Raw genomic sequence first — 57,671 nt, 5'->3', positions numbered from 1 at the left:
GGCCCACCCGGTGGACCGGGACGGGACGGCCTCGGTCAGGAAGACGTGACCGAGTAGGCGCCGGATCGCTGTGCGTGCGGGTTCGTCATGAACACACGCACACCACGACGCCGGAGAACTTCCACCACACTGTTGAGCGGCCGTGGATACCGGTCATGTCCGGGACCACCGTTGGTTCGCGCCGGTGTGGCAGTTCCAGACGATCACGGCGGCGCCGTCGGCGGTGGCGGCTCCGCTCACGTCGAGGCAGAGGGTCGCAGAGCCCACGCGTGCCCCGGCATGTGCGCCGACGTGTGATGGTGGCGTCGGCATGTCGGGCGTGTCGCGCGGGCGAGGTACAGCCACCGGCTCGCGATCTCCGGCCGTGCCACGGAGCCGACCGATCGAGCAGGCCCGCGCAGATCGCGGCGGTGCGTCGTCGGGCTCCCGGCAACCGAACGATCCCCGACTCACAAGTTAGCGCTCACAACGTCATGCGTCAAACGATGCGCGTCGATGCGTTGTCTGGGTCGGACGCTCGCCCGCCGCGAGCTCGTCGATCCCGCACAACCCTGAACCGGGCGCCGAAAATTTCGGTCACCCGACAGCCGTCGACCCGCGTCCCAGCTGGACCTTCGCCACGAAGGGGCAGGACAGCGCGCAATCGATGGGCTTGAATTTTACGAAACCTTTCCGTAACCTCGCACCCTACGGGGTCACCTCGAGGTCCATGCACCGCCGGTTCGACCGGCGACGAACTGCACCCGTATCCCATGATCATCGCCTGTGAAGGAGGCTTCGTCGGGTATCACGCACTGCGCCGTGGCGGCTCGGACCCAGCCGTGCCCGCCGTCGCGGTGATCTCGCCCCGTCCTCATTCGTCGCGGACCGGCCAGCATGTAGCTGTGCCATCCCGGCCGCGTCCCGGGCCGGTTCCACCAGCTGCCTCGGCTCCGCACCCGCCCCGACTCGGGCCGAGACAGACGAGCTAGTCGGCGACTCTGTCGGCACCGCCAGCTCGTCCACTGCTCAAACCCGACGCAGACCCGCGGCAGGCGGCTCCCGCCCCGCGATGCCGAGGGTGTCCAAGACCAATCGAACGTGGATCAGTGCTGCCCATTTCTCGACTCGTGGATCCCGTCAACCCAGCAGAGAAAGGCGTACAAGGATGACGAACCAACCCGGAGCGGCGCGTCAGCGCCCATCGATGAGACGATTCGGCCGATCCCGGCTGTTGCTAGGCGTCATGGGCCTACTCCTCGCCGCCGGCACCACGGTCGTGGTGAGCACGTCGGCGCAGGCGGCCACCACCCTCGGAGCGTCGGCGGCCGAGCGCGGCGGCCGATACTTCGGCACCGCCGTCGCGGCGAGCAGGTTGAGCGACTCGGCGTACACGACCATCCTGAACCGGGAGTTCAACCAGGTCACGCCGGAAAACGAGATGAAGATCGACGCGACCGAGCCGAACCAGAACCAGTTCAGCTACGGCAACGCGGATCGCATCGTGCAACACGCCCGCTCTCGCGGCATGCAGGTTCGCGGGCACACGCTGGCCTGGCACAGCCAGCAGCCGGGCTGGATGCAGGCCCTGTCCGGGACGGCGCTGCGCAACGCGATGCTCAACCACGTCACGCAGGTCGCCACCCACTTCCGCGGGCAGGTCACCTGGTGGGACGTGGTGAACGAGGCGTTCGCCGACGGGTCCAGCGGTGCCCGGCGTGACTCCAACCTGCAGCGCACGGGCAACGACTGGATCGAGGCGGCGTTCCGCGCCGCGCGGGCGGCGGACCCGAACGCCCAGTTGTGCTACAACGACTACAACACCGACAACTGGAACGATGCGAAGACCCAGGCGGTCTACCGGATGGTTCAGGACTTCAAGAGTCGCGGTGTGCCGATCGACTGCGTGGGTCTGCAGTCGCACTTCACCGGTGGCTCGAACTATCCGAGCAACTACCGTACGACGCTGTCGAGTTTCGCGGCGCTCGGCGTGGACGTACACATCACCGAACTGGACATCCGTAACGCGCCGTCGGACGCGTACCGCAATGTGACCAACGACTGCCTGGCGGTATCTCGCTGCAAGGGCATCACGGTCTGGGGCATCCGTGACTCGGACTCGTGGCGGTCCGGTGAGAGCCCGCTGCTGTTCAACAGCAGTGGTGGCAAGAAGGCAGCCTACGACGCGGTGCTCGCCGCGCTGAACAGCGGCACCCCGAATCCCACCACAGCGCCGCCGACCACGACACCGACCACGGCGCCGCCGACGACACCGCCGCCCAGCGGTAGCTGCACCACTTCGGTCACGCCGGGCACGGTCTGGGGCGACCGGTACAACACCTCGGTGACGGTCAGCGGAGCCACCGCCTGGTCCGTGGTCGTGTCGATCACGGCGCCGCAAAGGGTCTCCTCCACCTGGAGCGGCAGCTTCAGCTGGGACGGCAGCGGCAACGTGATGACGGTGCGTTCCAACGGCAGCGGCAACACGTTCGGCTTCACCACGATGATGAACGGCAACTCCAGCGCCCGACCCCAGATCCTCTCCTGCACCGCCGGGTAAACCGCAACGACGACCGCTGGCCGTGGGTGGCGCCTCCGGGCGACCATTCACGGTCAGCGGGTCGTCAAGGGGCCGTCCTGCCCCGAGTCGGTTCCGCACCGCCCGCGGCCCCGTGTACCCCGGCGAGGATGTCGGCGGTGGTGTGGGCCCGGATACCGGGCGGCACGGTGTCGGTGAACCGGGCGACGACCGCTCGGACGTGTCGCTCGGCGGATTCGGCGAGGCCGTCGTAGACGGCTTCGAACAGGTCCCGGGCCGGTTGCCTGGGCCATCCCGTCGGGAGGAGTTCCAGGGGTAACTGCGGATCGAGGGTGGGAAAGCGGCGGAACGTGTCCATGACCTCGGTGCGTTCCCGCACCGCCGCCGCACCGTCGACCCCTCCGGGCGTGACGCGGGACAGCAGCGGAGTCCACCGCCGCAGGAACGACTCGTATCGCTGACGGATCCCGTCGATGTCCCAGGCATCGATGGGGGCGCGTTGGCCGATCGCGTCGAGCGCGGTCTGTTGTCCGCGAAACACCGTGACCGCGCCGGTGGGGAGTTGGGCGAGCTGCGCCCGAACCTGCGGAGTCGGTTCGGATGGCGAGATCCATAGTCCGTCGTACAACGGCGCGTATCCGAGCCACCGGAGCTGACCGCGCAGGGCACGCCGCTGCGCACCCCGGTCCTGCGGCAGGGAGAAGGCGACGGTGGTCCAACAGCCGTCCCACGGCGGCGCGGCGGCGGAGGCCAGGATCCAGCTTCCGCCGGCCGAGAGGTTGGCTGCGGCGAGGCGGCTGAGCCGGTAGGAGCTGCGCCGTCCCTGCCTGCTGCCTTCCAGTACACCCCGACGGGCGAGTCGACTGATCGCCGTACGAGCGCCGGCCGTGGTCACCCCGCATTCCCCGAGCAGCGCGACGATGGCGGCGGACGGGAGCGCGGCACGGGAGCGCAGCGTGTAGTCCGCCAGCAGGGTCACCGCGACGCCCTGGGGCGAGTTGCCAGCCTGTCTCCGGGGCAGCCGGAGCGAATCGGCGCCATCGTCCGGATACATCTCCTCGATCGTGTACGGGCTCGCCACAGGCACTCCGGATTCGGCTCGGGGACGGTCTAACGAATGTAGACCGACCGCCGGCGAGCCGGCGCCGCCGTGGCGAGCGAGGCCAACCCGGCTGATCGACAGATATCGATTGACACTTGTTGGTGCGGAGGGGAAACTATCTGCTACACGACGTCATTCGCGGCCGGGCGGGCGAGCACACGTGGTGGGCGATGCGCGATCACCGCGGGGAGCCGGGACCACCCGCGACCGGAGGCGCGCGAACGATCCCAATCTGCACAGGTGATCGAGGGAGTCGTACCGTGAGAATCAGAAAGATACTGCTACTTGGCCTGGCCACGTCGCTGGCAGCCGCCGGCCTGGTGATCCCCGCGCTCCGCCCCGCGTACGCCGCGACGCTGACCGAGGTGACCAGCTTCGGCGAGAACCCTGGCCGGATGCGCATGCACGTCTACGTGCCGGACTCCCGCCCGGCCAGGCCGGCGACCGTGGTGGCCATGCACGGCTGCGGCGGGTCGGGCCCCGGTTTCCACTCCGGTAGCGAATTCGCCGCCCTGGCCGACCGGTACGGATATATCGTGATCTACCCGACTGCGACGCAGCAGGCCGGGTTCGGCAACTGCTTCGACGTCTGGTCGGACGCCGCCAAGCGCCGCGGCGGCGGCAGCGATCCGGTGTCCGTCGTCTCCATGGTCCGCTACGCACAGCAGCAGTACGGCGCCGACCCCGACCGGGTCTACGCCACCGGCAGCTCGTCCGGCGGCATGATGACCAATCACATGCTGGCCCTGTATCCCGATGTGTTCAAGGCCGGTGCCGCCTTCATGGGAGTCCCCTACAACTGCTTCGCGAGCGCGGCGGACTTCCCACCCGGAAGCAGCCAATGCACCGGTGGAAGCATGAACCGGACCCCGCAGCAGTGGGGCGACGCGGTCCGCCAGGCCTACCCCGGCTACTCCGGCCCCCGCCCGCGCCTGCAGTTGTGGCACGGCACCAACGACACGCTCGTGCCGTACCAACTGCTACAGGAGACCATCGAGCAGTGGACGGACGTGTTCGGGCTCAGCCAGACGCCGACCTCAATCGACACGCCGCAGCCGAACTGGAACCGCCGCAGGTACGTCGACACCGGCGGCACCGTCCAGGTCGAGGCGTACGGCATCCAGGGAGCCGGACACAGCCTGCCGGCCAGCGGTATGGCCGCGTCCGCCATCCAGTTCTTCGGCCTGTCCACGCCCCCCAGCCCGACCAGCACACCCACACCCACCCCGACCACGCCACCCACCACCACGCCGCCGGGCTCCGGCACGTGCCGGGTGACCGTCGCCATCAACGCGTGGAACACCGGGATGACCGAGAACATCACCATCACCAACACCGGCACCAGTGCCGTCAACGGCTGGTCCTTGGTCTTCACCCTCCCCGGCGGCCAGGCGATCGCCTCGGGCTGGAACGCCTCCTACTCCCCCACGTCCGGGCAGGTGACAGCCAGCAACCTCGCCTACAACGGCGGCATCCTTCCCGCCGGATCCGTCACCATCGGCTTCCAGGCCACCCACACCGGTAACACCGCCGGGCCGAACTCGTTCACTCTCAACGGCGCGTCCTGCACGATCGCCTGACGGCGGCGGTCGTACCGAGCGGGAGGGGCTGGACCGAATCAGGTCGGGCCGGGTGCCAGCAGGTCGACCAGCTCGTCGACACACCGGCCGACCAGCCGTAGGACCGCCCGGTCCAACCGGCCGACCCGGTCCGGGCTGGTACTGACGGCCAGCCCGGCGAGCAGGTCACCGGCCCGGCCGCGGACCGGGAACGCCAGACAACCCCGGTCCCGGCGCAACTCGCCGAGCTGACGGGCCGCCTGCTCGCTGCGTACTCCGGCCAGTTCCAGGTCGAGCAGGTCCGGTCGGGTGATGGTGGCCGGGGTGAGCCGGGCCAGCGACACCGGCAACAGGTCCCGCCGCTCGGCGAGCAGCAGCTTGCCCACGGCCGAGGCGTGCAGGTGCCGGGCCAGCAGCGCCTCCGGCGAGGGCGGATGGTCCGGATCCGGGTCGACCAGCCGCAGCCGCCCGTCGCGGTAGCGGACCAGGTGCACGGCGAGGCGTACGCGGGTGCGCAGGGCGGTCACCACCTCCGGCACCCCCGGCGGCAGCGCCTCCCGGGCGGCGGCGCCGGCCAACTCGATCACCTTCCGGCCGAGCGCGAACCCGCGCAGGTCGGCGAGCCGGACCAGGTACTCCTCCGCGACCAACAGGTTCACCAACCGGTAGGTGGTGGCGGGTGGCAAGCCCAGCACCGTGGAGATCTCCTTCGCGGTCACCCCGGGGCCCGCCCGCGCGACCTCCTCCAGCACGGTCAGCGCGGAGACCACGGCGGCCGGTTGGCGTCCCGCCAACTCGGCCGGTGGGTTGCGGGGCGGCTTGGTCATCGAGCCGGCCTAGCCCCGGCCGACCGGCGAGGCGCCGGGCAGGATGTCCTCGACGGTGGCCTCGTCGAAGAAACCGACCGCGACGTCCGGCACCCGGCGGCGTACCCGACCGAACCAGAGCAGGCCGAGCGCGAGCAGACCGGCGAAGACGGCGACCAGGACGGCTCTGCCGTCCCGTACGGTCTCCACCCAGAACCCGGTGAAGACGGCCGTGAGCAGCACCGCACCGAGCAGTCCGGCGACGCTCGCCCACCGGGTGTGCTCACCGATCCGGCGCAGAAACACCGGCATGGCCAGGCAGACCAGCACGTACGTGAGCAGGAAACCCTGGGTGGCGAGGACGGACAGGGCGTTCGAGATGGACCGGATCGGCAGACCGGCCAGCCAGAGCGCGCCCGGCGTGAGCACGGCGGCCGGGATCACCGTCACGGCCGCGACGTACGGCGTCCGGTAGCGCGGGTGGGTACGCCCGAAGACCGGCGGCGTGACCTGCTCGCGGCCCATCGAGAAGAGCACCCGGACGGCCCCGTTCGCCGACGCCATCGCGCACGCGAACAGCGACGAGACCAGCCCCAGTTGCAGCAGGACCGGCAGCAGCGGCGTGACCTCCGCGACCGCCCGCCCGGCCAGCGCCGGCCCGTCCGCGGCGGACCCGCCCCGGTGCCGGCTGAAACCGTAGATGTGCAGGCCGGCGGCGGCCACCATGAGCGCACCGCAGACGGCCGGGGTCCAGAACATCACCCGGGGAACAACCGCGTACGGCCGCCGGGCCTCGACGCTCAACGCGCAACCGCTCTCGAAACCGACCAACCCGGTGATCGCGATCATCAGCGCCCCGGTGACCGCGCTGGCGGTCAGGTCGGGTGCGGCCAGGGTGTCGGCGATGCCCACCCCCGAGTAGGCGGTGACCGCGAGCGCCGTGAGTACCACGCAGACCGAGGCCGCCTCCAGGGCGAGCGTCACCATCGCCGAGATCTGGATGCCGCGTACCACGCAGGTGGCCAGGATCGTGCCGAGCAGCACCGTCAGCAGCAACGCCGTCCGCTCCTGCTCGGCGACGGAGACCAGGCCCGCGTCGGCGAGCAGCGTCGCCAGCCGCCGGGAGGACCCCAGCAGGCACATACCGACCAGCGACAGGTACGCCAACAGCAACGCGCAGCCGGTGAGGAACGCCGTACGGGGCGTCAGTCCCTTGGCGACGAAGGTGTAGAGCGAACCGGCCGCCGCCATCCGCCGGGCGAACTGGGCTACACAGGACCCGACCAGCACCATGGCGAGCGTGGCCAGCAGATACACCGGGACAGCCGCCACACCGAGCCAGGCGACCATCCCGCTGGCCGCCATCATGCCCGGTGAGGGGGCGACGTTCGCGACGGCCTGGGCGGCCACCGGCAGCGCCGACAGGCGACGCCGGTCCAGCCCGGTGCCCGACGGCGGCAGGCCGGGCGGGCGGGCCGGGCGGGCCAGCGCGCCGGCAATGGCGTCGTCGAGAGCGCTCACCGTATCCCCGTTCACCTGCCGGTGGGCTCGGCCGCCCCTACAGAGATCTTGAAAATAGATACGACTCGTTTCTTCGTTGTTACCGGGCTGTACCGGACTGAGCGGATCGAATGGGAAAGGGCCCGGCCCCGTTCGCGTTCACCAGGTCGCGGCATATTGCCGGGAATTGATGGACGCGCAACCCGTACCCGGCTCGATCCCCGCAGGGTGAACGACGTACCGGGTCGCGATCGCCTGGTCACGGAGGCCGACCTCGACGCGGAGGCCGACCCCGGCGCAGCAGATCGAACCCACGCTTCCCGCAGGAGTGTCTATGCAGCGTGTTGAACCCACGGATCCGGCGACGCCCGGATCGCCCTGGCGCGACCGAGCGCAACGGCTCAGATGGGGGCTGGGCATCGCCGTCACGACCGCGGTGGTGGCCACCGCCGCCGTCTCCCTCAGCGCCGCCGCGACCGCACCGACCTCCCCACCGGCAACCGCCGGGCCGGCGGCCGGACAGACCCGGGTCGAGACGGAGAGCGGCCCGGTCACCATCGACGAGCCCACCCCCGGACCGGCACCGGCGAAGGGCACCGGTCGCGATCCCATCACCCCGGACGAACGCGCCGCCGCGCGCGAGGTCGCCGCGGGCGCGTTGGCCACCGGCACCGGTGTGACCGGCGCGGCAGGTCCGGAATACCTCTCCACCGAACTGGTCGACGAGCGCTCCGACGGTGCCCGACGGGCCGCCTTCTACTTCTACAACTACGCCGACGACACCCTGGTCAAGCAGGTGGTCAACCTGAAGACCGGCAAGCTGGAGAACACTTTCGCCGCACCGGGAATCCAACCCCCGGCGAGCGTTCGGGAAAGCACCGAGGCGTTCCGCCTCTTCCTGGCCAGCGACCTGAGCGCCGACTTCAAGTCCCGGTACCGCAAGGCCACCGGCACCGACATCACCGACGTCACGCAGGTCCTGCTCAGTACGCCCAGCTACGTCGCCGCACCGGCGGACCAGGGTGCACAGCAGTGCGGCAGGCACCGCTGCCTGCAACTCGTGCCCCAGGTACCCGGTGGCGTGTTCATCGACATCTCCGACATCGTCGTCGACCTCTCCGGGCGCGTCGTCGCCCGCCTGAAGTAAGTGGAGGGCTCTTCCCAGATGCGAAACAGGAAGCTGACGGCGCTGCTCGGCGCCGCGACCACGGTCACCCTGCTCGGCGCACTCGCCGCGGCGGCACCGGCGACAGCGGCGGACGAACGCTGGACGTACTGCGACGCTGACGCGATGGTCAAGCAGGAGCTGCCGAACGGTTCGCTGTGGCAGCTCTGCTGGCGGATGGACGACCGTACCGGCCTGGTGTTGGAACGGGTGGCCTACCAGAGCAAGCGGGACGCCAACCCGATCACGGTGCTCAACCAGGTCACCATCGCCCAGCTCAACGTCCCGTACGACTCGGGCGCGAACGAGTGGAACGACATCACCTCGTACGGGTTCGGCGGGCGTTACCTGCAGCAGATGTCCGCGGTGGACTGCAAGGGCGGCTCCCGCCGAGGCGTCTGGACCGAGGACGGCCAGTCCGAGACCAAGGTGATGTGCGTCAAGGTCGAGGACACCGGGCTGGCGTACCGGTTGCAGGGCGAAACGCCCGAGCAGCCGATCGCCAAGCAGGGCCAGGACGTGGTCCTGCGGACCATCGCGAAGGTCGGCTGGTACGAGTACATCACCGAGTACCGGCTGCACGACGACGGTGCGATCGCGGCCCGGGTCGGTGCGACCGGCGACCTGGCGCCGCGCGACTACACCACCGTCGACGACGGCTGGCCACTCGGTGCGGGGCAGACCGACTTCGCCACGAACCACTACCACAGCGCCTTCTGGAAGGTCGACTTCAACATCGGCGGACGGGGCCAGGAGAAGGTCGAGCAGTACGACACCGCACCGACCGGTGAGACCGGCACCCGCGCGGCGATCTACCGCACCACCAAGACCGCCGTCACCACCGAGGCCCCGCTCAACACCGCGTTGCGCCGCTGGTGGCGGGTGGTCAGCCCGACCAGCAAGAACTCCGACGGCCACAACCGGTCGTACGAGTTGGAGCTGGGTGCCAGCGACGCCTACGAGGCGCACCCGGAGACCCAACCGGACGTCACGTTCACCCAGTACAAGCCGTGCGAGAAGTTCGCCACTTTCAACCTCGACCCCGAGTGTGCGGGCCGGGGCATCCTCGACTACTCGAACGGCGAGTCGCTGACCGACCCGGTCATGTGGGTCCGGGTCGGCTACCACCACGTGCCGCGTGACGAGGACCAGAGCCCGATGCCGGTGCACTGGCAGGGCTTCGACCTGCTGCCACGCGACTACACCGCGACGAACCCGATCGGCCCGGCGTCCCGACTGGACGTCAACGGCCGGCCGTGACCGTACCCGGAACCGAGTGACCCGGTGGTCCCGCTCGCGCTGATCGGCGGGGGCGGGACCACCGGCGGCCCCTCACCGCCGCCCGGTCGACGGCCGACCGCGTCGAGGTGGCCGGCAAAGCATCGAGGTGGCCGGCAAACCCATCGGGACGGGCTTCGAACCGAGCAGACTGTGGAGGAAGCATGCGCAAGGCAACCGGAATGCTGGCCCTCGCCCTGGCTGGTCTGGTCATGACGGGCGGCGGTTGTGGTCCGGGCGCGGATCCGGAGCGGGTCACGCCGGCTCCGGCGGCGGTGGCGCTGCCCGATCCGTCGGGGTCCCCGTCCGGCCTGTCCGTCCCCCCGTCCGGCCCGGCGCTGGCTCCGTCCGACGCGGCCGTGGGTGCCGGACGTGGCGCATCGGCGAACCCGCCCAACGGGGTGGATCTGCTCTTCGCCCGGATGATGATCCCGCACCACGCGCAGGCCGTGCGGATGAGCCGGAACCTGCTGACCAAGTCCGGGGTGTCGCCGAGGGTGGTCGCTGTCGCCGAGTTCATCGCGCGCGACCAGCAGCGTGAGGTCGACGAGATGAACGCCTGGTTGGAAAGCTGGGACCAGCCACGGGTCGACCCGGCCGATCCGGCGACGGCAAGGGTGCACACCGGCGAGGGACACGGCATGCTCACCGAGGCACAGCTCGCCGAACTGGCCGCGGCGCAGGGACCGGCCGCCGGCCGGCTCTACCTGACCCGGATGATCGAGCACCATCTCGGCGCCATCGCGATGGCGAAGGGTGCGGTCTCCGCCGGGCGGAACGCGTACGTGCGCAACCTGGCCAAACACGTCGTCAACGAGCAGGGTGCGGAGAACGAGGCGATGCGCCGGTTGATCGACGCCTGAGGCTGGCAGCCGGGGCGTGTCAGAAGCGGCGGAGTCGGAGTACCCGGGGACGCGCCCTTCCAGCTCAATCGCCCCGACGCTCGTACCGCCCGCGACCACACGCGCCTGCTCGTCGCCCACCAGGGGGTCCACCTATCGCGGGGTAAGGACGGGCTCCTGCTGCGTGTCGCCCACGGAACCGTGTGTGATGGGATGGCTGCGTTCCAGGGCAGCGCCCTCCACGTCGACGTTGGGCAGGATCCGGTCCAGCCAGCGCGGAATCCACCACGCCGAGCGGCCGAGCAGGTGCATGATCGCCGGGATGAGCAGCATCCGGACCAGGAACGCGTCGGCGAGCACGCCGAAGGCCAGGCCGAAGCCGAGCGATCGGATCATCGTGGTGTGCGAGAAGATGAACCCGCCGAAGACGGCGATCATGATGATCGCGGCGGCGGTGACCACGGTGCGGCCGGCGTGCAGGCCCCGGCGAACGGCGACCCGGGCGGGCGCGCCGTGGGCGTACGCCTCCCGCATGCCCGAGACCAGGAACAGCTGGTAGTCCATGGCCAGGCCGAACAGGATGCCGATCAGGATGGTCGGCAGGAAGCTCAGGACCGGCCCCGGATCGTGTACGCCGAACACCGAGCCGAGCCAGCCCCACTGGAAGATCGCCGTGATGCCGCCGAACGTGGCGAACAGCGACAGTACGAAGCCGAGGGTCGCGGTGAGCGGGACCAGGATCGAGCGGAAGACGAAAATCAGAATGATCAGGGACAGGCCGAGCACGACTCCGAGGTAGATGGGCAGCGCGTCGGACAGCTGCCCGGAGATGTCGATGTTGCCGCTGGCGCTGCCGGCCACACCGAGCGTGACGCCCCCGTCGAGCGGTGACAGCTCCCGCAGGTCGCGAACGAGCTGCTCGGTCGTCTCACTGTTCGGCCCCTCGGCGGGGACGACCTGGAAGGCGATCAGGGTGTTGTCGCTGGACTGGCCGATCGGGGCGACGGCGGTGACGTTGTCCTGACCGAGGATCGCGGTGCCGATCCGGGCCTGCTCGACGAGCGTGTCGGTGACCGCGGCCGGCAGCTCCGCCACGACCAGCAGCGGGCCGTTGACGCCGGCCCCGAACTTCTCCTCGATCAGCTGGTAGGCCTGGTACTGCGTGGAGTCCTCGGCCTCGGACGAACCGTCCGGCAGCCCCAGCCGCATGGACAGCGCCGGCAGCGCGAGCACGATCAGGACGGCCAGACCGACGACCGCGGTAAGCAGCGCCCGTCCGGTGGTCATCGGCGTCGTCGGCACCCGGCTGGCGTGCGACTGCCCGATGCTCGCGCGGGCCCTGCGGGTGAGGATCCTCAGGCCGAGCAACGACAGCAGGGCCGGGGTCAGGGTGACCGCGATGACCACGGCCACGGCGACGCAGATCGCCCCGACGGTGCCCATCATGCCGAGGAAACCGATGCCGGTGACGTTGAGCGCCAGCAGCGCGACCAGCACGGTCGCCCCGGCGAACACGACCGCGTTGCCGGACGTGCCGTTCGCCAGGGCGATGGACTCGCGCAGTTCGACGCCGTCGAGCAGCTGGCGGCGGTGCCGGTTGAGGATGAACAGGCAGTAGTCGATGCCGACCGCCAAGCCGAGCATCACGCCGAGCACCGGGGTGATCGACAGCATCTCGACGGCACCGGACAGAGCCAGCGAGGCGGTGACGCCGACCCCGACCCCGACGAGGGCGGTCAGCAACGGCAGTGCGGCGGCGATGAGCGCGCCGAGCATGACCAGCAGAGTGAGCGCGGCGACGACGAGACCGGCAACCTCGCCCACGCCGAGGACCTGCGGCACGCTCTGGGTGATCTCGTTGGAGAACTCGGCCTCGACGCCGGCCGGGACGCCGGCACTGACGTGGTCGACCACGGCGTCCTTGGTCTCCGGCGTGACGTTCATCTGTGCCTCGTCGAAGACGACCGAGGCGAGCGCGGCGGTGTCGTCCGTCGAGACCATGCGGATCTTCGAGGACATGGCAAGCAACTGCTGCGACAGCTCCAGCTTGGCGGCCTGCGCGTCGAGTTGCGCCCGCTGGGCGTCGAGCTGCTTGCGCTGCGCCTCCGGAAGCGCGTCCGCCGCACTCCGGGCCCGCTCCAGCTCCGCGCGCGCGGCGGCGATCTGCTGCTGTCCACCCTGTACCTGCTGGGTCTGCCCGGTCAGCTGCTGCTGGGTGATGAACGGGTCGGTGGTGGACGCCACGCCGTCGAGGTCGCCGGTGCTCTTCAGCAGCGCGCCGATCGCCGTCCGCTGATCGGCGGTGAACGCCGACCCGTCGGCGGTGTGGAACAGGACCGTCCCGCTGCCCCCGCTGGCGCTCGGGAACTTCTCCGCGAGCTGGTCAACGACCTTCGAGGTCGCCGTTCCCGGAATGGTCACCTGCGACGACAACGTGCCGCCGAAGGTGAAGTAAGCGGCGGTGGACAGCCCCAGGACCACCATCCAGGTGATCAGGACCGTCCAGGCGCGTCGGGCACAGAAACGACCCACGCGGAACAGCAACTCGGCCATGGTGGCTTGCTCTTTCGACTCGTAACGGAGGGGTGGTGAGAGTCAGTAGCCCATGCGGATGTTCGCGATGAGCCGCTCGAGGAGCTCGTTCCACAGAGTCCTGGCCGCCTCGTCGGTGGCGGCGCCGGTCGCGGCGAGCCAGTGCTGCGCGATCACCTCGGTGCCGTGCATGAGCGAGCTGACCAGCAACTCGGCTTCGAGCGGGTCGAGATCGGCGTTGCGTTCCGCGAGCTCGCGCGCCAGGTCGACCGTGGTACGCGAGAACGTCGCCTGGACGATCTGGTACGGGCGGGGGTCGCCCGTGCCGAACCCGCCGAGGGCCCGCCAGAGGAATGTGATGGTGCCGGCCACGTCGGTGGCGCGCAGGGCAGCCGAGACGGTCTCGAACATCGCCGTACGGCTGCCCGGTCCGGCGGGTGTCGCGGTCACCTGGGCACGGAAGTTGTCGATCACGACGGCGAGAACCTCGGTGCACACGGTCGTCACGACGTCGTCGATGGAGACGAAGTGGTTGAAAACGGTGCGCCGGGAGACGTCGGCCCGCTCCGCGAGCTGATCGACGCTGAACCGGGCCGTCCCGCCCTCGACGATCAGGGCCTTGGCCGCGTCGAGGATCGCCCGCCGGTGCCGGGCCTTCAGCGCTGCCCGCCGGTCGGGCGGCACGGTAGCCGTCATCACGCCATTACACTAAATGCATCGTTGCATAAAGTGCAACTCCTGCCCGAGCGAAGCCAATGCCTCGTCGGCGCGGTTGCGCCCGCGCCGACGAGGCGATGGTCACGGGACGGGTGCTACCTCTTGACGATCGTGATCGTCGCCTTGCGGTAGTTGTCGCGCCGGTCGCGCTTCGTCGGGTCGTAGTTGTTCTCGATGTTGCCGGCGGCGTCGACCGAGAACCAGCGGAACGTCTTGGTCTCGGTCACGTGGAACACCTGGCCCGACTCACGGAACTCGGTCGCCTCGTAGCGTGGCGACTCGAGCGTGGGGCGACTGCCGTCGGTCGTGTAGTAGATGGTGGCCGGCTCGCTCGTCTCGAAGCGCACGTCGACGGATCCCCGGTATTTTCCGCCTCCGGGCACGAGCCGGGACGTCGGGTCCTTCTTGTCCTTGCCCCACTCCGCCGCGATCCGGAACATCTCCATGATTCCGTTGGCGTACTCCATGGTCTCGGCGTGCCCGCTGACGAGTGCCGGATCGCCCGCCCATGCCGGCTGGAACGAGCCGCCCTGCCAGTCGCCGGTGGCCGGGTTGTAGATCGAACCGCCGACCTCCCAGCCGAAGGCGTAGATCCCATGGGTGTGGTACAAGTCCTCGCGCACATTGCCCGCCGAGGAGTAGAGGACGTCCGACGAGCCACCGACGTTCTCCGGCGTGACGACCGTCTGCCGGTGCGCCTTGACCTGCGACAGGATCCTGGCAGCCGACTGCCAGTAGAACGCCTCGTCACCCAGCGGCGGGCGCGGCGTGGTGATCCGCCCGTCGGCGATGTAGGCACCGGGCTGCCAGAACAGCTGGCCACCGTTGGAGTGCACCGACATCATGAACTTGATGTTGGCGTACCGCTCGACCAGCCAGATGATGTTCTTCGACTCAGGTTCGGACAGCTCCGCCGGTCCCTGGTAGGTGTCGCTGACGCAGCTGGTTGACGCGCCCGCGTAGCCGTCGTGGCCCGACCCGACCCGGTAGTTCCGGTTCAGGTCGACGCCCCAGGCGTTACGACGGGCCGGATCGGCGTTGTCGTCCGGGCAGTGGTTCGTCATGTTCCGGCGCTGCGAGGCGAAGTTGTAGAAGCTGTAGTTCGCCCCGTCCGGGTTGTTCGACAGGATGAGGAAGATGTCCGTACCGTCGACGATCTTCTTCGTCTCCCGGTCGGACCTGTAGTTGTGTACCAGGCGCTCGGCCGTCTCCAGCGTGGTCGTCGCGGGGACCCACTCGCGGGCGTGGTCCTGCGCCTGGATCAGCACACCGGGGTTGCGGCCGTCGCGGTGCTTGCCGATCCGCAGGACCGGGATCGTGGCCGGGCCACGGGGCACCTCCCCCTCCGGGGCACCGACCCGCTTCTGGTCGAGGAAGTCGGTCAGCGCGACCGGGCCGGACGTCGGCGCGACGACACCGGTGCCGGCGTTGGTGCGGTACGGGTGCGCCCGGTCGATGAGGCCCTGGGACTGGGTCTCCAACGCCGTGCCCACCTCGGCGGCCGTACTGGCGAGCGCACCGGCGGCGTCCTTCGCGAGCAGGACGCGCGTCGCCTTGCCCACCACCTCGACGCTCAGCGGCAGATTCGCCCCCGGCCGCTCCACGAACTCGACGGTGATCTCGTTACCGCCCTCGTGGCCCCACGCCGCCGAGCTGACCACGACCGCGGCCTGCCCGGTGCCGCCGATCGTGGCCTGCGCCTTGCGCTGGTAGCCATTCGTAGGGTTCGGCAGGTAGACGATCTCCGCGATGTCCGGGTACTGGCGGGCGATCTCCCTGGCGCGGCTGTAGAGCTGCTGCGGGTGCTTGTAGCCGTCGACAAAGTCCGACCGGTAGCCCGGATTCGCCGTCAGCGGCGGCGGCGCGTCCTCAAGCCAGTCGGAGACGAGGCCGGTGGCGACACCGCCGGTCGAGCTCGTGACCCGGATCTGTTTCGGACGCGCGTCGAGCTTGAACAGGTTCCGGTGGAACATGTACTGCCCGGAGTCGACGAACCGGCTCATCGTACGGGCGAAGCCGAACGACGTCCCCCGGCCCGAGTCGTTCTCGACCTGCATCGCGACGATCGGATCCGTCTGCTGCCCCTCGGTGGTCCGTGCCTCGACGTACAGGAAGCCCTGGCCCTTGGTGGTGAACCAGTCGGCGCGGACGACCCGCACCGTCGCCTCGTGGTTGAGCGGCTGGACGGTCCGCGCACCGAAGGCTCGGATGCCGCCGTCGGCCTCGTCGCTCCATGCGAAGCTCTCGTCGGCACCAAGGATCTTGACGCCCATCGCCTCCAGCTCGGCGACCTGCTCGGCGGTTACCACCGCCTCGCCCTCGATGCCGTCGGGCACCCGCCGGAGGCCGTGCTCGAGGTCGAAGCCGGCGGCGACCACCTTGTCCAGCATGTCGGCGCCGGTCAGCTGGATGTGGATGAGGCGTACCGACTCCCGGTCCCCGAGGTGGGATCGCTCCGAGCCGGTCGTGGCCGCGGACCGCGCGGGATCCGCGCCGGCCGGCGCGGTCGCCGTGAGGATGCTGCCCACCAGGGCGGTCACCGCGAGAAGCGCGATGCGCAGTTGTCTGCGTCGCATGCTCCCCTCCTTCCGTTTGCGGCCTGTGGCTGGTGCCGTGGTCGGCCCAGGTCCGGGCCGGTCCGAACGTTTCGGGATGGCTGTGCTGAGCTCGCCCACGGCGAACCCTGGTACGAAGGCGGTCGCCGTCGTAGTGCGGGCCGTGGGCGAGCGGGGTGCGGTGAGCGTATGCGCATTCATCACATCGATCTATCGAGTGATCTTAATTTGAGGATTACTTGAGGTCGCCGACCAGGGGCGAGACGGCCGCTTCGACCACGTCCTCACCCACGCGGGCGGCCAGTACCTGAACTTCCAGGGGAGCCCGGACCGCTCCCCCGCACGGGGGCAAATCGGTTGCGTCGACACCGAGCCGCGACAACAGTGACCTCCGACAGCGGGCGGAACCGGGGCCGGGCCGCCCGAGCAACGATGCCGGGGCAGGTGCCGGGATGCCGATCCACGAGATCCAGGTGACGGACCGGCACTCCGGCCCGTACGGGATAATCGTCGGCGCGGACGGTGCCCTCTGGTTCACCATGGTCCACGCGGGGCGGATCGGCCGACTCGGCCTCGACGGCCGGGTGGGCGACCACTCCCTCGACTCGCCGGAGAGCGGACCGTCGATCATCACCGCCGGTCCCGACGGCGCCCTCTGGTTCACTCGCTCCCGCGACCACCGCATCGGCCGCATCAGCATCGACGGCGAGACCACCTCGTTCCCCACGCCCACCGCGGGCAGCGCCCCGTTCGGTATCACCGGCGGCCCGGACGGCGCCCTGTGGTTCACCGGGATGAGCAGCGACACGATCGGCCGGGTCACCGGCGACGGAGTGATCGAGGAATTCGCCCTCCCGGTGACCGGCGGGTATCCGTCGATGATCACCAGCGGCGCCGACGGCGGGCTGTGGTTCACGCTGAACCAGGCGAACGCGATCGGCCGCACCGGCCTCGACGGAACAACCGTCCTGTACGAACTGCCCACCGCCAACGCCGGACCGGTCGGCATCACGCTCGGCGCCGACGACGCGCTCTGGTTCGTCGAGATCGCCGCCGGGCAGATCGGCCGGCTCACCCCCGGCGGCGCCGTCCACGAGTTCGCCCTGCCGGTACGCACGGCCAAACCACACGCGATCGCCGCCGACCCGGCGGGCGGGTGCTGGTTCACCGAATGGGGCGCGAACCGCATCGGACACGTCAGCCCGGCCGGCGAGTTCACCCACCATGACCTGCCGAGCCCCGCCTCGGAGCCGCACGGCATCACCGTCGACGCCGACGGCGTGGTCTGGGCGGCCCTCGAAACCGGAGCGATCGCCCGCCTCGACCCCTGAGGCCCGCCCGGTACCGGCGTCCGCTCTCGACCGGCCCGGACCCTTGGCCATCGACATTGACGGATTGATCAACAGTCTGACAACCTGTGGGAACGACCCCCGCGCCCTTCTAACCCCGATGCCGCGCCGGCGCCGCCCCACCGACCCGTTGTCGCGCCGACGCCGCCTCGGGGCGGTGGTGACCGGACAACAGCCGGCGCACCGACCGAGGAAGGCACAACTGTGAGCATGCGCAAGACCCGGTGGCTCGGCGCCACCACCATCGCCGCATCGCTGGTGCTGCTGCCCGGCCCGGCAACCGCGCAACCCGGCCAGCCGACCGGCTCCTGCTACGACCGGGCCGCGCCGACGACGTACGAGGAGACGCGGATCGACACACCGGCGCTCCCCGGCGGCAACCAGGTCCCGCACACGCTCGTCGAACTCGGCGGCTTCACCGGCCTGGTACAGCGGATCAGCGACGACCTGTGCGGCGTACGGTCGGTCCGGGAGGCCGACAAGCTGCTCCGGAACCGGGGCGACGAACTGTGGCGGACCGCCGTCGACCGAGCCCAGGGCAAGCGCTGGATGGGCAGCATCGAACGGTACGACGACCGTCCCCTCTACTGGTCGCGACTGATCCTGACCCGCGACCTGCGCCAGTGGACGCCCCGGTTCGGACTCTCCGCCGACGTCCGCGCGTCACTGCTCCAGACCTTCGAGTACGCCTCCCGGGGCATCTCGTCGACCGACTTCTCCACCAGCCGGAACGTGACCAGGGTGCTGGTCAGTGGTTTCGACCCGTACCAGCTCAACGGCGAGATCCGGCGGTCGAACCCGTCCGGCGCCTCGGCCCTGCAACTCGACGGGCAGCAGTACCAGGTCGACGACCGTACGGTGCAGATCCAGGCGGTGTCCCTCCCGGTGACCTGGAGCGGGTTCGACCTCGGCTACGTCGAGGACACCTTCGGCCCGCACCTGACCCGGGGCGGCAAACAACGCGCCGACCTGATCATGACGATCAGCCAGGGGCTGCGCGGTCAGATGGCGATCGAACAGTGGGCCGGGGCGTGGCGCGGCGGCAACCCGGACAACAACAACGAGGGCACACCCGAGCTGGTGCCGCAGGTGACCGACTGGCCGCAGCCGACCCCGAACCCGGAGTTCATCGAGACCACCCTGCCGTTCCAGCGGATGATCGACGCCGGCACGACGCCGTGGCCGGTGGCACTCAACCCGCGCCTCTGCGAGTGGACCGGAAACTCCCGCCCCGATCCGACCCGGGTCTCCTGTCACAACAACGGTCCCTCGGCGGACGCGCAGGCCCAGGCCGGAGGCGGCGGGAACTACCTGTCCAACGAGAGCATGTACCGCTCCAACCGGCTGCGAACCGCGCTCGGCGCGACCGACATCCCCGGCGGGCACCTGCACATCTCGGCGCTGGTCTACCCGCAGAACCCGCTCGCCATCATCGACGGCCCGTTCGCCGCCGACCGGGCGCAGACGATCGAGCAGACCATCGCCCTGGTGAAGGCCGCCGGTGCGACTGTCTCCTGAACCGCCCGACGAGTTTCCGACGACGAAGGAGTACGCCGTGACCCGTCCCGGTTTCCACCTGGCGATTCCGGTCGACAACCTTGAACGCGTACGCGCCTTCTACGGCGGCGTGCTCGGGCTTGCCGAGGGCCGCTCGACCGACGTGTGGGTGGACTGGAACTTCTACGGCCACCAGTTGGTCACCCACGTCGTGCCGGCGTCGGAGCGGGTCGACGCCGGGCGCAACGCGGTCGACGGGCACGAGGTGCCGGTGCCGCACTTCGGGCTGCTGCTGTCGGTGGAGGAGTTCCACGAGGTGGCGGGGCGGATCCGGGACGCTGGTGTCGACTTTGTCATCGAACCGTACCTGCGGTTCGCCGGTGAGCCGGGCGAGCAGTGGACCATGTTCGTACGCGACCCGGCCGGAAACGCCCTGGAGTTCAAGGCGTTCCGCGACGAGAGCCAGGTCTTCGCGAAGTGACGCACCCGGGAGAGCATCCGAGTGGGGGCAGGCCGGCGACGAAGGTCGCCGGCCCGTCCCCACTGCTCAGCCGATGCTGAGGTCGAGCTGCTTGCGGCCGTTCGCGGGTACCGGCACCGGGTTGCCGTCGTACCGGCCGGTCGACTTGGTCACCGGGTCGGCCAGGTACCACTCCAGGTTGACCGGGCCGCCGCCGATCACCCGGAATTCGTAGGCGCCGCCCTGGCCGGGCACGTCACCGACGGCGAGCAGGTCGCCGCTGGTGACGCCGCGTGCCCTCAGCCGGCCGCCGCTCCAGGCGGTGTCGCCGGGTGTGACGGTGACCGTGCCGGTGACCTTGGCACCCGCCGACAGCGTGGTGTCATAGGTGCTGGTCGCGCCGCTGGTGACCGGCACCGTCTCGGCCTGGAACCGGTTGCCGGTCGCGCCGGACCACTGCCGAGGCAGATCGGCGATCGGTGTGAAGAGCAGGGGCCACGCGTACGGCCCGAGGTTCCCGACCGTGTACCTGCCCTCGTTGTCCGTGCCCTCGGGGAAGAGTTCCGAACGGGGGATCTCGAAGGCCGTGACACCGACCTCGACGTGCTCCACCGGCTGGCCGTCCGGGCCGCGCACCACGCCGGTGACCGTCCCGGCCGGGTCCAACTGGACCGTACCGAGCCGAGTGGTCTTACCTGCGTTGATTTTGATCTTGACGGCCTGCCTCTGGTCGCCGGTGCCGCCCTCGGGGGTGAACCACTGCGCCCCGTACGCGCTGCCGTCCGGCGGCTTGACGAACAGTTGGTAGGTGCCCGGCGCCAGGGCGTCGCTGGTGCCCATGCCCTGCTTGTTGGTGCAGGCGGAGGCGCGCTCGCTGGTGCCACCCGTGGCCGGCAGCACGGCGTGGAAACACACGCTCTCGCCCGCCGTCGCCCCCGTCGCACGGTCGACCACTCGCGCGTTGAACCGGCCGCCGATCTCGACCGGGATGGTCAGCGTGGCCCGACCGTCGGCCGGGATGGTGACCGGCACGTCCTTCCTGCCGAGGTAGTCGCTGCCGCCGAGCATGTTCAGCGTGACCAAGGTCGGGCCCGCAGCGAGTCCCGCCACGGTCACCGCCGAGCCCTGCGTGCAGAAGTCGCCGAACTTCGCGACCACCGCGACGCAGTAGTTGCTGACCGGAGCGCCGGTGGTGGCGTCCACCGCGGTGACGATGAGCGAGCCGCCGGTGTGCCACGTCGAGTTCACCGACGCCGAACCGCCCGCTGCCACGGTCACCTCGCCGCCGTCCTGGGAGAGCTCACGGGACGAGTTGGTGAGCGTGATCCGGTAGGACTCCGGGAACACGCCGGTCATCTGCCACTCGCCGTCCGTACCCGTCTGGACGGTGTGGCGCTGGGACACGCCGTCGGCGATCACGTCGGCCTGCACGGAGAGCCCGGGCGCCGGCTCGCCGGTGGGCAGCGTCACCCGGCCCGAGAGCGTGGATCGCGCCGGGTGCGTCACCTCCAGCGTCCTGGTCCGTCCGGCCCGGACCTTGACCGGTACGGCGTTCTCGACCCGGAGCGTGCCGGGGGCGAAGTACTCGTCGTAGCTGAACAGGTAGTCGCCCGGCAGGAGGTCCTCGAAGGTGCGGGAGCCAACATTGGTGCCGTTCGCGAAGGCGACCTTCGTGCCGCCGTGCCAGAGGGCGAACGAGTACTGGTCGACCCCGCTGCCGCCGGTCCGCAGCTCGACGCGGAGCGCGCCGGTCGGCCGGAGCGGGTCGTTCACCTCGACGGACTGACCGGCGGCAACCCGGAGGATCTTGCCCGCCGCCTCGTCGATCTTCCCGGGCACCCACTGGTGGGCGTTGAGTTGGACCCGCCAGCGCCCGGCGGGCACGGTGAGCGAGAACCGGCCGTCCGCCCCGGTGCTGGTGCTGTAGGTGCCGTCGCCGTCGACCTCGTGTGCCACGACGCTGGTCCGGGCCGGGTTGCCCGCCGTGTCGGTGATCAGCCCGGTCAGGGTGCCGGTCGGCAACAGGCTTTCATCGACGGTCAGCGTCTGGTTGCCGCGCAGGGTGAACCTCTTGGCGGCGGCCTGGCCGTGCTCCTGGTGTGCCCACACCCGGAACGGAAACTTCACGAACTGCAGGGTGACCTCGCCGGCCGGCACGTGCGGGATGGAGTAGCGGCCGTCGGCGTCGGTCGTGGCGCCCGGCGCGGAGTAGGAGTACGGATCGGCGTCGAGATGGACCGACGCCTGCGCGACCGGGTTGCCGGCGTGGTCGGTGAGCCGGCCCTGGACCGTGCCGGTCGGGACCTGGCGCTCGTCGACCACCGTGGCCAGACCCGGCACCACGGTGTAGCGCTGGGCCTCGTCCGCGTTCGGCTTGCCGGGGGCGTACTGCGAGATGGTGCCGTCCGAGAAACGGACCGTGACCGGGCCGGCCGGCACGTCATCCATCTCGTAGCGCCCCTGCGCGTCGGTGTAGGCCGAACGCTGCCAGTGGTTGTAGGTCGGGCTGCTGGTGGAGACCGACGCGTGGACGATCGGGTTGCCGGATCGGTCGGTGAAGACGCCCCGGACCGTGCCGGTCTGCGGGTCGAGCGGCCCGGAGGTCTGGGCGGCCGACGCCGGTGCGGCCGGGACGACGAGGATCAGACCGGCGGCGAGAAGGCCGGCGGACAAGAGTCTTTTGAGCATGCGTGTCAAACTCCGCTGGATGTTGATCCACTGGGGACACGAGCCTATGCGGAGATCGGGTCTGCCGGGGGCGGTGGATGAACGGAAAACAATCGCAGGTAGTGATCATTTAGGGCATCCCGGAAAAACCGGCCGCCGCCGGTTTCCGGGCCGAGCAACTCGTGCCCGCGTGGCACCCGGGCCCGGAAGTGTCTGTCCGGACCGCCTTCTCGATACTGCGGGTAGTTCCAGCTATCCGGCCAAGCGCTGGGATTGCCCCTGTAGCAGCCTCTCACGAGCGGCAAGCAGTCGAGCCCGCAGCGCGCGGATGGTCGCACTGTTTACGTCAGGCAGTTCGCGCAGTGCCACCTGGATGTGTTTTTCTGCGTTTTCAGCGTCACCCATAGCCACGGAAGTGTCGGCGGTCACTGCCTGGGCGTGTGCGAGGCGAAGCCGATCGCGCCTACTGGCGGCAATTTCTCCAGCTGCGACGGCATCTGCGAGAGCGTCTTCGTGGTGTCGAAGCTGGCGTTGCGCATCCGCTGCGGTGATGTGCGCGTCACATCGGGTGCTGTCATCGATGGCCGGCCCGTACAGATCGAGCGCGAGGCGGCAGCGTTCCAGCGCCTGTTGGGGATTGCCCGTTTCCAGATCGAGTTTGGCGAGTCGGACGATGTCCCTGTTACGCCATCTCGGTGCGTCGATCCTGTCCCAGATCGCAATGGCCGCATGATAAAACCATTCAGCCTGGGCATGTTGGTTGAGGGCCCGGTAGGCGTCACCGAGATTGTGCAGCGCCGATCCTTCACCCAGGGGCATGTCATTGGTTCGGGACAGGGCCAGGACTTGTTCGAGGATCGGGATCGCAGCCGTCACCTCACCCTTTCTCATGCGCGCGACGGCGACGTTGTGCCCACAGAGCAGCTGCACCGGCACGTGGTTGATCTGTTCGGCCAGTTGGAGGGCCTGGCTGAAGGCATCCTGGGCCTGCTGGTAGTCGTGGGCGTCGAGGTGGGTCGTACCGAGGTTGTTGAGGCTGCCGAGGAGTCCTTCGTCGTGGCCGTCGAGGCGGGCCGCATCGACCGCGATCCGTAGTGACTGGAGGACGTCGGCCTGGCTGCCGTACCGGTCGAACGCCTCGTGGGTGACGCCCGGTATCTGCCAGGCGTGCCTGTAGTAGCCCTCCGCCCTGGCGAGTTGTACGAGCGGAGCCAGGTTGGCACGCTCGATCTCGCACCAGCGCCTGGCTTCGGCCTGTTGCGTGAGCGTGGTGGGCGGGACTGCCGTTCGACCGGGTTCGGGCAGATCGGGGACCGGGGCGTTGGTGGGGTCGATCAGCCTGGCAGCGTTGGCCGCGGAGAGGAGCCACCAGTCGAGGAGGCGGCCGAGTGCGTGGTGTCGTCGCTCGGGATTTTCCCCGGTCTTGACTCGGTCGGCGGCGTAGAGCCTGAGGAGGTCGTGCATGCGGAAGCGTCCGGCGACGTCATGGTCGACCAGGTGCGTTCGGGTGAGGGTCCTCAGGTCGACCTCGGCCTCACGGATGTCGATGTCGGCGAGGGCCGCGGCGGCGTGGGTGCTGATGGTTGGCCCCGGGAAGAGTCCGAGGCGGGTGAAGAGGAGAGCGGCGCGTTCCGGGAGGTGGTTGATTGACCAGGCGAAGATGGTTCGGAGCGTGGTTTCGCCGGTTTCGTCGCCTTCGTAGTCGAGGAGGTGCGCGGCGAGGTCGTCGGCCAGTTCGTGGATGGGGACGAGGGGGCGTACGGCGATTTGTTCGCCGATGATGCGCAGGGCGAGCGGTATGCCGCCGGACAGGCGCGCGACCCTGGCAAGGGGTTCGGCCGGTATGTCCTTGCGTTGCGGGGCGATGATCCGGTGCAGAAGTTGGCGTCGTTGAGGCTCGGGTAGTGGCGGCACGGTGATGGTGTGGACGGCTTCGCGGATGTTCAGGCCGATGAGGCGGGTACGGCTGGTGACGATGGTCAGGCAGGTCGTTGAGGCGGGTATCAGCTGTCGGGCCTGGCGGGAGTCGAGGATGTTGTCGAGGACGATGAGGAGTCGTCGTTCGGTGGTGAGTTGTTGGTAGAGGGAGTGCTGTTCCTCGAGATTGGCCGGTACGCGTTTCGCGGGGACTCCGAGGGCGATGAGCAGGCGGGTGAGTGCATCCTCAGGCCGCAGGGGTGGGACGGGACCGTGTGCTTCGGCGTTGAGGTAGAGCTGCCCATCGGGGAATGATTGTCGTTTTCGATGTGCCCAGTGGACGGCGAGGGTGGTTTTGCCGACGCCTGGCATTCCGGTCACGACAACGATGTTGGTGCCTCCGTCGAGGGCGACGTCGAGGGTCGAGATCAGGTCGTCGTGTCCGGTGAAGTCGTGTACGTCATGCGGTAGTTGCCGTGCCGGCGCGGCTGCGTGTGGCGGCGGCACAGACGGTGGCTCGCGTACGGGTGTCGGTGGGGTCGGCGAGGGCTGTCTGATGTCGAGGACGGGGTCGGCGCGCATCTGTCGGCGATAGCGGTGCCGGAACGCGGTGACGAACTGCCGAGCGTCGGGTGACCGTCCGACGGCGTGGAGAGCCGTTGCCCAGAGGCTGGCGAGTCGCTCGTCGAGCGGATGCGCGGGGACCAGCTGTTCCAGTCGGATAAGAGCCGTGTCGTGGCGCCCGAGTGCGAGTTCGCTGCCGGCGAGGAGCTTCTGTGCGTCGAGTTGCCGGGCCTGCAGGTCGCGGCGCAGGTGTTCGGCGCGGGCGCCTCGTAGTTCGGGTAGTGGTTCACCTCGCCACAGGTCGATCGCGGTGGTGAGTACGGTGACGGTGCGTTCGAGTTGCTGTTGGCTGGTGGCTTGGCGGGCCTCGGCGACCAGGAGACGGAAGCGGTGGTAGTCGATGGTTCCGGGGTCGACGTCGAGGCGGTAGGTGCCGGTGTTGACGCCTCGGACGAGTGCGTGGGGTAGACCAGCGGTCCGCAGGACGGCGCGCAGTCGACTGACCGGGGCGTAGAGAAGTCGGCGTGCGGTTTCCGAACCGCGTTGCGGCCATAGAAGTTCCATGATGGTCTCGGCGCGGACATGCTCGCCTGCGTAGTAGAGCAGCACGGCGAGTAGCGCGCGAACCTTGGCCGTGCCGAGCGGGATGGCCTGGTCGTCGGCTCTGATCTCGGTGGAACCCAGGATGGCGAACTGGATTGGCATCGTTTCCTCCGCTGTCCCCGGAGCCACGTTCTTCGATTCTGTTCTTTGCTGGCCGGTGCCCCAAGAGTTTGTGCTTGAAGTCTGTAATCAGACATTCGGCGACAAGGAATCGGCAAGGTCGCCGCCAGGCGGATGGCAACTTGACCGACAGTCGCGCCATTGATGCTCGCCAACGTCCTTTGTTGTTCGTTGGGAGATCTGAATGACGAACTTTGGTTGGCAAGTTGCACCTGTCGGGATGGATGCCGGCCGGTGGGTGACGCGGGCTGGCTGCCGGTCGGTGCTGGCCGTCGCGCACACGATCGCCAGCTGCCACCGTCTGCTGGACGTGGTCGGCTACCTCGAGGGCGATCCGCGGATCCAGGTGGTCTTCACCATCGCTCCGGACGTTTTCAACGCCGAGGTTCCCGCCTACCTGTCGAGCCTGGGCGCGCTGACACTGCCGTGGAACCAGGCGATCAGGGAGCGGTTCGACCTGGCGATCGCCGCCTCGTACGGTGGTCTGCCGGAGTTGCACGCGCCGCTGGTGGTGATGGCCCACGGCGCGGGACACGGCAAGCGGGTGCGCCCGGGCCCGCAGGGTGGGCGGATTCTCGCAGATCCGCCGGTGTACGGGCTGGACGCGCAGCGGCTCGTGGTCGGGGGTCGGGTGCTTCCCTCGGCTCTCGTGCTGTCACACGACAGTGAGTTGGAGGTGCTGAGGCGGCAGTGTCCGGAGGCGTTGGACACGGCCGTGGTGGTGGGTGATCCCTGCTTCGACCGGCTCGCTGCGAGTCTCGGCTGGCGGGATCGGTACCGGCAGGCTCTCGGCGTCGATGATGGCCGGGAGTTGGTGGTGGTGAGTTCGACGTGGGGGCGTGACGGTTTGTTCGGGCGCGCGCCGGATCTGCTGCCGACCGTGATGACGCAGTTGCCGCCGGACCGGTTCCGGGTGGCGGCGCTGCTGCACCCGGCGGTCTGGGCCGCACACGGCCGACGGCAGGTGCGGGCGTGGCTGACGGACTGTCTCGCCGCCGGGTTGTTGTTGCCGGACCCGACGCAGGACTGGCGTGCGGTGGTGGTCGCGGCCGACTACGTGATCGGGGATCACGGGTCGGTGACCGCCTACTCCGCGGCGATCGGGCGCCGGGTGCTTCTGCTGCCCGGCCTGTGGGTGCCGGCGGCGAGCAGGTCGCCGCAGCATCTCGTCTCGGTCAGCGCGCCAAGGCTGGACCTGGACCAGCCGTTGGCGGCGCAGCTCAAGGGCGCGAAGGGAGTGGATCCGGACGCTGTCCGATGGGCGTTGACCGCGCGGCCGGGTGCCGCGGCGGTGTTGTTGCGCCGGACGATGTACGAGCTGCTGCGTCTTGCTGAGCCCGGGCGGCACCGGCAGGTTGATCCGGTGCCGGTGCCGCACCTGCTGTCCGGGGAGCCGGGGAATGCAACGCGTTGAGGAGCCGGCGGCGCCGGCCGTGCGGGATGGGTACGTTTTCGGGCAGGTGCGGTTGGCTGATGTGCTGGTGGTGGTCACGTCGGACGCATCGCCCACCATCGCGCCGGTGCGGTTCCTGCGGGCATTGCCGGGTCTGGCGTTGGCTGTCGTGTGGGATCGGGCGGGTCGGGTCGTGGTCGCGGCGCGGGGCGGCGACCACCACGTGACGTGCGAGTGGGAGGTTGTCGGCCGACCGACGCTACTGTCACTCGTTCGCCTCGGATGCGTCCTGCACGGCCGGTGGGTCCGAGACGCCTTGCGCGAGGGGCGGTCGGGTATCGAGGACTGGCTCGGCGTCGGGGTCGAGGTGCTGGAGTCGTCGGGTCACGTCGTGCAGACGGGGCGAGCCGAGGATGTCGAAGACGTCGACGGCCTGCTGGTAGTGGCGACGTGCGAGATCTGTGTTCCCGCGGGTGTGGGCGACGCGGCCGAGGATTGCGAGAGCTTCGGCACGTTCGTGATCGGCACCGAGTTCGGTCATCCGGTGGACCGCGTCCGTGGCCTCCCGTTCGGCGACGTCGGTGTCGCCGACGCTCAGGTGCGCTTCGGCGAGGGCGATGAGCACGCGGGCGGTGTTGTAGGGGTCGGTGTCACCGAGCTCGGCGAAGATCCTCTCGGCTTCGAGGAGCAGGGGTAGGGCGTCAACGGCCCGGCCGGACCGGGTCCGGAGTGTCGCGAGATTGATGCAGGTCAGGCCGATGCTGCGGCTGTGTCCGAGGTTCCTGTTCTCAGTCAGGATCCGAGTGAGCAGCAGCTCGGCCTCTTCCTGCTCGCCGAGTCCGAGGTACAGGGTGGCGAGGCCCTCCTGGGCGTCGAGCCGTCCGCGGGTGTCACCCGCCTTCTGGTAGCAGGCGATTGCCTGCAGGGCGTGTCGTACGGCGGCGTCGGTGTCCCCGACCCGCTCGCAGGCCCGGCTCAAACGCTTGAGCATGTCGGCCTCTGCCCAGTCATTGCCCCACGACCGGGCGGCGGCCACTCCCCTGCCGTCGATTTCGAGCCGGTCCCGGTAGTTCTTGCGATAGAGCAGGAGTGGCCACATCACGTCGGACAGCTGCCAGGCCAGCTCCGGATGCCCGCCGTCCAGGGCGGCTCTACCGGCGTGCAGGAGGTTGAGGCGTTCCTGAGTCAGCCAGTCGAGTGCCTGGACGCGATCGGCGAACTCGGGCAACGCGTGCCGCGGCTGGTGGAGCACGTACGGCAGGCGACGCCGGTACGGGGTGATCACGAGGTCCGCTCGCATCGCGGCGGCGAGATAGAACTCGAGCATCCTGTGCAGGACGTCGCGGCGTGCCTGCTCCGAGTCGTGGAGCAGGGACATGTCGCGGGCGTGTAGCCGCAACAGATCGTGGAAGCGGAACCGGTTTTCCGCGACCTCGTCGAGCAGGCTCGCGGTGAGCAGTTCATCGAGCGCATCCTGCGACGACGCCGCGAGGTTGGCCGACGGGGTGACGGCCGCAGCGATCAGGTGCTGGCCGAACTCGCGACCCGGGTGCCAGGCCAGCGCCCGGTACAGCGCGGCCGTCCGAGGGTGTAGGCCCCGGTAGGAGACGTCGAGCGTCGCTCGAACCGACAGCCCGTCCACGGTCGTCAGGTGAGCGAGCCGATCGGTCTCGTCGGCCAACACGGACACCATCGCGCGAAGCGACAGCCGTGGTCGAGCGGCCAGCCGGCTCGCCGCGATGTTCAGGGCGATGGGAAGCCCACCGCAGATCGCCGCCAGCTCCGCGGCTGGCTCCTGCTCTCGGTCGACGCGGTCCCGTCCGACGGTCAGCGTGAGCAACTGCACTGATTCCTGGGGTGACAGCGGGCCGATCTCCAGCAGGTGAGCGCCGTCGGGGAGCAGGCCGACAAGCCGACGGCGACTCGTCACCAGCACCGCCGACGAGGATGCCGGCAGCAACGGCCTGACCTGCCCGGCGGAGTATGCGTCGTCCAGCACCACCAGCAGCGCACGACCAGCGGTGACGGTCCGGTAGAGAGCGGTCTGTTCTGCCAGGCTCACCGGAATGCGTTCCGGGGGCACCCCCAACGCTCGCAGAAAGCCGGCAAGGGTCTCCCCCGGGTCGACGGGGCCCGCGTCACTGAACCCACCAAGATCGGCATAGAGTTGCCCGTCGGTGAACTCGTCACGCGCCCCGTGTGACCACCGTCGGGCGAGCGCTGACTTCCCGACGCCACCCGGCCCGCACAGCAGGGCCAGTGCGGGCGTTTCTCGCCGCAGGAGGCGGTCGAGTACGGCGACCTCCTCCACCCTGTTGATGAAGTGCGCCGGAGCGGGTGGCAACTGCCGAGGGACAACCTGGTGCGCCGGCCCGTGGCTGTGGAAGTGCACTCCCCCATGGATCGCCCCGGACTGCACCACGCTCCCGGCGACCACACCACTGAACTCGTTGCCGGCATCGGCGCGGCGATCGGACGGGTCGCTCGACGACTGCACTCCCACCGACGCCTCCCTGCTCGCCCGGCTCGACAGGTTCCGGTTCAGAAGTGGATGTCGCCGTGGATGTCCCGCGCCTGCACCACCTTGTCCGCAGTGCCACTGAACTGGTTCGACACGTGGCCTGGCGAAGCCACCGACGCCTCGACGAGGCGCCACTGCGCTCGGACCGTCGCCGCGAACGCCGGGTCCTCGGACATCACGCGAGACAGTACGGCGGCGAGTTCCGTCTGTCGGGCTTGATCGTCTGGATCGGCGGCCGCCGTGGTCAGGACCTCCACGTCGGCGGCGTCCCGGGCGAAGCGTGCGCGGACCAGCCGACGCAGGGCGGCGAGAGCGCTCCGACCACCGTCGACGAGCAGCTCGGTTCCCTTGGCCGTCAACGCGGTCGCGACGGCAAGGACGAGTTCATCCGGCATAGGAACCCCATTCACCAGTGGCATCTGCCGGCAAAAACGCAGGTCACAGGATTTTCGAGGCAGGCCAACATCCTACCGTCACTCGACGGCTTCTGAACCGTTCAGATCGTGCGATCACGGCAGCGCTAGATCACAACCGGAAACCTGTCGCCATCCCTCAAGGCAGGCCGGGGCGATACATGGTTCGGATCTTCGCAATCTGGTACAAAATCGGCCGTCCACTACGTCTGAACTGCGGATTAGGTCACGGTATGGGCGTGAAGTAGGCTCACGTCCATATTCACTTATACAATTCATGTCCTCGTCGGACATGCACGCGATGCCTTAACCCCTTTCGATGTAACAGGAAGTAGTGGGTCGATCGACTGGATGGAATGGGCTGGACAAATAGGATCAGCCCTTCAGCACGCACTGTAAGCCCCTCCAAGCTCCAAGCTCCGTAAACGCGGGGGTACCGAGAAGCATTTCTCGGTACCCCCGTCATTGCCATCCGCCACTCACCTGCACACTCTGCCGGACTTCGTGCCGAACACCGCACCCTGGGCCGCCACCGCCGATGCACCGATGCCCGCGCTCGGTTGGTTGACACAGAAACGTCCCCGGCGGATCGTTGCATCGACGTGGGTCACTCTGGCTCCGAGCTGAGTCGGGCTCCGGCCCCTTCCCCGAACACCGCCCCGGAAGGACACTCATGCGCAGCTCCGCCAGCCGGACCGCCGCAGGTCTCGCCGCCGCCCTGATCATCATGCTGACCGCGACGCTACCCGCGTCACCCGCAGCCGCTGGCGAGCCGGTCCAGAGCCCCGACAAGGGCCTGGTCTTCTATTCGAGCTACCCGACCGAAGTCGTCGGCAGGCAGGCCACACCTGACGGCGTATGCCGCCAGGTGCCGACCGACGCAACCTGGCTGCTCACCTGGAGCGGCGGCTTCGGTACGGTCCCCGGCTACCGGACCCCCGACTGCAGCGGTCAGGCGTCCGAGCTCAACAACTTCCACAGCTGGCCGAAGGGCCACTACCTCACGTACAGGGCCGGTTGACCGGTGTTCCCGGTGGTCGTTGGCGGACGACCGCCGAGAAGGCGGCGAAGCACCGGGTCCGGGACCGCACGGGTCACCTCTGTCGGTTGGTCGGCCCCGCGCCTGCGATGCGGCGGACGCGGGGCCTGCGCGAAAACCCGTTGGCGGCCACGGCGACGACTGCTAGCTTTCTGGAGGCCGTGCGAGAGATCGAGGAGGTGGTACCCGTGAACGTATCGACATGGGTGCTCCCCTGCGGGGTCACGGTCGGACGGTAGGTCGTCCGGGAGCGCCGTTCAGACGCACTCCCGAAGGGCACGGCCATGCGATTCACCTCTGAGCAGCGCCTCGATGACGGCGTCCTCGAACGCGCTTTCACCGTCGGCGAGATCCCCGGCATCCTCTGGACGTCCGGATCCGCAACCGCTGCGGCCCCGCTTCTCCTGCTCGGCCACCCCGGCGGCCTGCACAGGATGTACCCCCGACTGGCGGCTCGGGCCCGGCACTGCGTGGCGGAGGGTTTCGCCGCGGCCACCATCGAGCTTCCGGGCAGCGGTGACCGGCCCCGTTCCGCCGCCACCGAGCAGGCCCGCACCGACCTGCACCGGGCGCTGAGGGCCGGCGAGCCGGTGGACGACGAATTGGTCGACCGGCTCGTCCTCCCGCTGGTCGAGAAGGCGGTCCCGGAGTGGCAAGCCACCCTGGACGCCCTCCTTTCACTGCCCGAGATCGGCGGCCCGGTCGGGTACGCGGGAGGGGTGATCGCCATCGGCATCCGGCTCGCGGTGGTCGAGCCGCGCATCTCGGCCGCCCTTCTGTTCGCCGGGAGTTTCGTGCCCCGCACCACGTTCGACGAGGCCCGACAGGTCAGCATTCCGCTGCATGTCCTGCTGCAGTGGGACGACGAAGGAAACGACCGGCAAATGGCCCTGGACCTGTTCGACGCCCTCGGCTCCAAGGAGAAGACGCTGCACGCCAACATGGGCGGGCACACCGGCGTCCCGGAGTTCGAGGGGGACGCGGGAAACCGGTTCTTCGCCCGGCACCTGAGGTGAGGCCGGGCCGCCGGATTCGTACTCGTCGGGCTGCGGTAGTCGAGGTCGCGGGCGGAAGCGTCCAGAAAGGCAGGACGTCACTGTTGGCCTGATTGGACGGCACTAACGTGATGTGCCCCGAATTAGCGTGGTGTGGCGGTCGGCCGTCCAGCCGCCACGGTGATGTTCGGACAGCTCAGGACGGATTCCGCGCGCGACGGCACGTCGGACGCGGAGCTCCGCTTGATCATTGATAGGTTTACCCGAGTTGATCAATAACGGTCCTGGACCGCACGGCGTGCTCGCGCCTCTGCGCACGCCGTCTTCTTTGGTTGAGGCATTGCGCACGGAGGGCGCGACGAATGACATCTCAGTCGAATCGGAAACCAAGAAACGGAAGACGCGCGGTCGGCGCGGTGGCCGGGGTGCTGCTCCTGGTCGGCCTGCTGCCCGGCGCGGCGTCGGCGCAGGATGAGACCGATCCCCGGATCGGCCTCGGCGCCGGCTGGCTGGACGCACAGAGCGCGATCAGCAACCTCGAACTGCTCGCCCATCAGGACAAGCCGGCGAACTTCGTCAACCCCGCCAACCCGGGCGACTTCGGGTTCGCCACCTCGGACCTCGCGTTCAGCGGCAACTACGCGTTCATGGGCAACTTCAACGGGTTCAACGTCTTCGACATCTCCGACCCGGCCCGCCCGACGAACGTCACCAACGTGGTGTGCCCGGGCGGTCAGGGCGACCTGTCCGTCTACGGTGACCTGCTGTTCATGTCGGTCGAGGAGACCCGCGGTCGCCTCGACTGCGGCACGAACCCCAGTGCCGGCATCCGCTTCCAGGGCGTGCGGGTCTTCGACATCAGCGACGTGACCAACCCGGTCCAGGTCGCCGCGGTGCAGACCTGTCGGGGCTCGCACACCCACTCCGTGGTGGCGGACCCGGACGACAGGGAGAACCTCTACGTCTACGTCTCCGGCACCGCCGGGGTGCGACCGGCGACCACGCTGCCCGGCTGCAACAACAACCCCGCCAGCGGCGACAACCCGTCGCGCTGGCGGATCGACGTGATCAAGGTTCCGCTCTCCACGCCGGAGCAGGCCGCGCTCGTCAGCGGGCCGAGGCTGTTCGCCAACCCGGAGACCGGGGCGGTCGACGGCCTGCAGAACACCCTGCCCGCGCCGACCCACCCCTCGGGCTCGGCGTACAGCCCGCAGCCCATCACCGACGCCTGCCACGACATCACCGCCTACCCGGAGATCGGCCTGGCCGCCGGCGCGTGCGAAGGAAACGGCATCCTCATCGACATCTCGGACCCGGCTAACCCGGTCCGGCTCGACGAGGTCTCCGACCCGAACTTCGCGTACTGGCACTCCGCCACGTTGAACAACGACGGCACCAAGGTGATCTTCACCGACGAGTGGGGCGGCGGCACCGCAGCACGCTGCCGGACCACCGACCAGCCGAACTGGGGCGCCAACGCGATCTTCGACATCGTCGACGGCAAGATGCAGTTCGCCAGCTACTACAAGCTGCCGGTGCCCCAGACGCTCCAGGAGAACTGCGTCGCCCACAACGGCTCGCTGGTGCCCGTACCGGGCCGGGACATCATGGTCCAGGCGTGGTACCAGGGCGGCGTCTCGCTGCTCGACTTCACCGACTCGGCCCACCCGAAGGAGATCGGCTTCTTCGACCGGGGCCCGATCAGCCCCACCGCGATCATGCTGGGCGGATTCTGGTCGGCGTACTGGTACAACGGCCAGATCTACGGCAGCGAGATCGCCCGTGGCTTCGACGTCCTCGGTCTACGGCCCAGCCAGCACCTGACCGAGGCGGAGGTCGCCGCAGCCCGCGAGGTGAAGCTGCCCGAGTTCAACGCCCAGCACCAGACGAAGACCAACTGGGCGCCGAGCTTCGCCGTGGCCCGGGCCCGGTTCGACCAGCTCGCCCGTACCTGCACGTCGACCATCTCGGGTCGGCACAACGGGCCGTTGACCGTCTCCGGGGTGACCTGTCTGGACGGCGCGACTGTCTCCGGGCCTGTCACCGTCCGCGCGGGTGCCTCGCTGCTCAGCCTCGACTCGACCGTCTCGGGGCCGATCAGCGCGTCGAAGGCCGCCACGGTGCAGCTCTACCACAGCACCGTACGCGGTCCGGTGAGCGTCAACGGTACGACCGGCAGCGTCGCGGTCGTGGACACCACCGTGCACGGCCCGGTCGTGCTGAACGGCGGCACCGGCACGGTCGCGCCGATCATCGCCGACAGCACGCTGAACGGTCCGCTCGCCTGCTCCGGCAACACGCCCGCGCCGATCAACCTCGGTGCGCGCAACACGGTGAACGGTCCGGCCACCGGCCAGTGCGGCAGCCTGGCCTGACGAGGGCCCGATAGCGGGTGCCCGCAACGGGGGCGCGGGCTGTGGCGGACGCCGCGGCCCGCGCCCCCGCCACGTCCGGCCCAGCGACACCGGGCCACCGGCACCCCGGATTCGCGTCGGACCCGGCGGTTTCCCGGTCAGACGGCGAGCCTGGCCAGCAGTGCCTGCATGCTCTGGATCTCGATGTTCTGGTCGGCGTTCACCTCGCGGGCGAACCGGTCACTGGCCGGTTCGGTGCCACCGCCGGCGGCGTACAACTCCTGCACCATTGTCAACGCCCCCTGATGGTGGCGAATCATCAGCTCCAGGAAGAGCCGGTCGAACTCGGTCCCCCGGGCCCGCTCCAGCCGACCGCGTTGCTCGTCGTCGAGCATGCCGGGCATCAGCGTGTCGTGTCCCGTGTGGTGCGCGTGCGCACCGTCGGGCGTCACACCGCGCTCCTTGAGCCAGCGCTCCATCTGGGCGATCTCGTCCTGCTGGGAGATCTTGATCCGCTCGGCCAGCATCGGCAGATCCGGGTTGCCCGCCCGGTCCCGCACCAGCTCGGTCATTTCCAGTGCCTGCGCGTGATGCAGAATCATCCGCTGCATGAACAACGTGTCCGCGACCGTGTGGCCAGGGGCCGAGAGGGCGGACATCTCGCTCTCGGAGAGCACTCGGCCCGGTTGTCCGGGAGCGCCGGGTTGGACGACCCGGGTGGGTGGCGCCTGCGGCCCCGGCTCGTCCCCACGGAGTTGGAAGACGGCGAGCGACGCCAGGCCGAGGACGACGACGGCGGCCCCGGCCAGGACGAGGTGACGACGAGACGGGATCATGATCCATCAACGTATCGGAGACGGCCGCGCGAGGCGAGACAGGGGGCCGTGCCGGCCGGTCGAGAAACGGATCACCCGGAACCCGGCGCGGCCGACCTCGCCCGGCTGGAGGCCAGTCCGAGGACGTACTCCAACAGCGTGATGACAACGGACTTGGCCGACTCGCGCGACCTGGCGTCACACCAGAGCACCGGCACGCCGGGGGGCAGCGCGAGCGCCTGCCGGACCTGCTCGACCTCGTGCCCCGTCCGCTTGTCGAACACGTTGAGCGCGACGACGAACGGCAGCTCCCGCTGTTCGACATAGTCGATGGCGGCGAAGCTGTCCGCGAGCCGTCGGGTGTCGGCCAACACCACGGCGCCGACCGAGCCGAGGACCAGGAAGTCCCAGTTGAACCAGAACCGGGTAGCGCCGGGTACGCCGGTCAGGTAAACGATCAGGTCCTTGTCGAGACTCACCCGTCCAGCGTCGAGCGCGCAGGTCAGGGTCGTCTTGTTCGGCGTACCCCCGAGGTCGTCGACGCCGGCCCCGGCGGAGGTCATGATCCGCTCGGTCATCACCGGAGCGATCTCCGACAGGCTGCCGACGAAGGTCGTCTTGCCGACGCCGAAACCGCCGGCCACCAACAGCTTCACGCTGGTGACGGAGGCTTTCCCGGCTCCGGTCGGGCCGCCCGGCGCGGCCGGGCCGCCCTCCGGCGAAGACTCCGCCCGCGTGGAGGAGGCCGGGTGGTCGGCGGCCCGCCGCGCGGCGGGCGGCGGCTGCGCCGATGGCTGCACCGGCGCCCGATGCGCCGGGTTGGGCGCCACGGTGATGTCCGGCTGCCAGATCCGGTGCCGGATCCCCGGGTCGTGGGCGAGCTGACGGACGATCGAGCGCAGCGTCAGTTCGGACCCGGCCTCCGAATCCGGCCGGTCGAGCAGGTCGGCCAGTTCCGTGAGCAGCCCGGAGGCCCGTGGTCCGCGGCCCGGTCGGACCGGCCGCCGGGCGGTGATCAGGTTCAGCCGATCCGGTACGGCCGTCAGCCACACGGCCTCCGGATCGGGGCTGTCGATCGCCAGGATCGGCGCGGCCCGCCCCGCCGCCAGCACGTTCGCCAGCGCCGCATAGGAGAGTGCGTCCGGCCGGTCGACCGACGGATCCTCCTCCGGTGAGAGGACCAGTTCGTTGGCTCGGCCGACGGTGCTCGGCCCGGCGTAACACACCAGCAGCGTGTCGTCGGCCTCGTCGGCGAACTCCCGGACGATCCGCAGCAGGTGCGCCGGATCCCCGTCGGCGAGCAGGACCACGTTCGCCTCCGGCAGCCCGGGAATCCGGGTCAGTGCCGCCCAGAGCCGCTCCAGTTCGTCGACGGCCGACCGGTCGACGCGGTCCGAGGTGCCGATGAGCAGCGCCCGGGACCGCGCACTGGCCAGTGTCGCCTTTCCCGGCGGCCGGGCCACCGTCTCCGGGGCCCGCCGGGGTACGAACCTGGCACGACCCGGAACGCTCACGTCGACCGCGTCCCGGAACAACTGCCGGGCCGCGTCCGACAGTCCCTGTTGACCGTGCCGCAGGATGCTCAGCCGGGCCGGACGCATGACGGCCAGCACCACCACGTCGTCGCGGGCGAGCAGTTCCCGCGTACGCGCGGCCAGTTGCACGCTGTCCGGTCCCAGGTATCCGGTCGACGCGTCGGGCAGCAGCAGCACGCTCGGCTGGTGCTTCGGGATCCGGTCCGACAGGCTGGTCACCAGGGCCCGGTCGGGGAACCAGGTCCGTACCGCGTCGAGGACGGCGCGGAGAGCGTCGCCGCCCGGCCCGCTGGTGACGACGACTATCCGGTCGTGCGCGCCGGTGCTCAGCAGCTCACGCAGACGGGCGAGCCCGGTCGGCGGCCCGTCGGGCAGCCAGGACGAGGCCGATGACCCGTCGTTCGGCTCCACGGCTGCCGGCGCGGGTCCGGTACCGGCCGCGCCGCCGAGCGGCAGGTCCGGTCCGACGGCGGGCGGCAGGTCCGGTCCGACGGCGGGCGGCGACGATGCCGGTGCCGGTGGACGGGGCGTCGTCGGCACGGTGATCGACGCGACCGGTGCCGGTGGGTTCAGCCGGGCCAACGCCTGGGCCCGGATCCGGGCGAACGGCCGGCTCAGCGGAGAGAGTCGCAGCGGGCCGCCGGGTGCCGGTACCGCGGCGGTGAACGGTCTGCCGCCCCGCCGCGACCCCGGCTCAACGAACCGGGACACCTCCTCGTCGACCCGCACCACCTCGTGCCGGCGCAGCGTACCGAGCAGCACGTCCCGGACGCCGTCCACGAAGTCGTACAACTGCTCCGGACCACCGCCCGGCACCGGCCGGAGCAGCCCGGAGAACCACACCTCGGCCAGGTGCGCGGGCCGGGAGCGGGGCATCATCGCCGACTGCACCACCCGCATGACCGACGGGGTGAGCGGGGCCACCGCCAGGTAGCCGGCCAGCCGGTACGCGTCCACGGTCGCCTCGGCGCGGAACCGCAGCACCCGGTCGAACGGGGTGAGGTCGGCCGGTGGCGGCTCGACCACCGGCACCACCTCGTCCGTACCGACCAGTGCCACCATGGCGTCCACGCCGGCCTCGGTCGCGCCGGCCACCAGCCGCGCCCACGGTGCCAACCAGTCCGGTGAGATCTCCAGCACCGGCACCGGCACGCTGCCCGGCGCCGACGGGCGCCGCTCCCGCTGGTGCGCGGCGAACGACAGGTGGATGTTGGCCCGGCCGAACCCGGCGCCCCTCAGCACCCCGGCCACCGGCGGCAGACTCGTGCGTGACCACAGTTGCTCGGGCAACGGTTGCAGGATCGCGACGGGACCGTGCCGGGCCCAACCGGCCAGCATCCGCCGGGCGGCGGCGGTCTGCCAGACCGCGCCGACGCAGTCGCTGAGCAGGAGGACCAGCCGTCGGCCGGACGGGTCGGCCAGCTCGGCCGGGCCACGCAACCGGCCCTCGGTGTCGCCGGGTCGGACGGCAAGACCGAGCCGCCCGGCCGAATCGGTGGCCAGGTAGCGGACCCGGACGTCACGGAAGGCACCGAGCTGCCCGCAGATCGCGAGCACCTCGCCGACCAGACCGTCCCAGAGTGCCCCGGCCGGACCCCGGTCCACCACCAGGGCCAGATCCAGGGCCCGGTCGGTGACCTGCCGCAACACCGGCAGCCAGCGGCGCCGCTCGGCGTACCAGTCGATGGTCGCCTGCTCGTCCATCTCCCGGCTCCGGGTCGAGGGCGCCGACCGTTTCAGCGGCCGCAGTGCCCGCAGGACGGCCAGCCGGGAGGGCAGCGCGGGGTCGGTCCGGGCCCGGACCGGGGCGGCCGACAGCAGTTCCTCGTCGCCCGCCCCGTCCGGGGCGTCCGGGACGTACAGCGGCAGTGGGTCCGGCTGCTCCGGCCCCGGCTCGACCGGCGGCACCGGGTCCGACTGCGGGTACGGCCCCTCGGGCGTACGCGCGGGCAGTACGGCCGGCTGGTCCGGCTCGCCGGCCGGCGGCGCGGGCGGGTCGTCCGGACCGCCCGGCAGGTGCCCGGCCAGCCAGAGAACCTCGGCGAGTTCCCGGGCTGTCGGTTGCCGGCCGGCCGCGGTCAGCACCGCACGCAGCCGCTCGACGTACACGCCGGTCAGCCGATCGAGCTCAGATGCCGCAACACCAGTTCGGCGAGGCGTTCCCGGCTCGGCTGATGCTCCCCGGCGGACCGGGTGGTGAGGTAGACGGCGTTGAGCAACTGGTCGGTGGCGAGTTCGCCGGTCTCCCGGCGGGCGAGGAACGCCGCGACCAGGTCGGCGGCGCCGTCGGCCGCGTCGGTGCCGAGATGCGCCTCGACGATCGCGGTCAACCGGTCGCGGTCCGGGGCCGCCAGGTCCAACCGGACGCAGCGACGCAGGAACGCCGGTGGGAACTCCCGCTCCCGGTTGCTGGTCAGCACCACGAACGGGAAGGCCCGGCAGGTGACCGAACCCTTGCTGACCACGATCCGCTCACCGTCGTCGGCCGGACGTACCGCGACCCGGGGTGTGGTGTCGGCGATCCGGGACAGCTCGGGTATCTCGTACTCGCCCTCCTCGAAGACGTCGAGGAGATCGTTGGGCAGGTCGATGTCACCCTTGTCGACCTCGTCGACCAACAGCACACGGGGTGACGCGTACGGCGCGAGCGCGGTGCCGAGCGGCCCCAGCCGCAGGTAGCGGCCGAGATCGCCGTCGCCGCCCGCGCCCGCGCTCGCGTCCTCGATCCGGCCTACCGCGTCGTACCGGTACAGCCCGTCGCGCAGCACGGAACGGCTGGTGATCGGCCAGCGCAACACCGGCCCGAGCCGCAGTTCGTGCGCCACCGCGTAGGCCAGGGTGGACTTGCCGACGCCCGGATCCCCGGTGACCAGCAGCGGCCGACGCAGGTAGAGCGCCGTGTTCACCAGTTCCACGGTGTGCGGGTCGGCCTGGTAGGTGGTGGCGAGCGCCTGCCGCCGGACCCGCGCGGAGGAGTCCGACCGGGGCAGCGGATTGACCGGCCCGCCCTGGTAGCTGCGCCACGGTGGTGGGGACGGCAACCGGGAGATGCCGTCGTGCGGCGTACCGGTGCCCTTGAAGATCAGCCAGTCAGACATGCTCGTACCTCTCCTCCGGCAGCACCATCCGGTCCAGCGGCGGGCGCCGCCGTGGGTCGTCGCAGAGCAGCACGATTCCGCGTCCGCAGTGGTCGTCGTCGGCGCTCTGGCTGGCGTGGTTGCGCAGCGTCCGCACCCGGTCCGGCAGCTCCGTCACGGGTACGTCGGCGAGCGCCGCCCGCAGGCCGGTGAAGAACCGATTGCCGGCACACGCCGCACCGGTCGGATCCGCACAGCCGGCGCAACCGGAGCGACGCCAGATCATCACCGGAACCCCGGCCGGCAGCCCCACCTCCATGGCGGGCCGGGTGGTCGGCGCCAGCGGCGACCCGGCGAACACGAGTGCCGACCGTCTCTCCTCCGGCTCGATCCAACCCTCCAGCTCCTCGTGCCCCCGCCCGTCGGCGCAGCCGACGAACTCCAGCATCCGGTCCAACCCCTGGTCGCCCAGCCGGTCCCAGCGGCGCTCCCAGCCGAACCGCACCCGGCCGTCGTCCAGCCTGGCCGCGTCCCGGACCAGCACCGGATGCCGGCGGCCGAGAGTGGACCAGGGCTGCGCCGGCCACAGCCGCCAGTGGTCGACGTCGGTGTCCATCAGGTCCTGCGGCAGGAAGAACTCCACCATCACCCGGGTCCGCCGCCGCGCCAGCAGGTCGATCTGCTCCGGCAGCAGTTCGCGCAGCCGGCGCCACGCCTCGGCCAACGGGACCGCCGCCTGGTCGTCGACGGCCGGCACCACGTCGACCGCGTCGGTGTAACGCCACACGGTGAGCCGGTACCGGTGCCGGTCGTTGCCGGCCGGGCGGAGCCGGACCATCACCGAGGCGGGTGCCGGCGTCGCCGCCGGATCGTCCAGCCGGGCCTGGGCCGCCGGGCCGAGCCGGAGCCGACCGGCGGTCAGCAGCACCCAGTCCCGCAGCCCGCGCCCGGCGGCGCCGGCATGGTCCCGAGCCAGGTCGGCGGCGTACCCGAGCACGTACGGCAGGCCGCTGCGCGGCGGCACCAGCTCGGACAGTTCGGTGACCACGTCACCGTGGTCGACCAGTACGTCACCGGGGCGGGGCTGGCAGAGCGGACCACCGGCCTGGACCATCCGGCCGCTGTGGTCGTCGGCGACCGGCAGCGCGGCGAGCAGGCCACGAAGCGCCCGTTCCTCGGCCGACTCCAGCTCACCCGCGGGGGTGGTGAGTTCGTCGACCGCCTCGGCCCAGTCACCGCCCGCCGCGTGGAACCGGTCGTGCGCCCGTACGACCTGCCGGTACAGGTCCGGATCGGCCCGCCGCAACGCCCTGGCCGGTACGGCCAGCCCGCCCAGCGCGGCGTTCGGCAGCCGGGTCGCCTTGACCAGCCCGCACACTCCACCGGTGGCCGGGTTGAACACCGGCCCGCCGGACATGCCCTCGGCGATCTCCCGGCCGGCGAGCTGCAACATGTCGCCGTCACCGTCGCCGTACGGGCGGGACCCGTCGTAGTCGAGCAAGGCGGGGTGCGGCACCGCACCGGCGCGGTAGACGTCGGAGAAGCCGAGCGCCAGCAGTTGGTTGCCGATGGACGGCCAGCGCTGGTCCAGCCAGGCACAGGGATGCCCGTCGGGCGGCTGGTCCAGCTCGATCACCGCCAGGTCCGGGTACTCCCAGGCGCCGTGGCGCGTCGGCGGCGAGGCGTACCGCACGGTGCCGGCGTACTCCTCGTTGGCCCAGCGGACGCGCACGGCCGTACCTGCGCCCGATGCCACCACGTGCGCGCAGGTGAGCAGGAAACCGGGGGCGACCAGGACGCCGCTGCCGAACCGACCTCCCGTGACCACCTGTACCACCGTGTGCCGCAGCAGGCCCGCGAGGCGGTCAGCTCCGCGCATCAGATCCGGGTCGGGCCCGGTCCGGGGGTACGGTGTCGACCGGGTCGGGTCCCGCCGGTGTCCCCGGCACCGGTTCGGGTCGCCAGGCGAGCGTGACCGCGATCGACGTGTTCACCTTGGCCCCGGCGAGCGCCGCGACCAGCCCACCGTCGGCCATCGCCAGCTCGACGCCGAACTCGACGGTCACCTCGTCCGGGTTGAGCCCGCGCAGCCCGTCGCGGACGTTGGTCGCGACACCGCGAACGGTCTCGGTGAGGCCCTTCAGCACCTGCGGGGTGCGCTGGAACGCCACGTCACGCGGCCCAGACACGTCCACCCTGGCCCACACACACTGCCCGTCCGGCAGTTCGACCCGCACGAGGTCCTGCACGCCACGCTCCGTCTCCACTTCCGACAGTCGGCCCAACCTAGCGCCTGTCATGTGCATTCGAGGAGAGGGCGGAGCTGTCCAGAACAGGACAGCGGCGCGCCGCCATGCCGCTCGTCCGGGTCGAAGGCGCGGCTGCTCATCCGGCAGGTTGCACATCGATGTCAATAAATCTATTGTGGGAACGCTCCCAGATCACGCCTGCCACTTCACTTCGCCCAAGGAGCCGAACCATGTCGCGACGGCGTTGTCGCCCGGCCACCATGTTGGCCGTACTGCTCGTTCTGGCCCTGTCTGCCATCCTGCTGCCACCGGTGTCGATGGTGAGCACCGCCGCGGCCGGCGCATCCCACACCCGCGCGACGCCACTCGCCGAGCTGACCGTGGTATCCGAACAGGTGGCTTTCGGTCTGCAGCGTCCGATCGCGATCACCGGGCTGCCAGACGGCCGGATGCTGATCGCGGAGAAGAACGGCACCGTCCGCGCCTACCACCCCGCCACCGGCTTGGCGGTTGCGCCGGTGCTCGACCTGAGCGCCCGGATCGACACGTCGGACAACGAGCGCGGCCTCCTCGGCATCACGCCCGCGCCGAACTTCGCGCGGACCGGGATCCTCTACGTGGCCTACACGAGCCTGCCGTCCGGCACACTGACCCTGGCGCGGGTGCCCATCGGCGCTCCCGAACGGGTGCAGGTGCTGCTCACCCAGGAGCACGCCGAGTACGGCAACCACAACGGCGGACAGGTAGCGTTCGGCCGCGACGGCTACCTGTACTGGTCCCTCGGCGACGGCGGCCACGCGAACGACCCGTTCAAGGCCGGTCAGAACCTCGGCACCCTGCTCGGCAAGATTGTGCGGATCGACGTCAACCGCACCTGTGGAGCGAAGCCCTACTGCGTGCCCTCCGACAACCCGTTCGTCCACACGCGTGGCGCGCGGCCAGAGATCTGGCTCTACGGGCTGCGCAACCCATGGCGGTTCTCCGTCGACCCGGTCGACGGCTCGCTGTGGATCGGCGACGTCGGCCAGGGCATCGTCGAGGAGATCAACCACATCCGCCCGTGGCAGCGTGGGGCGAACCTCGGCTGGTCCTGCAAGGAAGGCACCCCGGTGTTCGACCCGCAGCAATGCCGGCCGGGCGGACGGTACACCGACCCGGTCTTCGAGTACGACCACTTCAACGACAACTGCGCGGTGACCGGCGGCGTGGTGTACCGAGGGTCTCGGACCCCCGAGGCGTGGGGGACCTACGTGGCGAGCGACTACTGCTCGACCCGCGTGTTCGCCGTGCGCCCCAAGCCCGACGGCGGCTACGAGTCCGCCACGATCGGCAACTTCCCCACCCAGCCGACCGCGATCGGCACGGACGTGCACGGCGAGTTGTACGTGCTCAGCGACCTCCCGGGATGGCTGAACCGGGTACGGTTCGAGCGGGTCGAGCCAGCCTCCGGCGGCGGGGTGACGAACCGCTGAACCCCGGGCAATCCCGCCCCATCCGCAAGCCCCCGGGGGACGGCCGCTCCAGGCGGCCGTCCCCCGGCTCACTTCGATGCGGACCGGGTGCGTTTTCCCTTGAGGGCTCATCCCAGATGGTTGAGCTCCGGCCTATGGGCAGCGTGATGACCGCTGCCGCCCCCGCACGGCACTGCAGGTGACTCCGGGCGTACGGCTCGTCAGGCAATGGCCAACTGGACCACGAACTGGCAGCCCTCGGCGGTGTTGCGTACCTCGACCCGCCCGCCGTGGGCCTCGACCAGCCCGTGGACGATGGCCAGGCCGAGCCCGCCGGACGCGTAACCGTCGCCGTTGCCCGGTCCAGGAGTGCGGGCCGGCTCACCCCGAAACGCGACGTCGAACAGTCGGGGCAGGTCGGCCGGGGGTATGCCGCCGCAGGTGTCGGCCACCGACAGCCAGGCGTGGTCCCGCTCCCGGCCGGCCTCGATCCGCACCGTTCCGTCTTCCGGGGTGTAGCGGACAGCGTTGAGCAGCAGGTTGGCCACGACCCGGGCCAGTTCCGGTTCGCTCGCGGCGACGGTCGGCCACCCCGACTCGTTGGCGACAAGCTTGATCCGCCGGGCGTCGGCCAACGGGGTGGTGCTGGCCAGCGCGTCCGAGACCACCTCGCCGAGCGATACGGCGCTCAGCGACAGTCGTAGCGCCCCGGCGTTGATCCGGGACAGCTCGAACAGGTCGTCGACGAGACGGGTCATCCGGTCGGTCTCCAGTCGGATCCGGCGGTGGTACTCCTCGACCGTGTCCGGGTCATGGACCACCCGGTCCTCCAGCGCCTCCGCCATCGCCCGGAGTCCCGCAAGTGGGGTACGCAGGTCGTGGGAGACCCAGGCGACCAGGTCACGGCGCCCCTTCTCCAGCTGCCGTTCCCGCTCACGGGCCTGATCACGCCAGATCGCGGCGAGTGCCAGCCGGCGGCCGAAGTGCCCACCGACGGCGAGGCTGACCACCGCTGCCGCCGCGACGGTGATCAGGACCACCTCCAGGTCGTGTGGGGAGAGGAACATCGCCTCCGCGACCGCCAGCACACCGACGGCGACCGCGACGACCGTGGTGGTGAGCAGCACGCTGAGGTGCACGGCGATCGAACTGCGCCGCAGTGCGCGCAGCAGCAGCGCACCGGCGAGTCCGATGGCAAGGGCCGCACCGAGGGAGATCGCGAAGATCAGCAGCAGGTCACGCATCGGCCGGCTCGTACCGGTAGCCGACGCCCCAGACGGTCACGATCCGTCGCGGATCGGCCGGGTTGTCCTCGATCTTCTCCCGTAGCCGGCGTACGTGCACGGTCACGGTCGAATGGTCGCCGAAGTCCCAGCCCCAGACCCGCTCCAGCAGTTCCGCCCGGCTGAACACCCGGGAAGGATGCCGCAGCAGGTGGACGAGCAGGTCGAACTCGCGCAGTGTCAGGGCCAGTTCCGTTCCGGCAAGGCGAGCGGTTCGGGACGCTGTGCGCACCACGAGGCTGCCGTCGGTGAGCGCCTCCGGCCGGTCGGGTAGCGGGTCGCGGCCGGCACGGCGGAGCACCGAACGGACCCGCAGGACCAGTTCCCGAGGCGAGAAGGGCTTGGTCAGATAGTCGTCCGCGCCGAGTTGCAGCCCGAGGATCCGGTCGGACTCGTCGCCGCGCGCGGTGAGCATGATGATCGGTACGCCGTCCGGCCGGGCCCGCAGTTCCCGGCACACCTGCAGGCCGTTGATCCGGGGCAGCATCAGGTCGAGGACAACCAGGTGTGGCGCCTGCTGGGCAACCGCCGCCAGTGCCGCCTCCCCGTCGGAGGCGTGGGTCACCTGGAAGCCGTCGTGTTCGAGGTAACGGCAGATGACGTCGCTGACGGTTCGGTCGTCGTCGACCACCAGCACCCGCTGTGTCACGAACGTCCCCCGTTCCGGCCCGTCGACCTGTCCGCCCGCGTGTCCATCGGCCCAGCGTAGCCAGGCACCGGGGTCCGCCCGAGCCGGCGAAACCTAACGGGGTTCTTACGGCTGCGCCGGCCACCGGGTGTGGGCGTACGCGGGGTCATACGGTGACCGGAATGCGGATACTTGTCACTGGTGCGGCCGGGTTCATCGGCTCACACGTCGCCGACCTGCTCAGCGAACACGGGCACGAGGTGGTGGCCCTGGACGCGTTGCTGCCGGAGGCGCACGGCGCGACGCCACCGCCGTGGGCGCGACGGCACGATCTCGTGGTCGGCGACGTACGCGACACCAAACTGCTGACCCGGCTGCTCGGCGGGATCGACGCGGTCTGTCACCAGGCGGCCATGGTCGGTCACGGCATCGATCCGGCCGACGCCCCCCGGTACGCCGCCCACAACGACCTCGGCACGGCCACTCTGCTCGCGGCGATGCACGCCACCGGGACACGTCGCCTGGTGCTGGCGAGTTCGATGGTGGTCTACGGCGAGGGCCGCTACCACTGCCCGGCACACGGAGTCGTCCGGCCGGCCGGCCGCCGGGCCGCCGACCTGGCCGAGGGCCGGTACGAGCCGACCTGCCCCCGCTGCGACCGAACGCTCGCCCCCGGTCTGGTGCCGGAGGACGCACCGCTGGAACCGCACAGCACGTACGCCGCCACCAAGCTGGCCCAGGAACACCTCGCCGGTGCCTGGGCCCGGCAGACCGGCGGCTCGGTCTGGGCGCTGCGCTACCACAACGTCTACGGTCCGCGGATGCCCCGCGACACCCCGTACGCGGGGGTCGCGTCGATCTTCCGGTCTGCCCTGGCCGCCGGGCAACCGCCCCGGGTCCTGGAGGACGGCCGGCAGCGGCGCGACTTCGTCCACGTGAGCGACATCGCGGCGGCGAACCTGCTGGCGCTGACCACACCGGCACCGGACCCGCTGGTTGCGGTGAACGTCTGCTCGGGCGAGCCGCACACCGTGGGCGAACTCGCCCACGCGTTGGCCGAAGCGATGGGCGGGCCGATGCCGACCGTGGTCGGGGGTGGGCGGGCGGCCGACGTACGGCACGTGGTCGCCGATCCGGCCCGCGCCACCCGGCTGCTCGGTTTCACGGCCCGGACCGGTTTCGTGGCCGGCGTCGCCGACTTCACCACCGCGGTGATGCGGGACCCGGCAACGGTCAGGAAACCGTCCACAGTAGGTGGTTGACGGCGAGCGCGGTCGCCGCCTGGGCCGCCAGCCACCACCGCCGGTGGCTGGTGGGCAGGTGCGCGGTGGCGACCAGCAACCAGACGGCGAACGGTAACCAGATCCGCTCCACCTCGGCCTTGCTGAGCGCGGACAGGTCCGCCGCGAGCACGGCCACCGCCGCCGCGATGGGTAACCACACCGTCGGTCCGGCGGATACGAACCGTTGTCGGAGGGTCGCCGCGACCGCCCGGCGACGGGGTCGGATCGGTACGACGGCCGCCGCCCGCCGCAGCGCCGGCCCGATCACCGGGCCGGCCGAGAGCAGCAGGGCGGCAAGGTTGGCCCAGATCCAGTAGCCGTACGGACGTTCCGCCGCCCAGCCCTGGTAGTAGCGCCGCGCCACCAGGTGGTAGCCGTCCAGCCACCAGAACCCGGACAGGGTGAACAGGGCGACAACCGCCCCCGCCCCCGTCGCCGCGACCAGCGCCACGCCGAGGCGATCCCGGGCCCGGAGCAGCACCACGGTCAACGCGAGCAGCCCGACGAGGACGAACCCGTACGACAGGTAGAGCGCGAAGCCGAGCAGCAGTCCGCCGAGTACGGCCCCGGCCCGGCCACCCACCGCGAGCAGCGCCAGCCCGGCCGCGACCACCGCGGCGAAGATCCCGTCGGCGGACGCGCCCACCCAGACCGCACCCGGGAAGAGGATCAGGAACGGCCAGACCGCCCGAGCGGCGTCCTCGGCGCCGAGGGCCCGCAGCGTCACCGGAACCGACACCGACACGGTCGCTCCGAGCAGCACGCAGGCGAGCCCGGCGGCGGTGCCGCCGCCCAGGCCGATCCGGTCCAGCCAGACGAAGAGCAGCAACGCTCCCGGTGGATGGCCTGCGGTGTGGGTGGACCAGGAGTCGGGCTGGAAGTCGAGAATCCGGCCGGCGAAGCCGGACAGCATCACCCCGACGTCCGTCACCCGGGGCACCTCGTGCAGGTACTCGGCCTGCACGGTCAACCGCTCGGTCAACCCGGCCGACCAGCCGTCGACCAGGGCCAGCGACAGCGTCCAGAGCACCGAGGCGAGATAGCCGCCGACCAGCAGGCGCGGCCAGGACGTGCCGGTCCCCCATCTCGTCCCCCGCCAGACGAACAGCACCGCGACGAGAAGTGCGGCCGGGGTGCCGAGACCCAGATGGGGACCCCAGGCGGCGTAGAGCGGAGCGGCGTCGGCGTAGAGGCGCACTCCCCGATGGTTGAGCAGCACGCCGACGGCGATGGCGGCGGCGAGCAGCACCGCCTCGGCCGCGAGGACGATCGGATCGGCGGACCGGGGGCGTCCCGGCCGGGTCGTCAAGGTCATGATGACGGCCGACGTTACGACCTCCGACCAGGAATCCGACAGCCGAGCGGCGACTACGTCAGGGACTCGTAAGGATCCGCCGCCATGTAAGCGATCCGTAAGACGCAAGAGCCGTCCGGACGGCTCCTGGCGGGCCTAGCGTCCCCGGTATGCGCACAACAATCGACGTGGTGCTGCCCTGCCTGGACGAGGCGGCCGCACTCCCTGCCGTACTGAGCGGTCTGCCGCCCGGTTACCGGGCCGTCGTGGTCGACAACGGCTCCACCGACGGCTCGCCCGAGGTCGCCGCGGCGTACGGTGCCCGGGTCGTCCACGAGCCGAGACGCGGGTACGGCGCCGCCGTACACACCGGCCTGGTGGCGGCCGACGCGGAACTCGTGTGCGTACTCGACGCGGACGGCTCGTTCGACCCGGCCGAGTTGCCCGGGCTCGTCGCGGCGGTGCTCGACGGCCGGGCGGACCTCGCCGTCGGGCGTCGCCGGGCGGTCTCCGCGGATGCCTGGCCGTGGCACGCCCGTACCGGGAACGCGCTGGTCGCCGCACTGCTGCGGCGCCGTGGCGTGCCGGTGTACGACATCAGCCCGATCCGGGTGGCCCGCCGGGCGGCGCTGCTGCGGCTCGGTGTCACCGACCGCGCCTTCGGCTACCCCCTGGAACTACTGCTCCGGGCGGCCGGGGCGGGCTGGCGGATCCACGAGTTCGACGTGGCGTACGCACCGAGGGCCGCCGGCACCCGATCGAAGGTCTCCGGATCGGTCCGGGGCACGTGGCGCGCCACCCGGGACTTCGCCGGAGTGCTGCGCGGTGGCGTCGGCGGCGCCCGGTGAACATCCTGCTGGTGGTCGCGAAGGCACCGGTGCCGGGGCTGGCCAAGACGCGCCTCTGCCCGCCGGCCACCCCCGCCCAGGCCGCCCGGGTCGCGGCGGCGGCACTGCTGGACACCCTCGCGGCCGTTGACGCCACTACGTCGACCACCCCGGTCCTGGCGTACACCGGGCGGCTGGCCGATGCCGAGTACGGCGCGGAGCTGACCGCCGCGCTGGCCGGCTGGCACCTCCTCCCCCAGCGGGGCGACACGTTCGCCGACCGCCTCAGCAACGCGCACGTCGACGCCGGCGCGGCGTTTCCCGGCCGACCGGTACTGCAGATCGGCATGGACACCCCGCAGATCCGGCCCGCTGTGCTCACCGCCGCGCTGGGCCGGCTCGCCGAACGCGAGGCGGTGTTCGGACCGGCGGTCGACGGCGGCTGGTGGGCACTCGGGCTGCGCGATCCCGCGTACGCGAGCGCGTTGCGGGGCGTACCCATGTCAACCCGCGAGACCGGGCGACGGACCCTCGCCGCCCTTCACGGGCGCGGTGTGCACCCGGCGATCCTGCCCGTCCTGACTGATGTCGACGACTGGTCGACGGCGCTGGCGGTCGCGGCCGACCTACCCGGAACCCGGTTCGCGGACGAGGTCGGGTCGGTGGGCCCCCGACTGGTGGGCGGGGGGCGACGGTGAGCGCGGCGATCAATCTCAACGGATTCGATGTCGTACTGGGCGGACTCGACGGGTGGCCCGCCGACCAGGACGAGTTCGATGCGCCGATCGACTCGTCGGCCCCGGCCCGGCTCGCACACTGGCTGGTGCACGCCGACGGACGACGTGACCCCCTACCAGTACGGCGGTGGCACGGCCCGCCCGAACCGGCGATCGAGTCCGTCGCCGCGCGGTGCACCGGACCCACGATCGACCTCGGCTGCGGGCCCGGCCGGCTCACCCTGGCACTCGCCCGGCGCGGCCTGGTCGCACTGGGGGTGGACATCTCCGCCGAGGCGGTACGCCTGACCCGGAACCGGGGTGTGGCGGCCCTGCGACGCGACGTCTTCGACCCACTGCCCGGTGAGGGAAGGTGGGCACACGCCCTGCTCGTCGACGGCAACATCGGCATCGGCGGCGACCCGGTCCGACTGCTCCGCCGGTGCGCCGCACTGATCGCGCCGGACGGAACGCTGGTGGTCGAGGTGCAGCCTCCGGGCGCCGGGCTGTGGAGGGGGCACGCGCACGTCCTGTCCGGACCATCCGGTGACGTCGGACGAGCGGGGCCGGCGTTTCGCTGGGCGCGGGTCGGGGCCGAGGCGGTGGCGCGTACCAGCACCGCCGCCGGCCTGCGGGTCGCCAGCGATTTCCGGTCCGGTCCGCGCTGGTTCGCCGAGTTGGTACGCCGATGATCCGCCGGCCGCGCGTACCCGCCCCCGAGGACTTCACCGCGCCGGCGCACTCACCGCTGGTCGCCGCCCGACTCGGCCTCTGGCTCGGGGTGGCATTCGGGCTGTGCTTCGTCACCGGACTACTGAGTCACTACATCCAACACCCGCCGGGCTGGTTCACCTGGCCGACCCGACCGGTCAACCTCTACCGGATCACCCAGGGCGTCCACGTGCTCTCCGGGGTCGCCGCGATCCCGTTGCTGCTGGCCAAACTGTGGAGCGTCTACCCCCGGCTGTTCACCCGTCCGCCGCTGCGCCAGCCGTTCCGGTTGTCCGGGCACGCGCTCGAACGGCTCTCCATCCTGGTCCTGGTCTGCGCCGCGTTCTTCGAACTCGTCACCGGCCTGTTCAACGTCGCCCAGTCGTACCCGTGGGGGTTCTTCTTCCCCGCCGCGCACTACGCGGTCGCCTGGCTGGCGGTCGGCGCGCTGCTGGTGCACATCGCGGTGAAGCTCCCGGTCGCCCGCGCGGCGCTGACCACGTCACTGCGGCAGACGACCGTCGCCGGGGCCGGGCACGACGACCAGGAGATGTCCGGGCGGCGGGCGTTCCTGCGTACGTCGGCGGGCGCGGCCGGCATCGCCGTGCTCGCCACCGCCGGGGTCACCGTACCGCTCCTGCGCCGGGTGTCCCCGCTGGCCTGGCGCTCCGCCGCCGGGCCGCAAGGGATACCGATCAACCGTACGGCGGCGGCCGCCGGCATCGTCGTACCACCCGACTGGCGGCTGGCGATCGTCTGGCCGGGCGGGCAGCAGACCCTGACCCTGGCCGAGCTGGCAGCCCTGCCACAGCGCACGGCCGAACTGCCGATCGCCTGCGTCGAGGGGTGGAGCGCCTCCGCGCACTGGACCGGAGTGCCCATCGTCGACCTGCTCCGGCGAGCCGGCGCGCCGACCGGCCGCCCGGTCCGGATCTCGTCACTGGAAACCAACGGCCTGTACGCCGCAAGCACACTTCCGGCGGCCCACGCCGGCGACCCGCTGACCCTGCTCGCACTACGGGTCAACGGCGCGGAACTGTCCCCCGACCACGGATACCCCTGCCGCCTCATCGCCCCGAGCCGACCGGGCGTCCTCCAGACCAAGTGGGTCGCCCGGCTGGAGGTGCTGACGTGAGAACCGTCCGACTGCTGCTGCTCGTGCTCGGCGCCGCCGCCGCCGCGTACGGCGGTTGGCTGCTCCTCCCCCAGGTCGGCACCACCCTGCCGTGGCTGATCGGCGGCCCACTGCTGCACGACGCCCTGGTGGCACCGCTGGTCGGGCTGGTCGGACTGGCGCTGCGCCGCCTGGTAACCAACCGGGTACGCCTGACCTGGATCACCGCCGGACTGATGGTCAGCGCGACGCTGGTACTGATCGCGGTGCCCCTGCTCTGGCGACCACCTTCAGCACCGCCGAACCCCGGCCTGCCGGACCGTGACTACCCGCTGGGACTCGCTGCCGCACTGGCCGCTCTCTGGTCCGTCATCCTGATCGTCCTCTCGCCCCTGCCACGCCGGAAGCCACGCACCAACAGACAACCACCCCCGGCGGTGCAGCCTGGCATTCCCGCCGACGACGCCACCCGCACCGGTCGCCACGAGGCCGCACCGTCCACCCCGAGGGTTCCGCCAGCCGGTGCCAACAGTTCCGGTCACGGTCGCTAGCCGGCTCCCGTCAACGGATGGCGGCAGCCTGGCCAGGGAAAAGCTGAGTACGGCCCGACGCCCACGGGCGCGTGGCAAGCCTGGCCGGGACGCCCGCGGGTGGTGGTCCCCGTGGGAGTCCCGGCGCCCGGTCGGATCGCCGTACGTCCGCCGTCGACGTGCACGACGCTGCCGGTCGTGTAGCTGGCCCAGCCGAGGACAGGTAGACGATCGACCCCGGTGCCGCCCTGGTCGCGCCGGAGACCGACATCGTGGGCGTGCCGATGGATGCGGCGGTCGACGTGACGTTGACGATCGCCCAGTGGGGTGGTGTACCGCGGTCGCCTGCGTCAGATGGCGGTCGCGCCGGCGTCGACGTGCAGGGTCGATCCGGTCACGAAGCTCGCCCGTGGTGACGCGAGGAAGAGAATGGCCTCGGCGATCTCGTGGGCGCGCGCGGTCCGGCCCAGCGGCAGGACCTTGGCCAGGTCCTCGATGCTCTCGCCCCATTCGGCGAGGACACCCTCGGTCCGGGTGGGGCCGGGTGCGACGCTGTTGACGCGGATGCCCCTGGGCCCGAACTCGGCGGCCCAGGTACGGGTCAGCGATCCGAGTGCGGCCTTGGTGGCGCTGTAGCCGGAGGCACCGGGCACACCCATCGTCGCGGCCATCGTGGTCACGTTGACGATGCTGCCGCGACCGCGTGCCAGCATCCCCGGCACGAGTTGCGCGACCAGGAAGTACGCCCCGCGAACGTTGGTATCGAACATGCTCTCGAAGGACTGCACGGTCTGCTCGACCGTAGTCGCCACCGGGAAGGCCGCGGCGTTGTTGACGATGATGTCGACCGGTCCCGACTGCTCGACCAGCGACCGGACCGAGTCGAGTTCACCCAGGTCGGCCGGGACGAACCGGACGGTGCCGGGGCCGGTGGCGCCGATCTCCCCGACCGCGCGCCGACCGCGGTCTGTGTCACGGCCGGTGATGACAACGTTGGCACCCTCGCGGACGAACAGGCGGGCGGCCTCCAGGCCGATGCCGGCGGTGCCGCCCGTGACGAGGGCGGTCTGGTTCTCAAGTTCCATCGTATGGTTTCCTTCTGCGGCTCGACGGGTGAACTCGTTCGAGGTTGCGCCAAGGCGCCCACAGCGACGAACGGCAAAGGCGCGACCCGATATAAGCGCAGGTTTTAGCCCCGACATCGGACCACCACTCGCGGAGTTCTGCCGGCAGCGGTTCCCGACCGGCGCGGGCGCCATCACACAGATATTTCTTGCGCAGCAACGCGACGGCCACCGATCAGTTGGCGACAGCAGGTATCAGCAGACCGGTTTCGGCCACATCGAGACCCAGAGGCTCCGCCCCCCACGACGGACCGCCTCTACGCCCACGGCGGCGCCACGAACCCAGAAGCGGCCGGGCCAGCCAGCCTTACGACGCTCGCGGCTCAGAACCCCGGAAAGAGGCGGGTCAGATCGTGGAGCGTCACCGCACCGGTGACCTCGACGCCATCCGTCGCCCGGTGTCGTCCATAGATGAGACGTACCAGCTCATCGGCGGTCGCCACGACCGTGCCGGCCGAGTGGGGACACTGCGCCGGCAGCAACTGGCATTCCGCGCCGAGGTACAGGCTGAACGCCTGGTCCGTATCGGTGAGCCGTACGGCGATTTCCTTCGTACGGAGGCGATCGAGAGTCGCGCCATCGCGAAACCGCGACGTAACGACGTTGATCCGCGACAGCAGGCGGTAGCTTTCGTCAGACGGGATCACGGATCGTTGGTCGAGCGTGACGTCAATATCCCAGGTGTGCACAGACTGCTCGGACAGGCGATATCCGGCGTACTCGCTGAGGGTGAGCGGACCCGAGAAGTAGGGCACCCGCAGCGTCTGTGCCTGGTCCGGGGTGATCGAGCGGAGCAGACTCAGGTGAGCACGATCCGATCGCCGCCACCCGGCGAGTTGCGCCTCCGGAGTCAGGCTGTCCCAGTGCGCCCAGATCTTGAGCAGCTGATCGCGGTGGAGACCGCAGGGCTCACCGCCGAGTCCGCCGGCGACCAGAATCGTGCAGATCTCCGCGGCGCTACCGAGGTGCGAGAGCACCTGGGCGATCGTCCAGCCCCTGGCGAACGAGGGCAGCACAAGTTGCTCGACGGTGAGATCGCCCACCAGTTCCTGAAGACGGGCGGAGGAGGCATCAAGAGCGTCGAGCCACGGGACAGCCTGCTGGAAAAGTGGCGTAGGGGCCATGGTCGGAACGCTCCTCTCGGGTGTCTCAAGGTTCCGGCGTGGCTGCTGCGGGAGCCGAACGGATCCGGCGATGCCGGGTATAAGTAGCGCTTCTACCGTGGTGGCTCGATCGCGCCCGGTCGCGTGATGTGATGGTCGGATGGAGATTCGCGAGCTGCGGGCATTCGTGGCAGTGGTGGAGGAAGGAGCCTTGTCCGGCGCCGCCCGACGTCTGCACCTGAGCCAGTCGGCGCTGACCCAGACGGTGCAGGGACTGGAGCGGCAACTGGGAGTCCAGCTCCTGGTCCGCAGCCACACAGGGGTGAAGCCCACTGCGGCCGGCGAGCTTCTGCTGACCGAGGCCCATGTACTGATCGAACGGCATGATCAGGCGGTGAGGGCTGTCGCCGGCAAGGCCGTGGAGACCCCGACGCTGCTGCGAATCGGCGTCCCGCTCGAACTGCCCGCCGACCTGCTACCGGGCGCGCTGACGAGGATGAGCAGCCTGCACCCACAGACCAGGATCGAGGTGGTGCACTCCTCCAGCCGGGTGCAGATGATCGCACTGCGGGCACGCGAACTCGACGTGGCGCTCGTCCGCGACCGGCCCGCCGATCAGGCCTTCGACGCCGTCCTGGCGGTCAGGGAATCGATGGGGGTGATCCTGTCGGCCTCTCGTGCCAACGAACTGGTCGAAGAGGGCGGCGTGCAGCTTCATCGGCTCGACGGACTGCGTTGGATCGGCTTCCCACGAACGGACTCGCCCGCCTGGTACGACCAGGTGACCGCGACCCTGCGCGGACACGGCATCATCGTGGAAAACCTGTCCGACAACGACGAACGACCGGTTATCGCCGAGGTCAAACTAGCCGCCGTCGGCACCGGGCAGGCCTTCGCGTTCGCGTCACCAGGATGGTCACAACCCCTGCCCGACGGCATGGCACGGTACCCGCTGATCGGTGACCCGATCGTCCGGAAGACGTGGGCCGTATGGATCGCCGCGTCACGCAGACGCGACCTGGGCTCACTCATCGACGCCTTGGACCACTCCGCCGGCTGAGGCGTGTCCGACAAGGGTGTCCGGAGGCGTGGGCACTCGGGGCCCAGGCCCCGGTGCCCGGTGCGGATCGCGCAGTGCCGCCTGGATTTCGGGGCGGTGCTCGCAGTGTTCCGGGACCTCTCCGCCCGGGAGTCTCCACGCGGTCTCATCCATCTCGCGGTCGCCACCTTCGCCGGCGAGGCCCCAGCGTCACCCGCCAGGACGGGTGCCAGGAGGGGTGATGGCGGCGACGGCCAGGTCGACGATGCCGTCGGCGTAGTCGTCGGTCAGTGGGCCGTTGCGGAGTAGCCAGCGGTGGTAAAGCGGGCCGAACAGCAACTCCACCACTTGGTCCAAGGGTGCGTCGGGGCGGACCTGGCCGGCCTCGCGGGCGGCCTCCAGGCGGGCGCGGACCGCGTTCAGCTGGGGACGGAGCAGCCGGTCGCGCACCTGGTCGGCCAACTCCTCGTCGGCGAGTGTCTCGATGGTGATGGCGCGGGTGGTGGCGGACAGCCGTGGATCGGCGAACTCGGCGACCGTGGCCCGCAGGACCTGGCCGAGATCAGCCCGCAGGTCGCCGGTGTCGGGTAAGGCGAGGGTCTCCGGCATGTTGTCGGCGAGCGCGTCCAGGATGACCGCGCCCTTGCCGCGCCACCAGCGGTAGATGGTCTGCTTGCCGACCCCGGCGCGGGCGGCGATCGCCTCGATGGTCACGGCCGAGTAGCCGCTCTCCGTCAACAGCTCCAGGGCGGCGGCGAGGATCGCGCGGCGGGACTGCTCGTTGCGACGGGCGGGCTGTGGAGTCACCCCAACAGCCTACAGCGAGACGCAACGTATCGTCTTGACGTGTCCGGGGTGCCGTGTTGTTCTTGTACGAGACGAAACGTTTCGTCTCCCTGAGCCTCCGGAGGTTCCGTGTCGCACATCGCCATGGTCAGCATTCCGTTCCACGGCCACGTCAACCCGAGCTTGGAGATCATCCGGACCCTCGTGCAGCGCGGACACCGGGTCACGTACGCCAATGCCCCCGCCTTCGCCGAGGTCATCGAGGGCACCGGCGCCGAGCTGAAACCGTACGAATCAACGCTGCCCGGCGACGGTGGCTCCGGAACCGACGACCCGATCGAGCAGCTCACCCTTTTCCTCGACGACGCCATCGCCATGCTGCCGCAGTTGCGGGCCGCCTATGCCGGCGATCGGCCGGATCTGTTCCTCTACGACATCGCCGGCGCGGCGGCTCGGTTACTCGGCGAGCAGTGGAGGATCCCGGCCATCCAGCTGTCCTCGACGTTCGTGGCCTGGGACGGCTACGAGCAGGAGATGGCGCCCGTCGTCGAGGCGATGCGGGCCGATCCGCGCGGCGCCGCCTATTACCAGCGGTTCGAGAAGTGGCTGACCGCGGAGGGTTCGTCGGTCACCGACAGCATGGCGTTCCAGGGCCGGCCGGTGCGCAGCCTCGTTCTGCCGCCGGAGGCGCTCCAGCCGAACGCCGACCGGGTGGACCGGTCCGTCTACAGCTTCGTCGGCCCGGTCCTGGGCGACCGCTCCCACCAGGGTCCCTGGGTCCGTCCGGACAGTGTCGAGAAAGTGCTGCTGGTCTCGCTCGGCTCCGCCTTCACCCGGCAGGCCGAATTTTACCGCCGCTGCATCGCCGCGTTCGGTGAGCTGCCCGGCTGGCACACCGTTCTTCAGATCGGCAGCCACGTCGATCCCGCCGAGCTCGGTCCCGTCCCGCACAGCGTCGAGGTTTCCCCGTGGGTGCCGCAGCTGGCCGTGCTGGAGCAGGCAGACGCCTTCGTCACCCACGCCGGCATGGGCGGCAGCAGCGAAGGCCTTTACTGCGGGACCCCGATGATCGCCGTTCCGCAGGCGGCCGACCAATTCGCGAACGCCGACCAACTGGCCTCGCTCGGCGTCGCCCGGGTCGTCGACTCGGCCACCGTCACCGCCGTGGAGCTCCGCGAGACGCTGCTCGCCCTCACCGCAGACCCCGCCGTGGTGGCCCGCAGCGCCGACCTGAAGCGGCAGGCCCGCGAGGCCGGGGGCGCCGACCGGGCCACCGACCTGATCGAGGCCGAACTCGCTGCGGCGCGCGGCCGTGCCGGGCAGCGTTCCGCGAGCGGCGGGTAACCGCCGTACCTCACGCCCCTGCCCAGCCCCCACTGTCAGGGGCGTGAGGTGGCGCGGTTCGGGACCGGCACCACCCACTCCCGGTGGACTCCCTGACCGTCCGGCTCTGACCCGAAATCCAGCGGTGGGTGAGCAGGCGGCGGCGATCCGGCACAGACAGGAGCGGGCTTTCGAAAGGCCCGGCCGTGGGGGGGGGGGGGGGGGGGGGGGGGGCGGGGGGGGGGGGGGGGGGGGGGGGGGGGGGGGGGCGCTACCTTGGTGGTTTCCTCGCCCCCTGCTTGGGCCATCGCCGAAAG

The 57,671-nt window shown here is 70.5% G+C and carries 43 protein-coding genes and 1 pseudogene; 21 read left to right on the top strand and 23 right to left on the bottom strand.

Annotated features, from left to right (window positions below; all coding sequences use genetic code 11):
* Positions 1-153: 153 nt before the first annotated feature.
* Positions 154-267: an RICIN domain-containing protein gene (locus ACZ6QQ_RS31285; RefSeq protein WP_465881182.1), complete on the bottom strand. Its 114-nt coding sequence runs from the start codon at positions 265-267 to the stop codon at positions 154-156.
* An 880-nt stretch (positions 268-1,147) separates the two neighbouring features.
* Between ACZ6QQ_RS31285 and ACZ6QQ_RS31280 the strand changes: the two genes are divergently transcribed.
* Complete coding sequence (locus ACZ6QQ_RS31280) at positions 1,148-2,539, top strand: endo-1,4-beta-xylanase (protein WP_465881180.1); 1,392 nt, start codon at positions 1,148-1,150, stop codon at positions 2,537-2,539.
* Between the two features lie 64 nt (positions 2,540-2,603).
* On the opposite strand, the gene ACZ6QQ_RS31275 is transcribed toward ACZ6QQ_RS31280, so the two are convergent.
* Positions 2,604-3,599: a PaaX family transcriptional regulator gene (locus tag ACZ6QQ_RS31275; RefSeq protein ID WP_465881179.1), complete on the bottom strand. Its 996-nt coding sequence runs from the start codon at positions 3,597-3,599 to the stop codon at positions 2,604-2,606.
* A 281-nt stretch (positions 3,600-3,880) separates the two neighbouring features.
* Between ACZ6QQ_RS31275 and ACZ6QQ_RS31270 the strand changes: the two genes are divergently transcribed.
* Complete coding sequence (locus ACZ6QQ_RS31270) at positions 3,881-5,200, top strand: extracellular catalytic domain type 1 short-chain-length polyhydroxyalkanoate depolymerase (protein ID WP_465881178.1); 1,320 nt, start codon at positions 3,881-3,883, stop codon at positions 5,198-5,200.
* A gap of 38 nt (positions 5,201-5,238) precedes the next feature.
* On the opposite strand, the gene ACZ6QQ_RS31265 is transcribed toward ACZ6QQ_RS31270, so the two are convergent.
* Both ACZ6QQ_RS31265 and ACZ6QQ_RS31260 read right to left on the bottom strand, forming a co-directional pair.
* On the bottom strand, positions 5,239-6,006 hold the full coding sequence (locus ACZ6QQ_RS31265) for an IclR family transcriptional regulator (protein ID WP_465881177.1): 768 nt from the start codon (positions 6,004-6,006) through the stop codon (positions 5,239-5,241).
* Positions 6,007-6,015: 9 nt separating this feature from the next.
* Positions 6,016-7,506: an APC family permease gene (locus tag ACZ6QQ_RS31260; RefSeq protein WP_465881176.1), complete on the bottom strand. Its 1,491-nt coding sequence runs from the start codon at positions 7,504-7,506 to the stop codon at positions 6,016-6,018.
* 313 nt (positions 7,507-7,819) lie between these two features.
* On the opposite strand from ACZ6QQ_RS31260, the gene ACZ6QQ_RS31255 reads away from it, so the two are divergent.
* The 3 genes from ACZ6QQ_RS31255 (at position 7,820) to ACZ6QQ_RS31245 (ending at position 10,791) form a co-directional block, all read left to right on the top strand.
* Positions 7,820-8,632 carry a hypothetical protein gene (locus ACZ6QQ_RS31255; RefSeq protein ID WP_465881175.1) on the top strand — a complete coding sequence of 271 codons (813 nt, stop codon included), beginning with the start codon at positions 7,820-7,822 and terminating at the stop codon, positions 8,630-8,632.
* A gap of 18 nt (positions 8,633-8,650) precedes the next feature.
* Positions 8,651-9,910 carry a copper amine oxidase gene (locus ACZ6QQ_RS31250; RefSeq protein WP_465881174.1) on the top strand — a complete coding sequence of 420 codons (1,260 nt, stop codon included), beginning with the start codon at positions 8,651-8,653 and terminating at the stop codon, positions 9,908-9,910.
* 182 nt (positions 9,911-10,092) lie between these two features.
* The gene (locus tag ACZ6QQ_RS31245; protein WP_465881173.1) at positions 10,093-10,791 is read left to right on the top strand and encodes a DUF305 domain-containing protein; all 699 of its coding nucleotides are present in this window, start codon (positions 10,093-10,095) and stop codon (positions 10,789-10,791) included.
* Positions 10,792-10,923: 132 nt separating this feature from the next.
* Here ACZ6QQ_RS31245 and ACZ6QQ_RS31240 read toward each other — a convergent pair whose 3' ends face one another.
* The 3 genes from ACZ6QQ_RS31240 to ACZ6QQ_RS31230 all read right to left on the bottom strand — a co-directional run bounded on the left by ACZ6QQ_RS31240 (position 10,924) and on the right by ACZ6QQ_RS31230 (position 16,595).
* Complete coding sequence (locus ACZ6QQ_RS31240) at positions 10,924-13,323, bottom strand: MMPL family transporter (protein ID WP_465881172.1); 2,400 nt, start codon at positions 13,321-13,323, stop codon at positions 10,924-10,926.
* 42 nt (positions 13,324-13,365) lie between these two features.
* Entirely contained in the window at positions 13,366-13,998 is a 633-nt protein-coding gene (locus ACZ6QQ_RS31235; protein ID WP_465881171.1) for a TetR/AcrR family transcriptional regulator, read from the bottom strand.
* A 116-nt stretch (positions 13,999-14,114) separates the two neighbouring features.
* Positions 14,115-16,595, bottom strand: coding sequence for a M14 family metallopeptidase (locus tag ACZ6QQ_RS31230; RefSeq protein ID WP_465881170.1), 2,481 nt, complete (start codon positions 16,593-16,595; stop codon positions 14,115-14,117).
* Positions 16,596-17,026: 431 nt separating this feature from the next.
* Here ACZ6QQ_RS31230 and ACZ6QQ_RS31225 point away from each other — a divergent pair, with 431 nt between their 5' ends.
* The 3 genes from ACZ6QQ_RS31225 (at position 17,027) to ACZ6QQ_RS31215 (ending at position 19,901) form a co-directional block, all read left to right on the top strand.
* A complete protein-coding gene (locus ACZ6QQ_RS31225) occupies positions 17,027-17,905 on the top strand; it encodes a Vgb family protein (RefSeq protein WP_465881169.1) in 879 nt (292 codons plus the stop codon).
* A gap of 228 nt (positions 17,906-18,133) precedes the next feature.
* On the top strand, positions 18,134-19,441 hold the full coding sequence (locus ACZ6QQ_RS31220) for a hypothetical protein (protein ID WP_465881168.1): 1,308 nt from the start codon (positions 18,134-18,136) through the stop codon (positions 19,439-19,441).
* 37 nt (positions 19,442-19,478) lie between these two features.
* The gene (locus ACZ6QQ_RS31215; RefSeq protein WP_465881166.1) at positions 19,479-19,901 is read left to right on the top strand and encodes a VOC family protein; all 423 of its coding nucleotides are present in this window, start codon (positions 19,479-19,481) and stop codon (positions 19,899-19,901) included.
* Positions 19,902-19,967: 66 nt separating this feature from the next.
* Here the strand turns inward: ACZ6QQ_RS31215 and ACZ6QQ_RS31210 are convergent, their stop codons facing one another.
* Both ACZ6QQ_RS31210 and ACZ6QQ_RS31205 read right to left on the bottom strand, forming a co-directional pair.
* The gene (locus tag ACZ6QQ_RS31210; RefSeq protein WP_465881165.1) at positions 19,968-22,568 is read right to left on the bottom strand and encodes a carboxypeptidase regulatory-like domain-containing protein; all 2,601 of its coding nucleotides are present in this window, start codon (positions 22,566-22,568) and stop codon (positions 19,968-19,970) included.
* Between the two features lie 231 nt (positions 22,569-22,799).
* Positions 22,800-25,733: an AfsR/SARP family transcriptional regulator gene (locus ACZ6QQ_RS31205; protein WP_465881164.1), complete on the bottom strand. Its 2,934-nt coding sequence runs from the start codon at positions 25,731-25,733 to the stop codon at positions 22,800-22,802.
* A gap of 256 nt (positions 25,734-25,989) precedes the next feature.
* Here ACZ6QQ_RS31205 and ACZ6QQ_RS31200 point away from each other — a divergent pair, with 256 nt between their 5' ends.
* On the top strand, positions 25,990-27,165 hold the full coding sequence (locus tag ACZ6QQ_RS31200; RefSeq protein WP_465881163.1) for a hypothetical protein: 1,176 nt from the start codon (positions 25,990-25,992) through the stop codon (positions 27,163-27,165).
* Positions 27,166-27,409: 244 nt separating this feature from the next.
* On the opposite strand, the gene ACZ6QQ_RS31195 is transcribed toward ACZ6QQ_RS31200, so the two are convergent.
* Positions 27,410-29,455, bottom strand: a complete 2,046-nt coding sequence (locus ACZ6QQ_RS31195; RefSeq protein WP_465881161.1) for a hypothetical protein — start codon at positions 29,453-29,455, stop codon at positions 27,410-27,412.
* A gap of 230 nt (positions 29,456-29,685) precedes the next feature.
* Entirely contained in the window at positions 29,686-30,060 is a 375-nt protein-coding gene (locus tag ACZ6QQ_RS31190) for a hypothetical protein (RefSeq protein ID WP_465881160.1), read from the bottom strand.
* Between the two features lie 691 nt (positions 30,061-30,751).
* On the opposite strand from ACZ6QQ_RS31190, the gene ACZ6QQ_RS31185 reads away from it, so the two are divergent.
* From ACZ6QQ_RS31185 to ACZ6QQ_RS31175, 3 genes are all read left to right on the top strand, one after another.
* Complete coding sequence (locus ACZ6QQ_RS31185; RefSeq protein ID WP_465881159.1) at positions 30,752-31,099, top strand: hypothetical protein; 348 nt, start codon at positions 30,752-30,754, stop codon at positions 31,097-31,099.
* 302 nt (positions 31,100-31,401) lie between these two features.
* A complete protein-coding gene (locus ACZ6QQ_RS31180; RefSeq protein WP_465881158.1) occupies positions 31,402-32,133 on the top strand; it encodes an alpha/beta hydrolase in 732 nt (243 codons plus the stop codon).
* A gap of 341 nt (positions 32,134-32,474) precedes the next feature.
* Positions 32,475-34,487 (top strand): hypothetical protein, encoded by a 2,013-nt coding sequence (locus tag ACZ6QQ_RS31175; RefSeq protein ID WP_465881157.1) that lies wholly within the window; start codon positions 32,475-32,477, stop codon positions 34,485-34,487.
* 137 nt (positions 34,488-34,624) lie between these two features.
* Here the strand turns inward: ACZ6QQ_RS31175 and ACZ6QQ_RS31170 are convergent, their stop codons facing one another.
* From ACZ6QQ_RS31170 to ACZ6QQ_RS31145, 6 genes and pseudogenes are all read right to left on the bottom strand, one after another.
* Positions 34,625-35,302 (bottom strand): DUF305 domain-containing protein, encoded by a 678-nt coding sequence (locus tag ACZ6QQ_RS31170; RefSeq protein ID WP_465881156.1) that lies wholly within the window; start codon positions 35,300-35,302, stop codon positions 34,625-34,627.
* A gap of 71 nt (positions 35,303-35,373) precedes the next feature.
* Entirely contained in the window at positions 35,374-35,937 is a 564-nt protein-coding gene (locus ACZ6QQ_RS31165; RefSeq protein WP_465881254.1) for a GTP-binding protein, read from the bottom strand.
* A gap of 1,581 nt (positions 35,938-37,518) precedes the next feature.
* Positions 37,519-38,901: pseudogene (locus ACZ6QQ_RS31160) on the bottom strand (SAV_2336 N-terminal domain-related protein); the annotation flags it as partial.
* 29 nt (positions 38,902-38,930) lie between these two features.
* Positions 38,931-39,914 (bottom strand): AAA family ATPase, encoded by a 984-nt coding sequence (locus ACZ6QQ_RS31155; protein ID WP_465881155.1) that lies wholly within the window; start codon positions 39,912-39,914, stop codon positions 38,931-38,933.
* Complete coding sequence (locus ACZ6QQ_RS31150; RefSeq protein ID WP_465881153.1) at positions 39,907-41,772, bottom strand: VMAP-C domain-containing protein; 1,866 nt, start codon at positions 41,770-41,772, stop codon at positions 39,907-39,909. Before ACZ6QQ_RS31150 ends, ACZ6QQ_RS31155 begins: the two co-directional genes overlap by 8 nt.
* On the bottom strand, positions 41,759-42,142 hold the full coding sequence (locus ACZ6QQ_RS31145) for a CU044_2847 family protein (protein WP_465881152.1): 384 nt from the start codon (positions 42,140-42,142) through the stop codon (positions 41,759-41,761). The genes ACZ6QQ_RS31150 and ACZ6QQ_RS31145 overlap by 14 nt, the downstream gene beginning before the upstream one ends.
* 230 nt (positions 42,143-42,372) lie before the next feature.
* Between ACZ6QQ_RS31145 and ACZ6QQ_RS31140 the strand changes: the two genes are divergently transcribed.
* Positions 42,373-43,614 carry a PQQ-dependent sugar dehydrogenase gene (locus ACZ6QQ_RS31140; protein ID WP_465881151.1) on the top strand — a complete coding sequence of 414 codons (1,242 nt, stop codon included), beginning with the start codon at positions 42,373-42,375 and terminating at the stop codon, positions 43,612-43,614.
* Between the two features lie 200 nt (positions 43,615-43,814).
* Here ACZ6QQ_RS31140 and ACZ6QQ_RS31135 read toward each other — a convergent pair whose 3' ends face one another.
* The gene (locus ACZ6QQ_RS31135) at positions 43,815-44,837 is read right to left on the bottom strand and encodes a sensor histidine kinase (protein WP_465881149.1); all 1,023 of its coding nucleotides are present in this window, start codon (positions 44,835-44,837) and stop codon (positions 43,815-43,817) included.
* Complete coding sequence (locus ACZ6QQ_RS31130; protein ID WP_465881148.1) at positions 44,830-45,525, bottom strand: response regulator transcription factor; 696 nt, start codon at positions 45,523-45,525, stop codon at positions 44,830-44,832. The genes ACZ6QQ_RS31135 and ACZ6QQ_RS31130 overlap by 8 nt, the downstream gene beginning before the upstream one ends.
* A 161-nt stretch (positions 45,526-45,686) precedes the next feature.
* Between ACZ6QQ_RS31130 and ACZ6QQ_RS31125 the strand changes: the two genes are divergently transcribed.
* Positions 45,687-46,766, top strand: coding sequence for an NAD-dependent epimerase/dehydratase family protein (locus ACZ6QQ_RS31125; RefSeq protein ID WP_465881147.1), 1,080 nt, complete (start codon positions 45,687-45,689; stop codon positions 46,764-46,766).
* On the opposite strand, the gene ACZ6QQ_RS31120 is transcribed toward ACZ6QQ_RS31125, so the two are convergent.
* Positions 46,738-48,102: a hypothetical protein gene (locus ACZ6QQ_RS31120; RefSeq protein WP_465881146.1), complete on the bottom strand. Its 1,365-nt coding sequence runs from the start codon at positions 48,100-48,102 to the stop codon at positions 46,738-46,740. The genes ACZ6QQ_RS31125 and ACZ6QQ_RS31120 overlap by 29 nt on opposite strands.
* 149 nt (positions 48,103-48,251) lie before the next feature.
* Here ACZ6QQ_RS31120 and ACZ6QQ_RS31115 point away from each other — a divergent pair, with 149 nt between their 5' ends.
* From ACZ6QQ_RS31115 to ACZ6QQ_RS31095, 5 genes are read left to right on the top strand one after another with little or no spacing between them, the layout of a single operon-like run.
* Positions 48,252-48,929, top strand: a complete 678-nt coding sequence (locus ACZ6QQ_RS31115) for a glycosyltransferase family 2 protein (protein WP_465881145.1) — start codon at positions 48,252-48,254, stop codon at positions 48,927-48,929.
* Positions 48,926-49,606, top strand: a complete 681-nt coding sequence (locus ACZ6QQ_RS31110; protein ID WP_465881144.1) for a TIGR04282 family arsenosugar biosynthesis glycosyltransferase — start codon at positions 48,926-48,928, stop codon at positions 49,604-49,606. The genes ACZ6QQ_RS31115 and ACZ6QQ_RS31110 overlap by 4 nt, the downstream gene beginning before the upstream one ends.
* Positions 49,603-50,316, top strand: a complete 714-nt coding sequence (locus tag ACZ6QQ_RS31105) for a class I SAM-dependent methyltransferase (RefSeq protein ID WP_465881143.1) — start codon at positions 49,603-49,605, stop codon at positions 50,314-50,316. The genes ACZ6QQ_RS31110 and ACZ6QQ_RS31105 overlap by 4 nt, the downstream gene beginning before the upstream one ends.
* Positions 50,313-51,470 (top strand): molybdopterin-dependent oxidoreductase, encoded by a 1,158-nt coding sequence (locus ACZ6QQ_RS31100; RefSeq protein WP_465881142.1) that lies wholly within the window; start codon positions 50,313-50,315, stop codon positions 51,468-51,470. The genes ACZ6QQ_RS31105 and ACZ6QQ_RS31100 overlap by 4 nt, the downstream gene beginning before the upstream one ends.
* Positions 51,467-52,000, top strand: coding sequence for a hypothetical protein (locus ACZ6QQ_RS31095; RefSeq protein ID WP_465881141.1), 534 nt, complete (start codon positions 51,467-51,469; stop codon positions 51,998-52,000). Before ACZ6QQ_RS31100 ends, ACZ6QQ_RS31095 begins: the two co-directional genes overlap by 4 nt.
* 329 nt (positions 52,001-52,329) lie before the next feature.
* Here ACZ6QQ_RS31095 and ACZ6QQ_RS31090 read toward each other — a convergent pair whose 3' ends face one another.
* Positions 52,330-53,064, bottom strand: coding sequence for an SDR family NAD(P)-dependent oxidoreductase (locus ACZ6QQ_RS31090; protein ID WP_465881140.1), 735 nt, complete (start codon positions 53,062-53,064; stop codon positions 52,330-52,332).
* A gap of 362 nt (positions 53,065-53,426) precedes the next feature.
* The gene (locus ACZ6QQ_RS31085) at positions 53,427-54,227 is read right to left on the bottom strand and encodes a maleylpyruvate isomerase N-terminal domain-containing protein (protein WP_465881139.1); all 801 of its coding nucleotides are present in this window, start codon (positions 54,225-54,227) and stop codon (positions 53,427-53,429) included.
* A gap of 139 nt (positions 54,228-54,366) precedes the next feature.
* Between ACZ6QQ_RS31085 and ACZ6QQ_RS31080 the strand changes: the two genes are divergently transcribed.
* Complete coding sequence (locus ACZ6QQ_RS31080) at positions 54,367-55,266, top strand: LysR family transcriptional regulator (protein WP_465881138.1); 900 nt, start codon at positions 54,367-54,369, stop codon at positions 55,264-55,266.
* Positions 55,267-55,455: 189 nt separating this feature from the next.
* Here the strand turns inward: ACZ6QQ_RS31080 and ACZ6QQ_RS31075 are convergent, their stop codons facing one another.
* Positions 55,456-56,052, bottom strand: a complete 597-nt coding sequence (locus tag ACZ6QQ_RS31075; protein WP_465881137.1) for a TetR/AcrR family transcriptional regulator — start codon at positions 56,050-56,052, stop codon at positions 55,456-55,458.
* A 123-nt stretch (positions 56,053-56,175) separates the two neighbouring features.
* Between ACZ6QQ_RS31075 and ACZ6QQ_RS31070 the strand changes: the two genes are divergently transcribed.
* Complete coding sequence (locus ACZ6QQ_RS31070) at positions 56,176-57,375, top strand: macrolide family glycosyltransferase (RefSeq protein WP_465881253.1); 1,200 nt, start codon at positions 56,176-56,178, stop codon at positions 57,373-57,375.
* Positions 57,376-57,671: the final 296 nt, after the last annotated feature.

This window comes from Micromonospora sp. NPDC049529 (genome assembly GCF_055586685.1).
Note: the sequence above shows the minus strand (reverse complement) of the source record. Positions and strands in the feature narration are given on the sequence as shown.

What these genes read in the sequence shown, in the direction of transcription:
- ACZ6QQ_RS31265 (WP_465881177.1), bottom strand. Translation starts at nt 6,006, where the DNA reads ATGACCAAGCCGCCCCGCAACCCACCGGCCGAGTTGGCGGGACGCCAA.
- ACZ6QQ_RS31245 (WP_465881173.1), top strand. Translation starts at nt 10,093, where the DNA reads ATGCGCAAGGCAACCGGAATGCTGGCCCTCGCCCTGGCTGGTCTGGTC.
- ACZ6QQ_RS31190 (WP_465881160.1), bottom strand. Translation starts at nt 30,060, where the DNA reads ATGCCGGATGAACTCGTCCTTGCCGTCGCGACCGCGTTGACGGCCAAG.
- ACZ6QQ_RS31180 (WP_465881158.1), top strand. Translation starts at nt 31,402, where the DNA reads ATGCGATTCACCTCTGAGCAGCGCCTCGATGACGGCGTCCTCGAACGC.
- ACZ6QQ_RS31230 (WP_465881170.1), bottom strand. Translation starts at nt 16,595, where the DNA reads ATGCGACGCAGACAACTGCGCATCGCGCTTCTCGCGGTGACCGCCCTG.
- ACZ6QQ_RS31115 (WP_465881145.1), top strand. Translation starts at nt 48,252, where the DNA reads ATGCGCACAACAATCGACGTGGTGCTGCCCTGCCTGGACGAGGCGGCC.
- ACZ6QQ_RS31100 (WP_465881142.1), top strand. Translation starts at nt 50,313, where the DNA reads ATGATCCGCCGGCCGCGCGTACCCGCCCCCGAGGACTTCACCGCGCCG.
- ACZ6QQ_RS31120 (WP_465881146.1), bottom strand. Translation starts at nt 48,102, where the DNA reads ATGACCTTGACGACCCGGCCGGGACGCCCCCGGTCCGCCGATCCGATC.
- ACZ6QQ_RS31070 (WP_465881253.1), top strand. Translation starts at nt 56,176, where the DNA reads ATGGTCAGCATTCCGTTCCACGGCCACGTCAACCCGAGCTTGGAGATC.
- ACZ6QQ_RS31250 (WP_465881174.1), top strand. Translation starts at nt 8,651, where the DNA reads ATGCGAAACAGGAAGCTGACGGCGCTGCTCGGCGCCGCGACCACGGTC.
- ACZ6QQ_RS31210 (WP_465881165.1), bottom strand. Translation starts at nt 22,568, where the DNA reads ATGCTCAAAAGACTCTTGTCCGCCGGCCTTCTCGCCGCCGGTCTGATC.
- ACZ6QQ_RS31255 (WP_465881175.1), top strand. Translation starts at nt 7,820, where the DNA reads ATGCAGCGTGTTGAACCCACGGATCCGGCGACGCCCGGATCGCCCTGG.
- ACZ6QQ_RS31225 (WP_465881169.1), top strand. Translation starts at nt 17,027, where the DNA reads ATGCCGATCCACGAGATCCAGGTGACGGACCGGCACTCCGGCCCGTAC.
- ACZ6QQ_RS31240 (WP_465881172.1), bottom strand. Translation starts at nt 13,323, where the DNA reads ATGGCCGAGTTGCTGTTCCGCGTGGGTCGTTTCTGTGCCCGACGCGCC.
- ACZ6QQ_RS31205 (WP_465881164.1), bottom strand. Translation starts at nt 25,733, where the DNA reads ATGCCAATCCAGTTCGCCATCCTGGGTTCCACCGAGATCAGAGCCGAC.
- ACZ6QQ_RS31080 (WP_465881138.1), top strand. Translation starts at nt 54,367, where the DNA reads ATGGAGATTCGCGAGCTGCGGGCATTCGTGGCAGTGGTGGAGGAAGGA.
- ACZ6QQ_RS31175 (WP_465881157.1), top strand. Translation starts at nt 32,475, where the DNA reads ATGACATCTCAGTCGAATCGGAAACCAAGAAACGGAAGACGCGCGGTC.
- ACZ6QQ_RS31085 (WP_465881139.1), bottom strand. Translation starts at nt 54,227, where the DNA reads ATGGCCCCTACGCCACTTTTCCAGCAGGCTGTCCCGTGGCTCGACGCT.
- ACZ6QQ_RS31090 (WP_465881140.1), bottom strand. Translation starts at nt 53,064, where the DNA reads ATGGAACTTGAGAACCAGACCGCCCTCGTCACGGGCGGCACCGCCGGC.
- ACZ6QQ_RS31220 (WP_465881168.1), top strand. Translation starts at nt 18,134, where the DNA reads ATGCGCAAGACCCGGTGGCTCGGCGCCACCACCATCGCCGCATCGCTG.
- ACZ6QQ_RS31185 (WP_465881159.1), top strand. Translation starts at nt 30,752, where the DNA reads ATGCGCAGCTCCGCCAGCCGGACCGCCGCAGGTCTCGCCGCCGCCCTG.
- ACZ6QQ_RS31280 (WP_465881180.1), top strand. Translation starts at nt 1,148, where the DNA reads ATGACGAACCAACCCGGAGCGGCGCGTCAGCGCCCATCGATGAGACGA.
- ACZ6QQ_RS31155 (WP_465881155.1), bottom strand. Translation starts at nt 39,914, where the DNA reads ATGTCTGACTGGCTGATCTTCAAGGGCACCGGTACGCCGCACGACGGC.
- ACZ6QQ_RS31150 (WP_465881153.1), bottom strand. Translation starts at nt 41,772, where the DNA reads ATGCGCGGAGCTGACCGCCTCGCGGGCCTGCTGCGGCACACGGTGGTA.
- ACZ6QQ_RS31140 (WP_465881151.1), top strand. Translation starts at nt 42,373, where the DNA reads ATGTCGCGACGGCGTTGTCGCCCGGCCACCATGTTGGCCGTACTGCTC.
- ACZ6QQ_RS31170 (WP_465881156.1), bottom strand. Translation starts at nt 35,302, where the DNA reads ATGATCCCGTCTCGTCGTCACCTCGTCCTGGCCGGGGCCGCCGTCGTC.
- ACZ6QQ_RS31235 (WP_465881171.1), bottom strand. Translation starts at nt 13,998, where the DNA reads ATGACGGCTACCGTGCCGCCCGACCGGCGGGCAGCGCTGAAGGCCCGG.
- ACZ6QQ_RS31125 (WP_465881147.1), top strand. Translation starts at nt 45,687, where the DNA reads ATGCGGATACTTGTCACTGGTGCGGCCGGGTTCATCGGCTCACACGTC.
- ACZ6QQ_RS31135 (WP_465881149.1), bottom strand. Translation starts at nt 44,837, where the DNA reads ATGCGTGACCTGCTGCTGATCTTCGCGATCTCCCTCGGTGCGGCCCTT.